This window comes from Phaeodactylibacter sp. (assembly GCF_022763345.1).
Lineage (GTDB): Bacteria > Bacteroidota > Bacteroidia > Chitinophagales > Saprospiraceae > Phaeodactylibacter.
In genome coordinates this window covers 57,672-115,342 of record NZ_JALEGS010000030.1, presented here as the reverse complement: position 1 = coordinate 115,342, position 57,671 = coordinate 57,672, and the positions used below count along the sequence as shown (strand labels likewise).

Sequence of the window (57,671 nt, the reverse complement as noted above, 5' to 3'; positions counted from 1 at the left end):
GTAAAGGTGATTTTACCTACAATATCAGTGGTAATGCGGCATTCATCCGGAATGAAGTTACCACTCTTTTTGATGGGAACTTCTTAGCGTCTCAATTTTACGGCCGGCCTAACCAGGAGATTGCCAGGACTTTTGAGGGTGAGCCTATCGGAACCTTCTTTGGATGGACAACAGACGGGCTATATCAAAACGCTGGTGAAATCTCGAATGATGCGAATATCGCCAATGATCCTCGTCGGGAAGCAGGCCTGATTCAGCCAGGAGATGTCAGGTTTGTTGATCTGAATGGTGACGGCTTAATTGATGATGAAGACCGCACAATAATTGGCGACCCTACGCCAGATGTAACGTATGGCTTTAATGCTGGATTTGGTTATAAAGGTTTTGACTTGAATATTTTCTTCCTTGGAGTAGCAGGGGTAGACATTTATAATGCCGACCGTATGCAGGGGCTGGATGCCTCCTATCCGTTTAACCTTTATGCAGAAGCTGAAAACCGTTGGACAGGTGAGGGTAGCAGCAATTCCATTCCTCGCGCATCCGTAAATAGAGACAACCTTAACTTCCGGACTTCTGATCTATTCATCGAGGATGGAAGCTTCCTTCGGTTGAAGAACCTATCCCTTGGCTACACTTTGCCCAAAAGTATCACGAGCAACATTGGCATGACAAATCTGAGGTTTTATGTTACGGGTCAAAACGTATTCACCATCACCGATTACTCTGGTCTGGACCCTGAACTCGGTTTGATAGATGGAAACCTTCAGAGCAATGTTGATTATGCGCAGTACCCTCAGGCCCGTACATGGGTTTTTGGCCTGACCGCTGGATTTTAATTACTAATCTTACAACAACTAAATAGGATCATGAAAAATATCATCCTCCTTTTACCCCTTATTACATTGCTTTTTGGCTGTAGTGAAGAGTTTTTGGACTCTACTCCTTATGCCCAATCTACTTCTGCAACTTTTTGGCGTAATGCTGATGATGCAGTAGCTGCTGCAAATGCCCTGTACGATCCGCTTAACGATGAGCAGTTATATGGACACGGCGAACAGACTTTTGAAATCTGTAGTGATGATTTCTGGCGTGCAGGTGACCACGGTGAAGACCAAGCCATTGAGGAGTTCGTTTTCGATCCGGATAACGCACAGCTACGCCATGGATATAGCCGGAAATATGAAATTGTGAACCGCGCGAATGCCATCCTGATCAACGTGCCTGATATCGATATGGATCCTGCATTGAAGGATCGTGTTCTGGGAGAAGCTTATTTCATGCGTGGTTTCGCCAACTGGCGTTTGCATGTGATTTACGGGGAGCTTCCACTCATTTTTGAGCAAGATGTTATTGACGGCAACTTCAACAAGCCAAAAGCAACTGCCGACGAGATGCGGGCAGCCATTGAGTCAGATTGGCTGGAAGCGGCTGCTTTGCTTCCTGCCAGCTATTCAGGTGCAGATATTGGGCGGCCAACCAGCGGTACCGCTAATGGTTTCCTGGCAAAGCTATATTTGTACATGGACAATATGGATAAAGTGATTGAGCATGGTGAGCGCGTTATCAACGGCCCTTATCCATTAGCTGCTGACTTCGGCGATAACTTCCAAATAGAAACCGAGAACAACCCAGAAATGCTTTTCTCTGTGCAGGCACAGGATGGTTGGACTACTTGTGCCTACCGAATTTACTCAACCCCACGCCCTTGGGGAGGGTGGGACTTCCACGAGCCAATTCAAGACTTGGTAGATGAGTTTGAGGAAGGCGATCCCCGCCTCGATTATTCTATCATGAAACCCGGCGATATCATCGATTTAGGTGGCGATCGTGGACCAACAGAGTATACCGCTGACCTTTCCAGCACGGGTTATCATTTTCTGAAGTTTGCCAGCTGGCGTGAATCTGGTGGACTGGATGGCAGCCAAAACGTACCTGTTCTTCGATCTGCTGATGTTTACTTAATGGTTGCAGAAGCAAAAATCCGTCGCGATGGCAACGGTGCAGGAGATGCAGAAATTAATGCCGTCCGGGAGCGTGCAGGCTTGGAGCCTGTAAGTGGCGCTGGTATGAACGAACTGATTCATGAACGTCGGGTAGAGCTGTCCGGTGAAAACCAGCGCCACCAGGATTTGATGCGTTGGGATAAGGCAGGCTTTATCGACATCGTAGAGCATTACAGAGAGGACCGTGGCGCATTTAAGCCATCCCGTGATTTCCAGCGGCCAAAGCACTACTACTTTGCCATTCCACAACGGGAGATTGATCTTAGCAACGGCGTACTGGAGCAGAACCCGAATTATTAGAATTTTCCGGCGCTTTTTACTAGGTGCTGGGCGCTTATAAAGTTTACGTCTATTACTCAGGGCTCAGGCTTTCCGTCTGGGTCCTGACTTTTTTATATTTACTTTTTGATTTTATTCAATTGAATGCAAGATGAGTTGTGCAAGGTTTTTTGTAGTATTTGCTATGGTCTTGATTTGTTGTAGCTGCGCCTCTGATCCGGAAGAATTAATATTGGGTACCTGGCAAGTAGACTCTGTTTATTCTTATTACAATGGATTTGACATTTGGGCGTACGAGAAGGGGATGGATTGGGCGGATTATGAATATACGCCAGATGGCAAAATGAAAGAAATTAAATTTGGAACCTTTCGGCCTTATCGCTATCGTTTGTCAGGGGATAGTTTGTTTTGGATATCTGAAAGCGAGTCTAAGGAAGGTTGGTTTGAAATCATAGACTTACGCCCGGATTACCTGGTGTTGAAAAGAGATAAAGCACCATTGTTTTCAGGGAAATCGCAGGAGCGGTATGAAATTCGTTTTTTTTCGCGAATAGATGCCGAAGGGAAAGTAAATACGCTCTCAAAGGATTAAAATAACTAACTATGAAGGTAGTTTGGAATATAATTCTACTTCTTTTTGGGCATTTAGCCATTGTCGCCCAAAACTTAGTGCCCAATCCAGGCTTTGAGGCTTACCTCCAGTGCCCGCCTTATCCCGGGCAGATCCATTTGGCAGAAGCATGGGACGCTCCCAACCACCAAACCACCGATTTTTTCCATGGGTGCGCGCCTTTTTCAACTGGTGCTGGCGTACCTGCTAACCTGGTGGGAGAACAAGTGCCTCATAGCGGAGATGGATATGCGGGCTTGCGTACCTGGGTCCCCGTAATTGACGGTAACCCACCTTACCGGGAGTACCTTTCTGTTGCCCTGGTCCGCCCCCTGCAGGCAGGCCGGGATTATCTATTCCGCTGTTGGGTCAGCGTAGCTGAGGCTTCTAGCCACTTTTCTGATGGTGTTGGTTTTCTGCTCACTGAAGGCCCATTGCAAAATCAGGCGATTTATACTCAGGAGCCACAATTGCGATTTATACCTGGCGTACCACTGGAAGAACAGCAAGATTGGGTATCTTTTTCCGCTGTTTACAAATCGAAGGGCGGGGAACAATATTTAACGATTGGTAACTTCCAAATAGATACTGAACTCTTATTGCTCAAAGATAACGAGCAATCGCCAACCGTTTACTATTACATCGATGATGTCAGCATCACCCCTTGTCGATTGCCGGAAAGATTTGAGTCATACGTTGATACCTTTGTCTGCCAAGACGAAGCAATCTTGCTTGCCGGGCAACATGGTGCACTATCCTACCTGTGGTCAGATAGCAGAACAGTTCGCGAACGTTGGGTAGAGCAGCCTGGGGAATATAGCCTGATTACGGATTGGGGGTGTTATCAAACGACTACCCGGTTTAATGTACAGGCTAATGATTGCAGTTGTGACTTAAGTTGGTCTAATCCTTTTGGGCCTGATGGGCAATTGAACTTGCCACTACAATTGCTGAGCCTTGAGCTTTATTTGTATGATGCAGCTGGTCGGCTTGTTGGTCGATACGATGAGTCGAGTTGGGTACAATTGAGGGATTGGTATACTTCAGGTATTTATTTTTGGAAAGCCCGCCTTGATTGTGGGGGGGAGGCTCGTCATCGAGTCGGAAAAGTAATCCTGGTAAAATAAAAAGAGCCGCTTATTCAATCAAATAGGCGGCTCGAAAAGTAATGTATGAAAATGAAGTTTTTACTCTTCAGAGGGAGAACGACTAAATTGATATGCGCTAATTTTTCCATCATTCTCACCACTGACCATCAGTAATCCTCCCTTAGCATAGTTTAGAATAATCAATGACTTTTGGTCACCGGGCAGATAGAGCCCGCTTTCCGCAATTTCACATGCTTGGTAACCTGCTTCTGTTTTTACCAGCAAAAGGCCGTTTAGGGAATCGTATCGGCCTGTATTGGTTTCTGTAGCAAAATCGTTCCCTGCAAGTATTAAGTCCAAGTTGCCATCTTGATTTGCATCACTGGTGGCAATAGCGTGAATAGGTGCAAATTGCGCTTGTATTGGCAGTTCGTGCAGTAAAAATCCGGATTCCGTATTTTCCACCCACGCGCTGGCGAAAGTCTCAATGGAAGTAGTTTTTGCCTTGTGGTTAGGAAATACGTCTTCCCAATCTGCCTCTGCGTAGCTTTTGTAATCGGGGTATTGCTTGCGAAGGGGAAGTAGCCAGGCCCTCAAATCATCCCGGAAATGCACAGGTACTTCACGTTCCTTCAAGAAAAAAGTCATTATGGCATCGGCTCGGTTATTACCATCAAAATCAGCAATTTGCAAACTGAGCGGTTTCTCAGGAGTGGAATGGTATGGATTGTTCAAGCCCAGATTTCCACCTACAAAATCCAAATCTCCATCTGCATCCAGGTCGGCAACGCAGAGCGCGTTCCACCAGCCAATTGAATGAGGAAGGGCTTGCAGTTCAAAGCCACTCGCTTTATTCCATGCTATGGTTAGTGGCATCCATTCTCCGGCTAAGAGCAAGTCAGGTCGATTGTCCTGATTGAAATCTGCCCAGTGTACATCGGTCACACGTCCTATGTTTTGAAGAATAGCTGCATTAACCGCTGTGACATCCTTGAAGTACCCATTTTGGTTTTCTAAAAGGTAGCTGATTGGAGTGTTTGCGTAATTGCCCGGGTCAATCCGTCCGCCTACAAAAAGATCGAGGTCTCCATCTCCGTCATAATCAGCGGCCGCTACCGCACTGGTACTGGTGCGCAGGTCTGGCAGGGCTGATCCTGCATGTGTGAATTGGCCCTTGCCATCATTGAAGTACAAACGGTCTTGATAGTAAGGTGAACCAACGTTAAATTCACTCCCTCCGCTGCAAACGTAAATGTCAAGGTCTCCATCCTGGTCAGCATCAAAAAAAACACTGCCAATGTCTTCTTCATAGTGAGGCCCCTGAGTGCTGAGGGGTTGGTGATGAAAACGCCCGTCTGCCTGTTGGAAAAAAACCTGCCCGGCTTGTTTGAATGCACCGCCCACGAAAAAATCTTCCAGACCGTCCCCGTTCAGATCGCCCATACTCATTTTGGGCCCTTGTTGAGAATGCTTATGGGGTAGTAATGGCTGCACTTTGAAGTCTGCATAATGCGCCTCCATATGTTGGTAGTCCAGACCAATAGGTGCTGTTACTTTCTCCAATAGAGGCTTTGTTAATTTGGTCCCTTTTTTCGTTAAGCGTGGCTGAGCAGCCTCTGACTGGGTGATTTTTAACCGCTGATTTGCAGCTGTTTTTCCAATTTGTTGTACACGGCCATCTGGCCAGACGATACGAATAGAATCTGCCTCTTTGTTGTTGCCAAGTCCGAAGTGTAATAGGGGCTCAATAGAAGACTGATAACCCCGATAAGGAACAAGTTCCTGAAACTGTTGCTGCCCATTGATGTATATCCAAACTTTCGAACCAATGGAGAGTGACATTGGCTGCAGCGTAAGTTGCAAATAGTTTTGATGGGTAGTGGTGTTTTCGTACACCATCGCCGGAGCCTGGGTGTTGTTAACGATGTAGTCCAGGTCCCCATCGGCATCAAGATCAGCTAAGGCTGCACCGTGGGAAAAACTGGCTTCTGTAAAGCCCCAGGCTGTTGATACTTCCTCGAAGGTTAGATCGCCCCGGTTTCTGAATGCGAAATTTGGCAAGTGGGCACCATCTAGTGACTGTAGCGCCTTAAGGAAGGTTGCTCGCATATCTGAGCCGTACTGCCCTTTGGTGAGTTGGTCCATTTTGTAGGCTGAGAAATCCATGTTGGTAATGTCCCGCGGGTAGCCGTTGGTGATTAGTAAGTCCTTCCAGCCATCATTATCGATGTCGGCTAGCAGGGGGCTCCAGCTCCAATCCGTACTATGGATACCTGCCAGCTGACCAATTTCACTAAATGCCAAATCGCCACTACTGGTCATCCCTTGATTCAACTGTAGTGTATTTCGCATATACTGTGGCGTGTAGCCGGTGATGAGTTCTGAGCGAAAACGGTCGTAATTTATGGAGCCAATCATGAGCTTCCGCCGCAAATTATCCGGGGGGAGCATATCAAGTGCGATGATATCAGGACGGGCGTCATTATTGTAATCGGCTACATCATTGCCCATAGCAGAATAACTCGTATGACGAAAGTAATCGGCGGCCTGGTCTTTGAAGGTGCCGTCTTGCTGATTGATGTAGAGTAGGTCATTAGAAAGGTAATCATTAGATACATAAACATCTAGCCATCCATCTTGATTGATGTCGGTGACACTGATTCCCAGACCATAGCCCTCTTTGAGAATACCGGCTTCAGTCGAGATATTTGTAAATATTCCACCATCGTTGCGGTATAGCCGATCTGTATTTGGGGATTCTCCATTGGTTTTCTTTTTACGAATGACATTAGGGCCCACTTCTTCTGTTATGTTGGTGAGCAGGTAGAGGTCCAAATCACCATCTCTGTCGTAATCGAAGAAGGCAGCTTGCGTAGTATGGCCTGTATCAGCTATACCAAGTTTCGCAGCGCTTTCTGTGAAGGTACCGTCTCTATTATTAAGGTAACAAAGGTTAGCCCTGCGTTCTGGCTCGTATGGCCCGGCACAGCTGATATAAAGGTCTATCCAGCCATCCGAGTTAATGTCTGCCATAGCGATACCCGTTGTCCAACGGCCCTGGGTTTTTATTCCTGCGTCTTCGGTAATGTCCTCGAATTGTAAATTGCCAAGGTTGAGGTAAAGCTTCGCCTGGCTCATATTAGCGGTAAAGAAAAGATCAGGTAAGCCATCATTGTTGATGTCGCCAGCCCCTACGCCTGCCCCGTTGTAGAAATACTCAAAGGTGATGATGTTGAGGTCTTCCGATTCAACAAGATTGTTTTCAAATTTTATCCCAGTCTGTTCAGGAGAGTGCGCACGAAATAAACTGGAAGGGGCATCTGATGAGCAACCGGATAAAAAAAGACATAACCCAAAGACAGAAATGAAAAGTATTGATTTTACCATGTCTTAATATCCTGAATTTTCAGTAAAGTTAAATCTGGAGTGTTAATTGGGCATTAACTGGAGAGAGAAATTGCTTGTGTTGTATTTTTTTACATAAAAATATGTGTAACAGAGTGTTAGGTCCGTTTTTATTTGGTCTGATAAATAGGCTTGTAAAATCAAGTTTAAGGTTTTTCGCTCTTTATTATTAGCCTTGGGAAGTAAAAAACAAAAATTTTACTTTTATGAAAAAATAATCATGAAACCCTTTTTCATCCCGTTATTCTTGTTTTGCTGCAACTTCATGGCAGCCCAAGAGGATTTTCACTATAAACTATCTACCGATTCTTTACCTTGGACAGATAGAGCATTTGATAATGCCAAAGAGCAATTTCAGTTTGCAGTGGTGAGTGATCGAACCGGAGGCCACCGGGCAGGTGTTTTTGGTGATGCGATGCAAAAGCTGAATTTATTGCACCCTGAGTTTGTAATGAGTGTAGGCGATCTTATAGAGGGCTATACCAAAGATACAGCCATCCTGAATAGTCAGTGGTCGGAATTCGACAGTATTCTGTCAAGCTTAAATATGCGGTTCTTTGCGCTGCCTGGTAATCACGATATTTCAAATGATGTCATGCGGGATCGCTGGCTGAGCCGTTATGGCGCTTCCTATTATCATTTCCGATATAAGGACGTATTGTTTCTTGCTTTTGACTCTAATGATGGAGATGGGGTAATGTTCAGCCGGGACCAACTCGACTACTTCAAGCAGGTCATTGCCGAAGAAGAAGATGTACGTTGGACTTTGATCTTTATGCACCATCCCATTTGGAATTACAGGGCGTTTAATGGTTTTGACGAAATAGAAGCAGCGCTCAAAGACCGGCCATACACTGTTTTTGCAGGGCACACTCACCGCTATTTTAAAAGTCAGCGAAATGGACGGAATTACTACGTACTCTCAACTACAGGAGGCGGCAGTAAATTGCGTAGCCCAAGGGTAGGAGAGTTTGATCATATAACTTGGGTGACAATGACTCCAGAGGGTCCAGAGATAGTACATCTACAATTGAGCGGGATAATTGATGAGGATGTGCTGAACGAGCAGACTGCGCCAATTGCCTTAGCGCTTCACAATGCGACTCAGATTGAACAAATGATGTTGCAAAAATCTGCTTCCGAAGGAGTTGTTTACCTCCGTATCGCTAATACATTGGATGGGGGGGCTACCGAAGAATCAAGTGGCTTGTTTTACCGGGGAGAAGACAGTGGTTCTGGAGCGGTTCAGAACCAAACACTGCGTTTTGAAGGGCGTTTTTATCATAACCACCACATTACTCCCGAACAAGATGGCCTTAGTTTATTGATACCGCCGGATTCTATAGTGCAAATTGCTATTCCTGTAAGAATTGGAGCAGCAGCATCGCTGAACGATATAGATCCCTTGGAACTGGACTGGACTCTGGGCTTCGAAAGCGATCAACCTTTTACCCCTGCTTTTGAGCTATCAGGGATTTTGGACATTCGACCAGAAAATGTACCAACATTACTGAGCTTTACACCTATGGATGTCTTTCTGGAGCGTCACGAAGTGAAAATTACTTCCCCGTTTGAAAACCTGGAAATCCGATATACAGTAGACGGAAGTGAGCCTGCCGCAGACTCACCACTGTATACCACCCCTATTGAAATCCAATCTACAACAACGATTAAAGCTTGCTACTTCGATTCGAAAGGTGAATCAAGGAGTAGAGTGACTGAGCGTGAATATCGCAAAGTAGTTCCCGAGCCTTCAGTGAAAATCAAACGGAGTAATTTAGCTGCCGGCTTGCGTTATGCATACTATGAGGGAGATTTCACAGAAAAGCTACCGGATTTCGACCAACTAAAGCCTACACGTTCTGGAATTGCACTTCATAGTCACCCTGATTCACTTGAGCACAGGATGGATCATTTTGCGTTCTCTTTTGACGGTTATATCGAGGTGCCAACAGATGGTATCTATACCTTTTATACAAGATCTGACGATGGAAGCCAGTTGTTTATTCAAGACAAGCTGGTAGTGGATAATAACGGCTCGCATAGTGCACAGGTGCGATTTGGAAATATAGCTTTACGGAAAGGGCTTCACCCAATCCGGGTGACCTATTTTGAGGACTTCTTGGGCGAAACCCTGGAAATTGGCTACGAAGGGGATGGTATAGATCGTCGTAAAGTGCCATTCAGTGAATTGTTCCATAAAAAGTAACCTTACCCTATGCGCCACTTATTCGTAAGTGTTTTTCTGGGCTTCGGAACGAAAGCGTTATGGCAAAATCCTTTTCCCGGAAGCGGAATATTTTTTCTGCAAAAAACTAAACATTAATTCATGAGACTCTTCTTTTGCTTTGTCATGATGTGGGTTACAGTATCTGGTATTTATGCCCAACCTGACTACCGAATTGCCCTTCTTGGTTGCCATAAACAGTTTGAACCTGCTCCAGCTTTGTCAAAGTATCTGGAAGCAGAACCAGATATATGCCTGTGGATAGGAGACAATATTTATGCAGATACAGAGACCGATATAACTTTTGTTGAAAGATGCTATGCTGCTTTAGCTGCTAAGCCAGCATTTCAGCAGCTGTACGAAAGATATCCATTAGCTGCCACATGGGATGACCATGACTTCGGATTAAATGACGCAGGCAAAGAGTATGCTTTAAAAGAACAAACCAAAGCCCTTTTTCGCGAGTTCTGGGGGTTGGAGGAGAAAATCCCGGCTGAAAGAGACGGCATATATTATGCAGAGTATATTCCTGTAGGAGAAAAGCTATTGCAGCTTATCATGCTGGATGTACGCTATAACCGGGATGAACCGCAGACTGATGGTGATGTCTTGGGCGAGCCTCAGTGGGCATGGTTGGAAAATGAATTGAAGCATCCCGCGGACTTGCGACTGATCTCTTCGGGTTTTCAGATTCTGCTCGACGAGCGGGCAGGTTCTGAAACTTGGGCTAAATTCCCTTCCGCCCGGGAGCGTTTGTTCAATCTTATTAGAACCTCCAAGGCTGAAAATGTCATTTTCTACACTGGTGATCAACACTATGGCGAAGTTAACCGTTTGTCTGGCGCCTTGGATTTTGATGCAATAGAGCTGCAATTTGCAGGGATCAATCAGATAGAAGACCCCGAATGGAACCCTTTACGAGTTGCAAATGCAATTACATCTAAGCACAGTTACGCTTTGCTTGACCTCTATTTTTCGGAAAGCAAAAGTGAGGTGCCTCATATACACTTTCAGGTTTTTAACGCGATGACAGACGACAGGGAGATCTCCTACCGGGTCAACCTGCGAGAATTACAGCTAACGCCCGATTTTGACGGGGCGTTTGCCTTTGTAGGTCAGGGGGAAGCTAAATTAGGAAACCCTTACCCAAATCTCAGTTTACGCTACACCACCAATGGTGAAGAGCCAAGTGCAAGTGCCCCGATATATCAACAGCCAATTGTAATGGATAGGACCACTACGGTTAAGGCTCAGTTTTTTACTTCCGAAGGTCAGCCCCGAAGCAAGGTATTTGAGCAAAAATATGAACGCCTGAGCCCAAAAGCGGCTTTAAGTTTAGACCGGGTAAATGAGGGGCTTCGCTATAAATATTACGAAGGTAAATTTGACCGCCTGGATGACTTGATGAAAACCGAGGTAGTAGAGAGCGGGGTGGCAGTCAGCCTCGATCTTGAGAAGCTCGCAAAACAGGAAGACCATTTTGGTCTGGTTTTCGAAGGTTTGATTAAAGTACCTTCATCCGGAGTTTATACTTTCTATACCATTTCTGATGATGGATCCCGACTATACATTGGTGACCAACTGGTAGTAGACAATGACGGCTCCCATAATACGAGGCAGCGTTCTGGGTTAGCCGTATTAGAAAAAGGCTATCACCCTATAAAAATCGAGTACTTTGAAGACTACAGCGGAGAACAACTGGTAGTTAAATGGAAGGAGCAGGGAGGGATGGTGAAGGTGCTCGGGCAAGGAGATTTTTATCACGAGTAAGCTCCCTTTGAAGTGTAAAACATTCACCAGTCCTTCTTCTAGTGGTTTGATTGGCAAGCATAGCGCAGGTAGGAGATTTTGGGTTATTCCAGGGTAGTGAGTGTGCACTAAACTGGGGCTGCGTCAAATACGATCAGTTAAATCAGCTAGCTTAATACAATAGTTAAGCATTAAATTAAAGCCGCTACTACTACTTCTTCATAGGTGTCAATTGCAGGAACTTCAACGGTTAGGTCTTTTGCCATGTCGTCCCAAGCTCGAAGCAGTACCGCGTCTTTATAATACTCGTGCCCTTCGAATATGGCGATTTCTTCGTCATTCATTTTGCCGCCTTGAAGATGGTAGCTCTTTTGTGAAGCCACAGATAAATTTTCATAATAGCCTTCCTTCACTGTGCAGAGATACCGTTTTGCTTCTACGTGCAGCTGGATAGGGTCGAGTACAGCGGCTGGAAATAGACCTCGGAAGTAATCCGCAGCAATCTCTTCGTGCAAGTCGTTTTTCAACGTTGGGTTATTGGCTTCTTCTGGATCGTCCGCAAGAATGTGTCCAATATCGTGAAATAAAGCAGCGGTGATTAGTTCGGCGCTTTTGCCTGCCTTCTTGGCGAGGTAGGCAGCCTGCAAGGCGTGCTCCATTTGGGTAACTTCCTCTTCGTAGTGCTCATCGCCATGAGCTTTCATGTAATCAAATAGTATATGTGCCTTACTGATTTTATTCGAGGAAGCGGAAAGCCGGTTCTTGAGGTTTTGTTCATGCATAATAGTGAAATTATATCGTCTTGTTAATGCTATTTTATAGTGTAAAAGTACTAATTTTTCTTTTGATGAAAAACAAGAGTTGCTACAAATACAGTAGTTCAACGAAATAAAACTCAAAAATTTAATTAGATGAAAATTAGGGCCTACATCAGATCGGGTATTAGGTTGTGCCTGGAAAGAGAAGTAAACCTCTTTTGCAAAAGTAACAGCGCTAATCCAATTGCTTCACACTTACCTTACTTCAATAGCCTGATCCTACTTTGATCGACGTGGCTACCAATATCCCTGCTCCTTATGCACTTTATCAGGATGGAGATGATCTATACATATCCGACCTAGATAATGGAATTTACAAAGTGGATTTAACGGCTTCTATTCCACAAATGGCAGAGCAAATTTTGAGTGGCTTTTCGGTCGCAGGTAGGGTAGTCAAAGATTATGAAATGTTCTTTTCCTGGTTCCTCGGCAGTGTTATTCGTAAGTTTGATTTGACAGAAGAGAACCCAAGCCCTAAAATCGTTATTAGTGGCCTTGATGGACTGGAAGGTAAGGCGCAGTTTACGAAGCCTGTTGTGATCCAGCAATAGCCATTTCTATAGCTAACGGAAAAGCGAAGCCCCTTCGAGGCCTTGATGGAAACTTCAGCGCCTGCTTTGCAAAAAGGCAGGCGCTGTTTTATTTGGTAGAGCCAAAGGATTCCAGCGGAAAAGATTATTCAGGGGCATACAAAATTTGTGTTCATATTCTCTAATACTCCAAAATAAACTTCGACAAATTCTGCCCCTTCTCCAGGTCCAGTTTCTTGCGCAGGCGATAGCGGGCGACCTCCACGCCCCGCTGTGAAATGCTCAGCAGGTTGGCAATCTCCTTGGTGTTGAGGTTGAGCCGCAGCAGGGTGCAAAGCTTTTGCTCGTTGGGCGAGAGGTCGGGGTAGGCCTGTTGCAGGCGGGAGAGGAAATCACCGTGCACCTTATCAAAGTGATACTCGAACTGCTCCCAGTCTTCCTGTAGCTTGAGGTTCGTGTCAATTTCTTTGACGATGCGCTCCAGGGCTTGTTTAGCTTCGGCCCAGCGGCCATTTTCCTTTAGCGACTGCAGTTCCTGCTTGATGGAGTCAATAAACTCGTTTTTGACGACCAGGTTCATGGTGGAGGCGGCGAGCAGGTTGCTGACATGTTGCAGCTCTGTCCGCACCTTTTCCCGTTGCAGCTGGTCTACGGCGTGCTGCTTTTCTGCCTCAATCTGAGAGAGTTTTTGCTGCTCTTTCCGCAATTCCAGCTGTTGCTGTTGTTCCAGCCGGTAGGCTTTGCGCTGATAACGTTTGCGCTGCAGGTTGAAAGTGGTGATCAGGGCGGCGATGCCCAACAGCAAATACAAGAGCTGAGCTACTTTGCTCAGATAAAACGGGGGCGTAACCGTGACCCGAACGGGCTGGCTCGTGATGGTGGCTCCCAGATAGCTGCGGGCCTGGGCCCGGAAAGTGTAAGTGCCGGGCTTCAGGTTGGTGTACTCTTTGCTTGTGGTGCCCGTCCAGGGGCTGAAGCGCTCATCGAATCCCTCCAGGATGTACCGGTATTTGGTGTCGTTCAGATTGGAAAACTGAAAAGCTTCAATGCTGAATTTGATAACTTTAGTACCGGGGCCTACTTCAATGTCAGCGGGGGCTTCGGGTGCCGGCGCAAAAGGGTTCAGCGCATACAATTCCTGCTCTTTGGAAGTGCTGTACACCTGCCGGGCGACTATCGGCTGCTGTACGGTAGGCTGGTCTTCGGCTGCGGGCATGTAGTGCACAAAGCCTTCATTGGCAGAGAACAGGATGCCCTGCCGGATATGCACGGAAGCATGCAGCAGGTCATTGTTCAGGTGGTAGCGCAACTGGTAAAGCGAAGAAGGCTGGTACTGGTAATTGTCCTGACTGACTTTCTCATAAAAACCCACACTGTTATCGCAGAGCAGATGGATATTGTTTTTTTGGTCCTGGGCGACCAAATAAACGGGCTGTTGCTCTGGCCCTTCTGAAAAAAGCTCGGTTGCCGAAATACGGGCGTTTTCCGGGTCAAGGTGGTAAAGCCCTATAGAAGTGGCCAGGTAAAGCTCGTCTTCCACCTGCGAAAGGGCAATTTGCTCCCCGCCCAGCTCCAGCGAGTCTGCGGAAATAGGCGTAGCTGCCACCGATCTCAAGTCCGGCGATAAGGACAAGCGGTAGAGCCCTTTATAGTATTGGCTAACCCAAACGCGCCCCTCGCGGTCTTCCTCAAAAAAGCGGCTCGATAAATTGAATCCTTCCAGCGGATGCACCAGCGATAACACTTGCTGAGGGTTGATTGTAAAAAGATAAAGCCCAAAGTAGCCACCACCTATGGCATAGCCCGGTTGTGAACGCAGTGGTTTTACGCCCCATATGCCGTCTGTGGCGGCAACCTGCCGGGCCTGACCGTTTTCCAGCAGGAACAGCCCCCGGTGGTGGCCTGCGTATAGCCGTCCCCCAACTTCGGAAATGCCATAGGACGGCCCTTCAGTGCCGCTCAGGAACCGGCTCTTTTCTGCTCCTCTGGGAAGAAAGTAAATTCCACTGGAAGTGGTGAAATAAGTGCCTTCATTGGTCTCATAGCCTTCATACCCGCTACCTTGCAAGCCGATATTTTTGCCGATCAGCCGCATAGGCGAATTGATATGGATCAGGGCAATGCCGTTTTGTAGCCCCACCCATAAATTCCCTTCGTAATCCTGATAACTGCGCAGGCAGGCGTTGGTCGCCAGGCCGGCATCGACCGTGATGAGCTCCAGTATCTGAGTCTGTGGATTGAATAAAAACAAACCCGCCGTTTGGGTGGCAATGGCCAGCCGGCGGTCGGAAAGCTGCAGCACATGATTCACATAGGTGCCTTCCAGGGCTTCCTCCAGGATAGGGTAGGGCTGCTCCATTTTCATTGGGGTCCGATATTCCATCTGCCCGGAATTGTAAAATAGCAGATAGCCCTGGTCCTGAGCGATCATGCCCGTGAGCACTCCATTGAGCGCCTCAAACCCGTAGACCGGGCTCAGCCCGTTGTTGCCCACTTCAAACAGCACGCCTTTTTGGGTTTGGGCGAAAAGCTTATTGTTGACCTCAAAGCAACGCTCCAGTCCGTCCTCGTGGCCCAAAACCTGAATCTCCGTGCCATCGTAAACGTAAATGCCCTGAAAGGTGCAGAAGTACGTTTTGCCGCTGATCAGAAAAACATCCCAAACCTCATCAAACTCAGCGTAGGGCTCCGGAACAACTGCCGAAAGGGATTGGTACTGCCAGTTGCCTTCGAAATACCCAAAGTCGCCCTGTGCCCCTACATAAAGTCTGTCGCTGGTTTCGTCAAATGCCAGCGAACGGTTTTTTTTTCCGTTTTTGAAGTTATAGCGCCCCCATTCCTTGCCATTAAAAGACAGGACACAAAGGTTGTTGGCTACAAAGAGCCGCATATCCCGGTTTTGCGCAAAGTCAATATTCTGAATCCCGGCTTTGTAGTCCGCAGGGTAGAAATTCTGAATAGGATAGATGCCTTGAAGCGGTTGAGCGACCAAAACAACGACTGAACACAGGAAAAAGCAACAGATGAATGTCCGGTGAGTAATGAGGAAGAGGATGTGCAGTTTTTGTTTAGGCATAAAGAATTGTTATTCAGGAATTTAATTTGGATATTGTGTAAGTTTTTTGCGATAAAATTATAAAAAGTGAAAGAAATGATGAGTTAAGTTTTTTAAGCTGGAGGTTAAAATACTATTTTTTTGGGTTAACATAGCACTGGTTTTTAGTGTGGAGCTTAGGTTGTTTTTAAATTGTGCATGCTGCCCAAAGCTCCATTTGCCCTAACTAATTAAATCCTTGTTTATGTTAAAAAGATGCTTGACCTTATTATTAATGCCGCTCCTGGCGCTCCCATTGCTCGGGCAGGCAGACGACGTTAGAGTCGTGCAAAGCGATCAGGGCATGAAACTGGTCGTCAATGGTTCCGACTTCATGGTGAATGGTATGAACTGGGACTACATCCCTATCGGGACCAATACCGTGAATGCTGGTTTCTGGGAAAAACCAGATGATATTATCAAGGCCGGGCTGGACGCGGAGATGTCGCTCCTGAAAAATATGAACGTCAATGTGATCCGGCAGTACACCGGCGTGCCGGCCCGGTGGATTCAGTATATTTATGAGAATTACGGCATTTACACCATGCTCAATCATTCCTTTGGCCGGTACGGGCTTACGTTGGATGGTGTCTGGACGCCGGTTACGCTCTATGATAGCCCGAGAACGCAGGAGTTCCTGATGAATGAAGTCACCCAACTGGTGGAAGAATATAAAAATACGCCGGGGCTTCTGCTGTACCTGCTGGGTAATGAAAACAACTACGGCCTCTTCTGGCAGGGAGCCGAAACGGAAGACTTTCCCGATGATCAGGCCAGAATCGACTTTATAGGGGAGTCCCGCGGTCGGCCCATGTACAAGTTGATGAACGAAGCGGCCAAAGCCATGAAAGCCATCGACGCCTCCCACCCAGTAGCCATTTGTAATGGTGATGTGCTCTTTATCGACATCATTGCCGAGGAGTGCAAAGATGTGGACATCTACGGAACGAACACCTACCGGGGCGAGTCCTTCGGTGATATGTTCCAGGTGGTGCAGGACAAGCTGAATAAGCCTATATTGTTTACCGAATTTGGAGCAGATGCTTTCAATGCGATAGAAATGGCCGAAGACCAAAAGATGCAGGCCCATTTTATGGTCGAAAACTGGAAAGAGATTTATGCAAATGCTGCCGGTGTTGGAGGCGTAGGCAACTCTATTGGTGGTTTTACCTTCCAGTTTAGCGATGGATGGTGGAAATTTGGATTTGATGACCGGGAAAATGCAGACCTGCACGACAACAACGCTTCCTGGTCAAACGGCGGATATTACATCGACTACCGGGAAGGCCAAAACAACATGAACGAAGAGTGGTTTGGTATTTGCGCCAAAGGGCCTACCAACGAGCGCGGCTTGTACACGCTTTACCCAAGAGCTGCTTACTATGCCCTGAAGGAAGCGCATCAGCTAAATCCTTACACGGAAGGTACCACAGTCGCTTCGGTCTATGCTTATTTTGACAACATCCAGCTTATGGACGCTGTGCTTAGAGCGCGGGGTGACAAGGCTGCCTTAGGCAATAATCAGAAACTCAGTTTGAGCGGTTTCAGAGCTGAATTTGAGACCTTCAATACCGGTGGTACGTTGCTCACAACGCCTGATGCGCCCGACGCTGCGGTCCAAAATGACCCTAACCTCACGACTTATCCGGATGAATTGGGCTTCGACCATATGCAGTCCTTCTTCTTTGGTGTGGAGGCTAATCCCACTTCAAACCTGAGGGCTACTGCCAATTTTAACCTGGTTGGCAATGTCGCGGATAACCCAATTGATGAAATCTTCTATGAAAATATCGTACGCGACCGTACCGGAAACAGAAGTGACGGCAATTTAAGATTGTACAATGCTGAAGTAGACTGGACCGGAAAGGACTTTGATGCCAGAGCCTTTTACCGGACCGGCCATTACCACTGGCAATATGAAGGGGACTTCTTTGGCCTGTATCCCGAAGCAAACTACGGTCCCAACCTGGATATTTACAATGGTGAAATTCTGGGTATGGAAATTGACGGCAAAAATGAATTCAGTGGACTGAATGTGGCATTTGGCCCTCAGTTGTGGTGGGGTGCTAACCCGGCAGTCCTGGTGAAATACGGCCGTGAAATCAAGCGTTTTAAAGTGACAGGCGTCTTTCACGAAGATATTGACGATGCCCCTGAATTCGTAACCTCTATCGCCGTGCCGCTGCCTAAGACCCGGAGAGCTACCATCCATGTAGAGCGGGAACTTGGACCTCTGGATATAGAAGTAGGCGGCATCTGGGGTGGTTCGCCACTTAATGGGCGAAGCTTCCAGATCGTTCAGGGCGAACCGGGACGATATGAGGTATTTGAGGATCAGATCAACCCCTCAGACAACTGGGGCGGCAAAGCCAAGGTTAAGTTTTCAAAAGGTGCATTCAACTGGTATGCGCAGGGCTCTGTGATGGGGCTTGTCGCCAACGGTGGATTTGATGCAACCCGCACTTTCACAGGCTGGAGACTCAAGGACAGCGGAAGTGGCAATATGAACAACTTCCTGACCGGTTTTACCTACCTGATCGGCAATTTCCAGATTGCACCTAATTTTTTGTGGCAGAAGCCATTGGTTGATCCTATCCCAGGCGATGTTAGCGGGCCCGGGAGGCTTAGGAATATCCTGGATGACCCATTTGCAGTTAGGGACGGCAACCGGGAAACCATTGCCGGAGAGCTGCTGATCACTTTCGACCCTACGCCGGGCACCTGGATGTACGATTGGGACAGTGACCGTTCGGAAGATGCCAAATTCGCAATGAGCGCTGGCTTCGTTTACCGCCACCTGCCGACCTCTATGGATGCGGCCATCGGCTTCCTGGGTAACCGTACTTCTTTTGCCTTCCCGGGAGCTGCACCGGCGCAGGACCTTTGGGAATCCAATATCCGGATGGTCTCCAAAGTCAATCCGGACCTGGGGCTGATTGCCAATATCCTGTTCGGAACCGCTCAGGCCAATGGCGACAGTGACCGCCTGCTCGAGCGCTATGCTATGGACCTGCGCGCCATCTACAAGAAGTATAAGTTCATTTCTCAGGTTAAAATCAATGACTGGGGCCCCTTCGATTACCACCGGGACTTCAACCTCACTTATCCATTGCAATTGATGGTGGACGTGTCCACTACGCTGGGAAAGCCGGACTGGTACATACTGCCGGGCACTCAGCTGGGCGTACGCTGGACCTGGCGTAGCTTAAACGAGTTCTCACCTCGTTACCTGCCCAACCTGACGGCCTCCGAGTTTGCGGAAGAGCCGACCATCAGCCCGGTAGGTTTTGAGAACGGGACCGAATGGGAATTCAGAACTTACCTCCACGTCAACATTGGCAAATAACTGCCATTTTGAAAAAATAAAGCCATGAAGAATATAGTCATGAAACTTAATATCCTACTTTTATTTGGGCTGGTGCTGGTCCTTAGCAATTGCACAAGAGACCTTTCCGAAGAGGCAAAACCGGCTACTTTCCCAGCCAACGGGGATGTCTACATTGACGGGTTTAGCCCGGGCCTGGAATACCTGCCCTTCGGTGACTCTTACTTTGAAGCGTTTTCTGTAGACGAGCAGACCGTATACGAAGGCGAATCCGCCATGCGGTTTGACGTGCCTAATGTCGGGGACCCCGACGGCGCTTATGCCGGTGCCATATTCCCGGACTACGGCGGACGTGACCTTTCCGGTTTCGACGCCCTTACGTTTTGGGCGAAAGCCAGTCAGGCCGCTACCATCAATGAAATTGGTTTTGGACAAGACTTTGGAGAAAATAAGCATGAGGTAACCCTCTTTAACCTGGAGCTGACCACCAACTGGCGGCAGTATACCATCGCCATTCCTGATCCCTCCAAGCTGACGGAGATCGACGGCTTGTTTTGGTATTCTGAAGGCCCGGAAGACGGCGTAGGTTACTCTTTTTGGATTGATGAGCTGAAGTTCGAAAAAACCGGTAAGGTAGCCCAGCAAAGGCCTTTGATTTTTGATGGCACAGATGCCTCGGTTCAAACTTTTGTCGGGGTGGCCGCAGAGCCAGCCGGCCTGAAATTAATCGTTAACCTGGGCAACGGCAGAGACCAAACTCTTACAGTCGCGCCCAGTTACTTTGAATTCACTTCTTCTGACCCCGGCGTCGCTATCGTTGATGAGGCAGGCAATATTGTGGGCGTAAGCCCGGGAGAAGCTGTGATCACTGCTACCTTAGGTGGGGTTGAGGCAGCTGGTTCGGCCAGGGTGACGGTCACTGGTGAGTTTAACGGCGCTCCGACTCCTACGCAAGATCCCGCAGATGTAATATCTATTTTCTCGGATGCGTATACCAATGAACCGGTAGACTATTACAACGGTTACTGGGCTCCCTTCCAGACGACTCAGGGGCAAGATGATATCAATATTGCCGGTGATAACATTATTTTCTACAGAGAACTGAACTTCGTAGGCATACAGTTTCTGGACGATGCCCCAACGATCAACGCCTCCTCCATGACCCATCTCCACATCGACATTCAGCCCAGAGAGCCGGTGGAGCCTGGTGACTATCTGAATATACAGGTTGCTGACGTTGGCCCGGATAATGCATTTGGCACCGGTGATGATTCTTCCGGCGAAATTTCAATTCCTGGTTCCAGTCTGACCGAGGGAGAGTGGTATAGCCTTGATGTGCCGTTTTCGGACCTGGGAGGGCTGACTGGCCGGTCTAATTTAGCGCAGGTCATTTTCGTTTCTGACGCCACTATATCCAGTATCTACGTGGATAATGTCTACTTTTATAATGACGGAGGATCAGGTGGCCCTACCGGCCCAACCATGGCTGCTCCGGCACCAACAGCGGGTGCAGCGGATGTGATTTCCATCTTTAGCGACGCCTATACGAATATCAATTCCAATCTGAACCCGGACTGGGGGCAGGGCACTCAGGTTTCCCAGGTAAGCATTGAGGGAAACAACACCCTGCTATACACCGGGCTGAATTTCCAGGGGCTGGAATTAGAGAGCAGCACCGATGTAAGCGAAATGGAATTCCTGCACATTGATTACTGGACGGAAAATTCTTCCGCTCTGAACGCTTTCCTGATCAGCACCGGGCCTACTGAAACAGCGAGTGCACTGCCCGTGCCGACATCGGGTTGGGCAAGTGTGGATATTCCTGTGGGCGATTTTTCACCTGTGGACCTGGCAGATATTATTCAAATGAAGTTTGATGGCAATGGCGATATCTATCTGGATAATATCTACTTCTACAAATCTTCAGGTGGAGGAGGAGATGAACCTACGGCTGCAGCGCCAACTCCCTCGCAAAACGCAGGGGACGTCATCTCCATGTTTAGCAATGCCTACACCAACGTAGGAGTGGATACCTGGCGGACAGACTGGTCGGCAGCAACTCTGGAAGATGTCCAGGTGGCGGGCAACGATGTGAAGTTGTACACTGCTCTTGACTTTGTCGGTATTGAAACCACCGGCGGTAATCTGATTGATGCTTCTTCCATGACCCACTTCCACGTAGATATTTGGACGCCGAACATGACCACTTTACGGATCAAACTGGTAGACTTTGGTGCCGACGGTGGCTTTGAGGGCGGAGACGACAGCGAGTTTGAGTTAATCTTCGACAATCTCGCTCAGGGGCAATGGGTCTCCTATGATATTCCGCTTTCAGATTTTGAAGGTTTGAGCAGCACAGCAAATCTGGCGCAGCTCATCTTCTCCGGACTGCCCGCTGGCGGTGGCACCCTTTATGTCGACAATGTCTACTACTACCAGCAGTAGTCATTGCAAATGCTAACCAATTAAAAGAAATAAAAATGCAGACACCAATTTATAAAACCCGCAGGCCGGTCATCAACTTCCTGCTTTTACTGGCCCTGGGGCTCTGGTTTACAGCTTGTGAAAACAGCGAGACCCAAACGGTGGTCACCTTCACTGACCTCGCCTTTGAGGATAATTTTGACACAGATGGGCCGGTTGATGAATCTTCCTGGAATTATGAGCTGGGCAACGGCGTCAACAACGGCCTGCCCATAGGCTGGGGCAACAATGAATTGCAGTACTACACCGCCCGCCCGGAAAATATCAAAGTCGAAGGGGGAATGTTGCACATCACCGCGCTCCGGGAAAACTTTGAAGGCGCTGCTTTCACCTCCGCCCGCATCACAACCAAAGGCAAAGTGGAGCAGCGCTACGGCCGTATTGAAGCCCGCATGCAGTTGCCCTGGGGGCAGGGCCTTTGGCCGGCGTTCTGGATGCTGGGCAGCAATATCGATGAAGTGGGCTGGCCGCAGTGCGGTGAAATCGACATCATGGAATACCGAGGGCAGGATCCCTCAACCCTCATTGGCAGCGTACATGGCCCAGGCTATTCTGCCGGAGATGCAGTGAGCAAAGAGTACATTTTGCCTCAGGACCGGTTTGATACGGGCTTCCATATTTTTGGTATTGAGTGGGGCCCGGAGTACATCAATTACTATGTGGATGATGTGCTGTACAATCAGATCACACCTGAAGATGTGGAGGGCGAATGGGTCTTTGACCAGCCGTTTTACATCATCCTGAACCTGGCTGTAGGCGGTAACTTTGTCGGGGCAGTAGGGCCTGATACCGTTTTCCCGCAGACTTTGCTTGTGGACTATGTCCGGGTGTACAACGGGCCTAACTAAAGACATCAATTAACATTTGCTAAAAATAAAGCGTCAACTTTTATGGGAGACCACCAAACCGCTGCTTCCGTTGACATCCAACGGGTGAAAATCAATGGCGAGCCTTACTTCAAAATCTCCAACAGCGATGCCATGCGGCCCTTCTTCATGAGCATCGTCAGCGACTCCAATCACTGGCTTTTTATTGCCAGCAACGGCGGGCTGACGGCGGGCCGCAAAAACTCGGAGTACGCACTGTTCCCTTACTACACCGATGACAAAATCACGGAATCGGCTGAAGTAACGGGCAGCAAGGCGTTGTTCCGGGTGGCGCAAAATGGCGACTCGGTGCTTTGGGAGCCGTTCTCTGTTCGTCAGGAAGGGCAGTACAGGCTGAGCCGCAACCTCTACAAAAATGTATACGGCAATAAAGTACGCTTTGAGGAGGTCAATCACGATCTGGGCCTCACATTCCAGTATGAATGGAGCTCCAGTGACCGCTTTGGCTTTGTACGCCGCTCCGCCCTGATCAACCACACCGAAGCAGCGGTTTCGGTCCACCTGCTGGATGGGATCCAGAATATCCTGCCCTACGGGGTCAACAGTGAGCTGCAAATGCGCTCCAGCAACCTCGTAGATGCCTACAAAAAGAGCGAGTTGGAAAAAGATGCCGGGCTGGGTATCTATGCCCTCAGCGCCATCATCGTGGACCGGGCGGAGCCCAGCGAGGCCCTCAAAGCTAATATCGCCTGGTCGTGCGGATTAGAGTCGCCTACCTACCTGCTGACTTCCCGCCAACTCGATACCTTCCGTAAAGGAAAACCGATTGAGGAGGAAGTCGATATGCGGGCGGAGAAAGGCGCCTATTTCGTTAGTAAGGAGATGGAGCTGCCCGCCAAAGGCACCCAGGAGTGGTTGATCATGGCTGATGTCAACAAAAACCACGCGGACATCGCCCGTATCATGCATGAAATTCAGACCAGCCCAAGCCTGGCCACTGAGATTGAAGAGGACATCCGCAAAGGTACGGAACGGCTTATCTCATTGGATGCTCAGGCCGATGGGCTGCAAATGACAGCGGATGAATTACGGGATGCCCGACACTTCTCCAACGTGCTGTTCAACATCATGCGTGGCGGTATCTTCGATCATCACTACCAGATTGAGAAAGCAGACCTGAGCCTTTACCTGGCGAAAGCCAACAGGACTGTCTTCAAGGCGGCTCATCAGATGCTGTCAGAACTGCCGGATACCTTTCCACTCAGCGAGCTGCGCAAGGCCGCTCAAACTACAGGCAATACCCATCTACTCCGCCTTTGCCTGGAGTACATGCCCCTGAAGTTCAGCCGCCGTCACGGTGACCCCAGCCGCCCCTGGAATAAATTCTCCATCAATACCCGCAGTGAGGTAGATGGCTCGAAGATACTGGACTATGAGGGCAACTGGCGGGACATCTTCCAAAACTGGGAAGCCCTGGCGCATTCTTACCCGCGCTTCGTGGAGAGCATGGTGCACAAATTCCTCAATGCCACCACCTTCGATGGTTACAATCCCTACCGGGTGACCAAGGATGGCTTCGATTGGGAAACCATCGAGCCTGATGATGCCTGGTCCTACATCGGTTACTGGGGCGACCATCAAATCATCTACCTGCTGAAGCTGCTGGAATTCTGGGAAAAGCAGTCGCCGGGCGACCTGCAGCACTACTTTAGCGAAGACCTCTTCGTTTACGCGAATGTGCCCTACAAAATCAAGCCCTTCGAGAAAATCCTGGAAGACTCCAAGGATACCATAGAGTTTGATCATGAAGCAGATGAGTCAATCCGGCAGAAAAGAGATCAGATGGGGGCCGATGGTGCACTGCTTACCGATCAGAGCGGGCAGATTTATCAGGTGAACTTCATTGAAAAAATGTTAGCGGCCCTGCTTGCCAAAATGTCCAACTTCATTCCCGAAGGAGGCATCTGGATGAACACCCAGCGCCCGGAGTGGAATGATGCCAATAATGCATTAGTAGGTAACGGTGTGTCAATGGTGACGCTTTACTACATGCGCCGTTTCCTGCAGTTTTTTGATGATCTGTTTGCACAGTCAGAAGCCCAGTCAGTCAATGTATCGGCTGAGTTGCTGGACTGCTTCGACGGGATTGCCAAAGCACTGGACTCGAATGAAAAACTGTTATCCGGCACCTTCAGCGATAAAGACCGGATGACCGTGCTGCAGGGGCTGGGTCAGGCTGCGAGCCGTTACCGGGCCAAGATATACGATCATGGTTTTTCCGGGCAAAAGCACGAGCTGAAGCTGGAAGACCTCAAAACGTTTGTCCGTCTCAGCCTACGTTACCTGGACCACTCCGTAAAGGCAAATGAGCGAAAGGATGGGCTCTATCATGCCTACAACCTCATGGCCGTTGAAGAAGATGGTGGCGTGTCCATCGAATACCTGGATGAAATGCTCGAAGGGCAGGTGGCGGTGCTCAGTGCAGGCTCCTTGTCTTCAGAGGAGGCGCTGCGGGTCCTGGATGCACTGAAAAGCAGTGCCCTCTTCCGACCGGATCAGTACAGCTATATTTTGTACCCCAACAAGGACCTCGGTCGTTTTATGGCCAAAAACAACATTCCCGCCAAAATGGTAGAAGCGTCTAAGCTCCTTCAAAAGCTGGTGGCAGACGGCAATGCTCAAATCCTTTATCAGGATGTCAAAGGTGCTTATCACTTCAACGGCAATTTCAAAAACGCCAACGATCTAAAGGTGGCCCTGGATGCCCTTGCGGATACCGAATACGCTGACCTGGCGCAGGCCGAGCGCAAGTCTGTGCTCCAAACCTTCGAAAAAGTCTTCAACCACAAAGCCTTTACCGGCCGGTCGGGCACCTTCTTCGGGTACGAAGGGTTGGGCTCTATCTACTGGCATATGGTTTCCAAGCTGCAGCTGGCGGTACAGGAATGCTGCCTGAAGGCCATCCGCGAGGGGGCAAGCCCGAAAGTGGTTGGCCGTTTGCTGGAGCATTACTACGAAATTAACGAGGGCATAGGCGTACACAAATCGCCGGACCTCTACGGGGCCTTTCCTACTGACCCGTACTCGCATACACCGGCGGGCAAAGGGGCACAGCAGCCAGGCATGACCGGGCAGGTGAAGGAGGATATCCTGAGCCGCTTTGGTGAACTGGGCGTCTTTTTTGAAAAGGGGCAATTGCATTTCGACCCCTGTCTGCTCCGTAAGGAAGAGTTCCTGCAGCGGCCACGCACTTTTACCTTCCGCGATGTGGCAGGGGAGGAGCAACAGGCAGAGCTGGGCGAAGGCACGCTGGCTTTCACCATCTGTCAGGTGCCGGTGCTCTATCAATTGAGAGATGCAGCCGGGATTATGGTGGTCGGCAGTGATGGTACTGTTCATACCTCAGAGGAAACCGCTTTAAGTCCTGATTTGAGTAAGGAAGTGTTCGAACGAAGCGGTAGGGTGGCCCGGATTGTCGTGTCGCTGAACCCTAAAGATTTGAAATAGCTATGCGAAATTCAAAAAACCATCCCTTGAGTACTTTGATGCTGGCCATACTGCTGGGTGTAGCCGTGGTTATTTTCCTTTCCTTTGGCTGCAGCCCATCTACAGAAAAGGCATCGGCGACGCCAAGTGAAAAACCAAATGAAGTGACCGCTGCTGACATCCTTGGCGACCCGGCTTACCGGGCCATTTCCTACGGGGGCTACCGTGCCAACAGCCGGGAGGTACAGCCCACGATACCTCAGCTGAAGGCGGACATGCTTTTGCTACAGGCTATGGGCATCAAGGTGCTAAGGACCTATAACACCCATCTGGCACAAGCCTCCAATCTCCTTGCCGCCATCCGCGAGCTGAAAAGCGAAGATCCTGGCTTCGAGATGTACGTTATGCTGGGCGCCTGGATCAACTGCAAAGGTGCTTTTACCGCTAATCCGGACCACAGTGCCGAAGATGCAGAAGCCAACGCTGCCGAAATCGCGCGTGCAGTGGAAATGGCGAAAGCCTACCCTGATATCGTCAAAGTTATTGCGGTGGGCAACGAAGCTATGGTGAAATGGGCCGCCAGCTATTTTGTACAACCAGGGGTGATCCTCAAATGGGTCAACCACCTACAGGGGCTGAAAGCTAATGGCGAACTGCCCGAAAGCCTCTGGATTACCAGTTCAGACAATTTTGCGTCCTGGGGCGGTGGCGGTGCAGAGTATCATGTAGAGGACCTGGAGCAGTTGCTGCGGGCAGTAGACTTTGTATCCCTGCACACTTATCCTATGCATGATACCCACTACAATCCGGACTTTTGGGGGGTAACGGAAGCCGAGGCTGAGCTGCCCAAAACCGAACAGATTGAAGCTGCAATGGAGCGTGCTTTGGAATACGCGCAGCAGCAATACGCGCAAACCGCCGCTTACATCACCGGACTGGGCATCGAAAAGCCCATCCATATTGGGGAGACGGGCTGGGCGACCGCTTCCAACAGCTTCTACGGACCAGGCGGCTCGAAAGCGACCGATGAGTACAAATCTGCTATTTACCACAAGCGTATGCGAGAGTGGACAGACGAAGATGGCATCAGCTGCTTCTACTTTGAGGCGTTTGATGAAAACTGGAAAGACGCTGGAAACCCGGGCGGCTCCGAGAACCACTTCGGGCTCTTCACGATCGATGGCAAAGCCAAGTATGCCCTTTGGGACCTGGTGGATGCCGGGGTATTTAAAGGTTTAGGGCGCGGCGGCCAGCCGGTAACTAAAACCTTGGATGGGGACGAAGCGGCCCTTCTGGAATCAGTAGCTGCGCCTCCGCTCATGGAGGAATCGCCCGCAAATTAGATCAGACCAAAACAGCTTTTTAGCTAAAACCTATGACAAAATCTATTCACATATCCTTCTGTCTGATGGTCTTGATGATGCTTGCCGCCTGTCAATCCGGGGAACCACTACCGGTGGAAGTCTACGAAACCTCTGCCGGTGGCCATCAGCTTACGCCCTTGTCGGATTTCGCCCAGGCTGAAAATCCCATCGTGATAAAGCTGCGGCCTGAGGAAACCTATCAGACGATCACGGGCTTTGGCGGCTCCTTTACCGAAGCATCCGCTTACCTGCTCAATCAGCTCAGCGCTGAGAACCGCAGCAAAATTATTAATGCTTACTTCGGAACGGAAGGCGCAAGGTACTCCCTGACCCGTACGCACATGAACTCCTGTGACTTCTCCCTGGGGCACTATTCTTATGCTCCGGTGGAAGGCGATACCGCCCTGCAGCATTTTACCATAAAAGAAGACCGCGAAGACATCATCCCCATGATCAAGGATGCGATGGCTGCCTCGGAAGAGGGCTTCAAAATCATCGCTTCGCCCTGGACAGCCCCGCCCTGGATGAAAGACAACAACGACTGGATGGGGGGAAAGCTGCAGCCCCAATACTATGATACCTGGGCGCTGTTTTTCTCCAAATACCTTGACGCATATCAGGCAGAGGGCATCGATATCTGGGCATTTACGGTGGAGAACGAGCCACTGGGCAATGACAGTAACTGGGAGAGCATGCACTTCAGCCCGGAGGAGATGACGGCCTTTGTGCAAAACCACCTCGGCCCCCGCTTAGAGGCGGACGGGCATAGTGCAAAAATTTTGGGCTACGATCAGAACCGAGAACACCTCAAAGAATGGGTGGATGACATGTACCAAAACGAAGCCACTTCCAAATATTTTGACGGCACAGCAATTCACTGGTACGCCAGCACCTATGAGGTTTTTCCGGAGGAATTGCAGTACGCTCACAAAAAAGCACCCGGGAAGCACCTCATTCAGACCGAAGCTTGCGTGGATGCGGAAGTGCCCAAATGGAAAAACGACGACTGGTACTGGTCCAAAGAAGCGACGGATTGGGGCTGGGACTGGGCACCGGAAGACCAAAAGCACCTGCACCCGAAGTATGTGCCGGTCTACCGTTACGCCCGCGATATCATTGGCTGCCTGAACAACTGGGTAGACGGCTGGGTGGACTGGAATATGGTGCTCAACCGGCAGGGCGGCCCGAACTGGTTCAAGAACTGGTGCGTGGCTCCGGTTATCGTTGACCCCGAGCAAGATGAGGTCTATTTTACGCCACTTTACCACACCATGGCGCATTTTAGTAAATTTATACGCCCCGGCGCTACCCGCATCGGATTTGATAACCCAGATGATGAAATGATGGTAACAGCCGCTAAGAACCCGGATGGCTCTGTCGCAGTCGTCATTTTCAATCCCACCGAACGAGAGAAAAGCCTGGCCATCGAATTAAGCGGGCAGTCCGCCCAGCTATCCGTCAGCAGGCAAGCTATTCAGACTATAGTCATCAAACCATAAATAAAACCAGCGATGAGTACTACAGCTAAACATAAAGTGCCCTTTGGGCAAAAAGTAGCCTTTGGAATGGGCATGCTTGCCAATCAAATGTTCCCGGCCGTACTGGGGATTTTTATGGTGGTCCTGGTACAAAACCTGGGTTTTCCAGGCTGGATGTGGGGCGTGATTTATTTCTTCCCGCGGATTTTTGACTCCTTTACAGACCCGATTATGGGCTTCATTTCGGACAATACGAAATCTAAATGGGGCCGGCGCAGGCAGTATGTGATGGCTGGTGCGGTTATCATGGGCGTGGCTTTTGTAGCGATGTGGCAGCTCTACAAAACGGACCCGGCGACAGGGGAGCTGATATCCCTCAACTACAACTTCACCTACTTCATGATCTGGTCCTTTGTTTTCTACCTTGGGCTAACCATTTTTAGTGTGCCTTATGTAGCCATGGGGTATGAAATGAGCGACGACTTTCACGAGCGAACCAACATTATGGCTACCGCGCAGTGGATTGGGCAGTGGGCCTGGGTGATCGCGCCCTGGTTTTGGGTCATCATGTATGATAATGGCCCCGATGGGTGGTTCCCGGACGCAGAAACAGCTACCCGAACCCTTGCCCTTTGGGTGGGCATCATTTTGATGTTCGTGGCCATGATGCCGGCCATCTTCATTAAAAGTGAATCCACTCTGGAGAAGGATTATTCTCCGATGACACTCAAAAATATTGGCGGGAGTTTCAATGAGATCATTCTCGGTTTTAAGGAAGCGCTGAAGATCAAGCCGTTCCGGAAGCTTTGTATTTCCACCTTCTTCATTTTCAATGCCTTCAATACCGTAGCCACTTTTACCTTTTTTATCATCGTCTATCACCTGTTCAACGGGGATGCTGATGCTGCGAATGCAGGGTTTTGGCCCACGCTTTTCGGTAGCCTGGGGGCGATTTCCACCACCTTTATTGTCATCCCGATTGTAGCCTGGCTGTCGCGCAAAATAGGCAAGAAGCAAGCCTTTATCTTATCACAGGGTATTTCAATTATCGGTTATGTGATGCTGTGGTTCCTGCTGGTGCCGGGCAAGCCTTACCTGTTCATTTTTGCGCTGCCTTTCTTCTCCTTTGGTATCGGTAGCCTGTTCACCCTGATGATGTCCATGACTTCGGATGTAATCGACCTGGACGAATTGAATACCGGCAAGCGGCGGGAAGGTATTTTTGGTGCCATTTACTGGTGGATGGTAAAGTTTGGTTTTGCCATTGCCGGTGGTTTGAGTGGGGTGATTTTGTCCATTGTCGGGTTTCAGGAAGGCATTCCGGGGACGGATCAGCCTGAGGCCATTACCGGGCTGCGGATATTTTTCTCCGGCCTGCCTATTGTAGGAACCCTGATTGCGATGTGGGTCATGCGCGACTATGACGTAACGGAAGAAAAGGCATTGGAAGTCCGTGCCGCTATTGACCGCAAAAAAATGGCAAAGGGAAGCTCCTCCGCCTACATGCCCGGCAAATTGCTGGCCCTTAAAGAGGGCTTGCTCCTCAATGGGGTAGTCGGATTAGACTTTGCCGGAAAATCCACTGGTGAAATCCGCGCCCTCTTTACGGAAAAGCTCAATAGCCACCTGCACGGGCTATGCTTCAGCCCTTATGTGGAAGGCCAGGCTGCCGGTGATATCCTATCGAAAGAACAGATCCGGCGGCGTATGGAAATCATTATGCCGCATACCGAATGGATCCGATCGTTCTCTTGTACAGAAGGCAATGAACTGATCCCCCGAATTGCCCATGAGAAAGGCCTGAAGACAATGGTGGGGGCCTGGATCAGCGAAGACAAAGAACGGAATGAAGCCGAGATCAACGCCCTGGTAAGGTTGGCCAAAGAAGGCTTGGTCGATATTGCAGCTGTTGGTAATGAAGTGCTGCTGCGCAATGAGCTTACGGAGCAGGAAATCATTGGTTACATTGAGCGAGTGAAGGCGCAGCTTCCAGAAGGCATACCGGTAGGCTATGTGGATGCCTACTATCAGTTCCTGGAGCGCCCTGAACTGGTTAATGCCTGTGATATCATCCCGATCAACTGTTACCCCTTCTGGGAAGGCGCGGACAATGGCCATGCCTTGTTGTTCCTGCAGCAGATGTACGCGCTGGCCACAGAAGCCGGGCAGGGCAAAAAAGTGATCGTCGCCGAAACTGGCTGGCCCAGCGCCGGGCAGAGTGTGGAAGCGGCAGAGCCATCCGCTGAAAATGCCATGAAGTATTTTATCAATGCTCAGGACTGGGCAAAAGCCAACGGCATTGAGATGTTTTACTTTTCCTCCTTCGATGAGTCCTGGAAAGTGGTCCACGAAGGTGAGGTGGGTACCCGCTGGGGGCTTTGGGATAAGCATGAGCAGCCCAAGTTTGAATCACAAAACGTAAAAACCAACTAACAATATGTCACTACGGGTAGAACGACTGGACAGCCTGAAAGGCTTCGATTATTCCGGCAAAGGCGCGGATGATTTCCGGCAGCTTTTTCAAAATGTGCTGGGCAGCGGCCTGCATGGCTTGTGCTACAGTGCCTACGATGAAGGTCAAAAGCCAGGCGCTATTCTGACCAAAGCGCAGATTAGAAGGCGTATGGGTATCATTGCGCCCTACATCAAATGGGTGCGGAGCTTTTCTTGCGTTGAGGGCAATGAACTGGTGGCTGAGGTCGCCCGAGAGATGGGCATCAAAACCCTGGTCGGTGCCTGGCTGGGCGATGACAAAGACCTGAATGAGCAGGAAATTGAAGGGCTGATCCGTCAGGCGAAAGCCGGCTACGTGGATATTGCTGCTGTAGGCAATGAGGTGATGTACCGGGGCGACCTGACCGAAGGAGAACTGCTGGAGTACATCGCCCGGGTACGGGAAGCCCTGCCCGGAGATATTCCGGTGGGCTATGTGGATGCTTATTATGAATTCAGCGCACGGCCACAGATTACTGCTGCCTGTGATGTCATTTTGGCTAATTGCTACCCTTATTGGGAGGGTTGCCACATTGACTATAGCCTGATGCATGCTAAGCAAATGTACTACCAAGCTTTGCATGCCGGGCAGGGCAAAAAGGTGATCATTACAGAAACCGGCTGGCCTAGTCAGGGCACAGCACTCAATGATGCAGAGCCTGCTCACCACAATGCGCTGCGCTACTTTCTCAATATTCAGCAGTGGGCCCGGCAGGACAATATCGAGGTCTTCTATTTCTCCTCCTTCGATGAATCCTGGAAAGTGGGGGCAGAAGGAGATGTTGGGGCCTACTGGGGCCTGTGGGATAAAAGTGAAAAGCTGAAATTCTAAAGATTGATGGAGCACAACAACCGTTTGCCTTTTCCGTACGGCCGGGCAATTTGCTACTCGGGGTTTCGGGAAGGGCAACACCCGGGTGGTGAATACCCTGCCTATGAGCAGGTAAGAGAAGATTTGCTGATGTTGCAGGGGCATTGGAAGTACCTGCGTTTGTACGATTGCGACCCGCATGCAGAGACCGTTTTGCAGGTCATTCAACAGGAAAAACTGGACTTCAAAGTCATGCAGGGCGCCTACATCGAGGCGGAAATGAACAACTACGGCTGCCCCTGGGGCGGTGGGGTGTATTCGGAAGAACAGCTGGAAGCCAACAAAGCTAAAAACGACGCGCAGATCGATAAACTCATCAAATGGGCCAATGCCTACCCGGACATCATCTGCTGCACTTCAGCCGGGAATGAAGCCTGTGTGGACTGGACCGACCATTATGTTCCGGTGGGGCGGGTTATTGCTTTTGTGCGCCGCCTCAAGGCTGCTACTCAACAGCCCGTCACCTTTTGTGAAAACTATGTGCCCTGGATGCACAAACTGCGCCCGCTGGCACAGGAGGTTGACTTCATCTCCATTCACACTTATCCGGTATGGGAGTATAAGCACATCCATGAATCCCTGGAGTACACCAGGGAAAATTATTACGGTGTAGCTGACCTTTATCCGGATACGCCGGTCGTCATTACCGAAGCTGGCTGGACGACCCGCTCCAATGGTCAGGGCATAGACCCCGGCCATGTCAATGAAACCCTGCAAAAGACCTATTACGATGACCTGATGGGCTGGACGGATGCAGAAGAAATCCTCACCTTCGTCTTCGAAGCCTTCGACGAGCCCTGGAAAGGCTCACCGGACCCTATGGAGCCGGAGAAACATTGGGGCTTGTTCCGGGTGGACCGGTCGCCTAAGCTGGTGGTGCAAGGCCTGCTGGCTGGCCGATGAAAAAGGGGCTGGACTGGCCCTTTGAAATCGAACACACGGCAAAAGCACAGGTTGGAATAGTTAATGACCAGAATAAAACTATCGAAAACCTTTTTGCTGATTGCCTTCCTGGTAGCTTGTACACTGGGGGTCGGGGTGTTTTATGTTTTACCCTCCTGGGTGGAGCACAAAATTCAGCAGGCTGCCGGGAACAGTCAGGTTGCCCTTTCCTATGACAAAATGGAAGTCAGCATCATTCGGCGGCAGGTGTCCTGTTTTGGAATGGAGGTGCAGGGCGATTTGCAGACCGCATCAGGGACCTTGGCCTTTCAGCATCAGGCCAAAGCCCTGCATGTCCGCCAAATCCGATGGCTGAAATTGCTTCGTTCCACCTTTCATGTTTCGGAGGTGCATTGGGAGGCTCCACAGATAAACTTGGAAAGGGACACTTCCGGCAAGGTCAGGGCAGATACGGCTTCCGGGCAATCTGGCAAACAATTCCGCTTTGAAATCGGCCGGCTTTACGCACAAAACGGGCAGTTTATTTACACCAATGCCCAAGACACCACCGCCCGGGCAACCATAGATACCTTTTCCCTAGCTATTGGTGGGATCGCTTATCAGTCAGGGGAGGGATTTTCGTCAAAGGTGGCTGACTACCTCTCCTTCAACTTCCGGAGTTGTACAATGCCGGACCGCGCGTCTTTGCACCAAATTTCCCTGGAGCAGCTCTCTGGGGATAGCCGTGACAGTACGCTAAGCATCAAAGCCCTATCTGTTCAATCTTTACATGATGCCAATGATTTCGCCCGGCAAATGGACCACCGGAAGGGGCGATACGCGCTGCAATTGCCGGCGCTACAGGTGGAAGGGCTGGGCTATAAAGCACTACTGCGAGATAGCCTCCACGCCCGCTCACTTGCACTGGAATCTCCTCAGCTGCGCGTGGTGATGGACAAGCGGGTGCCACACGATTCCTCCCGTCAGAAGTCTTTGCCGCATACCTGGCTGTCAGACTTGGGCAGGAACGTGAGGGTTGACGAAATCCGGCTAAGGCAGGCGGACATACAATATGCAGAGCTTTATGCGGGCCACGATGAACTTGGAACTGTAGACTTTAAAAACCTCAACGCAAGCATCCATACAGTAGGGAACGATGCAGATTTAAGCCCCATAACCCTTGAAGTAGAATGCTCGTTTTACGGAGAAGCGCCTCTTTATTTATCAGCACAGTTCCCCATTAACGATCCCGGCGCGCCCTTTCGGTACAATGCCCGGCTGGAACAGTTCCCGTTGCCCAGAGCGAATGCCATTCTGGCGGAGGCAGCAGGCTTTCGTTTTAAAAGCGGTATGGTCGATGAGCTTACCCTGAACGCTGTGGCTAATGCACAGCAGGTAGAAGGAGAAATGCGGTTTTTTTATAAAGACCTGGATATTCAGTACCTCGACAGCGATTCCAAACTGGTGAAAAAAATACTGAATGGGGTGGTGGAAGGGTTAGCATTCCCTCAGCAAAACCTGGCGGACGAAAAGCACCGTTTGGGAAAAATTCATGCTGACCGTGACGACAGCCGCTCTGTTTTTCATTATTTATGGCAGTCTGCTTTGTCGGGCATCAAATCTACCATACTGCCCAACCTGGTTTTGCCCGAGGCGTTAAAACATACCAAGGTTGAGCCGGAGGAGGACGGCTTGAGGCACTAGTGTTTGCGCGCCATATTCCACCTCAGTTTTTTGTCTTATCTTCAGCGGGCAACCAATACGATGCCTCAATGCTACGATTCAGAACCACAATGCTTGCTGCCCTGATCAGCTTCCTGGCTGCTGCCAGTGTTTTTGCACAAACCAAGCCTGTATTCAAGGATGGCGAAGCTCAGATTGTGCCCGCCTTCGAAAATCCAGACGAATGGATACGCCACGACCTCTGGGTGGAAACCACCTTCGACACCGATGGCGATGATAAGCCGGACCGTATGCACGTCGCTGTGACCCGCCCAAAGCAAACGGAAACGGAAGGGTTGAAACTGCCTGTCGTTTACGTATCCAGCCCCTATTTTGCCGGTGTAGCGCCGGATGTGGAGGGCTTGTTCTGGAATGTGCGGCATGAGCTGGGGGAGATAGGCCCGGAGCGGGCACACCCTGAGGTGGAAATGCGCGTGGACCGCCCCATTATCTCCAATTCCCATATCCGTACCTGGGTGCCGAGGGGGTATATTGTCGTGCATTCTTCCTCTCCAGGCACGGGCTTGTCGCAGGGCGCGCCCACGGTTGGGGGCGACAATGAGTCTTTAGCGCCCAAAGCAGTCATCGACTGGCTCAATGGACGGGCAAAAGGTTACACTACGCCTGATGGCGATGAAGAAGTGGACGCTTACTGGTCGACGGGCAAAGTGGGCATGACCGGGACTTCCTACAACGGGACCCTCCCTCTGGCCGCTGCCACCACCGGCGTGGATGGGTTGGAGGCCATCATTCCCATTGCGCCCAATACCTCTTACTACCACTACTATCGCAGCAATGGGCTGGTGCGTTCTCCGGGGGGATACCTGGGGGAAGATATAGACGTGCTCTACGATTTCATCCACAGCGGTAGTCCGGAGAAGCGGGCCTACAACAACGCCACCGTGCGCGATCAGGAAATGAAAGCAGGCATGGACCGTCAAACCGGGGATTACAATGACTTTTGGGCGGGCCGCGACTACCTCAATGACATGGAGCCGATGAAAGCTGCCCTACTGATGTCCCATGGCTTCAACGACTGGAATGTCATGCCGGAGCATAGCTACCGCATTTATAAAGCAGCCAAAGAGAAAGGGCTGCCTGCACAGATTTACTACCATCAGGCCGGGCACGGCGGCCCACCACCCATGCGGATCATGAACCGTTGGTTTACCCGCTACCTGCATGGCGTTGACAATGGGGTAGAGGACGACCCCGTGGCCTGGATTGTCAGAGAGGAGGATGAAAACAGCAACCCCACGCCCTACGAGGATTATCCGAATCCGGCAGCGGAAGCCGTCACCTTTTACCTGAAGGGTGGCGCACCGGGACAGGGGGCACTGCTATTACAGCCCGCCAAAAAGCCCGGACAGGAAACGCTGACCGACAACTTCTCCTTTGATGGCAAAGCCCTGGCACAAGCCGAGTACACCAACCACCGGCTGATGTACGTCACGCCGGAGCTGAAAGAAGACCTGCATATTTCCGGAGTCCCCCGCGTGACCATCCGCCTGGCGAGCAGTAAGCCCGCAGCGAACTTGTCCGTATGGCTGGTCTCCCTGCCCTGGGAGGAAGGCCGCCGCACCAAAATCACCGACAACATCATCACCCGCGGCTGGGCAGACCCGCAGAACCACGCCTCCATTCGAGAAAGCGAGCCCCTGAACCCCGGGCGGTACTATACCGTTTCCTTTGATCTTCAACCGGATGATCAGGTTATTCCCGCTGGTCAACAGATTGGGTTGATGATTTTCTCCTCCGACCGGGATTTTACGCTTTGGCCAGACCCTGGTACCGAGCTGACCGTAGACCTGGAAAAGACGAAGCTGGTGCTACCGGTTGTGGGCGGCGAAGCGCAGGTTAGGAAGGGAATGGGGGAGGAGTAACTTTGGCAGCTTCCTGAAAAGCGTTGACCATTTATTTTGCAATGTCCGAAAAGGGTTGTTGAAACCATTTTCCACACGTTAGTTGTTACTTTTGTATAAAATACCAGATAAACATGGTTGACTGGAAAGAGCATATTCATTCAGACCCCGAGGTTTTGTTAGGTAAACCCATCATAAAAGGGACGAGAATTTCAGTAGAATTGATACTTGAGTTGTATTCCAACGGGTGGACTACAGATGATATCCTGGAAAGCTATCCTACTCTTGAGTTGGAAAACATTCTTGCTACCTTTTCTTATTTAAAAGATTGTATACAACAAGAGTTGTTTTTTCCAATAAAGCAAGCTAGTTAGAATGAAATTCCTGGCAAATGAAAACTACCCTAAACCTAGTATAGTTTTTTTGAGAAATAAAGGTTTCGAGGTGAAAAGTATTCAGGAAGGTTATGGTGGTATTCCCGATGAAGAAGTTGTTGCAATAGCAGAACAGGAAGGACGAATTATTTTAACTTTTGACAGTGACTATGGGGAGCTTTTGTTTAAATATCAAAGGGTAACACCCCCATCAGTAGTGTATTTCAGATTTAAAGGCAGGTCACCAAGTGAATCTGGTAGTATGCTTTTTGAGTTGCTAAAAGCGAATCTTGAAATTGAAGGCTATTTTACAGTTATTGAAGAAACAGGGATTAGACAGAGGAGACTCTCCGGATAGTTTACTTCTTCGAACTTGGTGTATAACTAAAGCCAATGAATTATAGTGTCTTGTAGCCTTATAGAAAAACAGGCGCACCGAGCTTTTTTTGGTGCTATTTTGGTGCCAAATCTGGTTTTACTGCTTAGCTTAATTTCAGTGCTGTGGAATGAGCCGGGGTGGCTGTACTATCACATTGCTTATTGGCTTTTCTTTTGGGTGCCAGGTATCTATTGTTTATCTTGGTTGTACGCCTTTATTGTAGTTCTTTTATGGGTGAATTTGTTTAAGTTAACATTTAGTATCAGGCATCTGGCATGGCTTTGTTTATTCAATGTTGGAATAGCTATCTGCAGTTCTGTTCTTTTAGCTGGAGGAATAGAAAAAATATTAGAACTGCCTTTTGATTACGAATTTGTAATGTTTGTCTTTTTGCTGAGCCTGGTTGTTTTTTCAATAAGTTGGTTCATGATCGGGGGATGGGGTGTCATGAAGAAATGGTGGGGTCGGTTAACTGACTTTTGGAATGAACCATGGTAAGCGTTCCTTTGACGATGGTTATTATTAATCTTGAAAAAAGCTGGGCACTTTATGATCGTGAAAAACGTTTTTTTTTGGATTAAAAAATACCACAGATGACCATTACCATTCAGACAGCCGACAAAGAAGCTTTAGCGAAGGTGCTGAATTTACTTAAGACTTTAGGTATTAATAGTGTGAATGTTCAGCTTGAGCCCTCAACAGCCTCGGAGAGTTACATTAAGGGAGATAAAAGCATTGACCCTACCTCTTTATTTGGCATATGGAGTAAACACCCCAAGACTTTAGAACAGGTTCGTGCCACTGCATAAATTAAAGAACACTTGGGGCTATGATCCATCGTTTGCGATTTACCTCCGATGCTTTAGAAGATATTGAGCGGCATAAAAAAGCTGGAGACAAATAGCCAAATAGCATCAGGCGGCTGTAGCTCACCCACAGCCGCCTGATACATTCCTACAGCTCCGAAGCCTCCTCTTCCTGAATCTGCTCAATCAGGTAACGCAGGCTGTTCATTTCTTTTTCTTCCAGGTCTACGCGGAACTGCACGCCCTCGCGGGTGGCCCCGGCACGCACGTCTTCAATGCGCCTGAGGTCATCATCCCATTTGGACAGGGCTGAAGGTGTTCCGATAGCCGTGAAGATCTGCTCCATCATTACCTCGCCCATAGCATCGGCGACCATGCCCGTCAGGCCGGTGTCGCCGCTTTCCACCTGCTTCAGTAAGTCAGGGTTGCTGGCGAGGTACAATAGGTCGTCCTGAATCAGAATCTGCCCGTCGATGTCAATGCCTTGCGATTGCCCGGTGGAGTCAGCTGGTGCGCCTTTCTTGAACTTCAGGAAGCGGAAACGCCGGTCGGATAACTGATCAAGGCTGCCTTCCGCCGCCGCCGCATTCAGGTTATTGAGGAAACGGTCTTCGTCTTTGAGTTTGGCAGCGAAAATGATATTCAGCTCATCGTAGGCGGCAAGCATGATGTCCCCATCGAGTTCATCAATCAGGCCTTCCACATCAAAGCCAACTGCGGCAAGGCTTTTTTCTGCTAAATCTTTGGTGTACTTCTCGATCAGCAGCTGGTTCAGACCGGTGATGTCGAAAGCAGCGGTGAGCATAAACATAGGCGTACCGGCGGGTGCTAAGGCTGCGAAGTCGGTTGTCACTTCGTCCTTAAAGAGCATGCTGAGGTCATTTTTAATCTGCCCCTGCAGGTCGAGTGCCACTTCACTGTTCACATAGCCTTTCTCGAAGGTCAGGGTGTGCGCCATATGCTGCCCCTGCAAGTCTTTCTCGCTGTAGTTGAGCAGGGCGCCTCCCGATTTGATTTTTTCAGAGCGCAGGATGAAGTCGCTGGACAGCCAGTTCAGCAGGTCGTAATCGCCATTCAGGTGCTTGCGCAGGCTGGTATTCTGAGCTATGGATGCTTTAGAGGAGTTATCGAGGAGGCCCTTCAGGCGGCCCTGAACATCATCCTTGTTTCGAGATACGGCCAGTAGGGCGACCTCTCCGTTCCAGGCCATGGCCCCATCGTCGGGCGTGGCGGCATAGTTGAAGGGCTGACTGGCGGGCAATGCCTTGATTTCGGTGCTTCGGATCATACGCCCGAAAGCAGCGGTGTCGCTCAGTGAGGCAGAGAACACCATCAGGGGCTCATCCGTATCGCTTAGCAGGGTGGACAGGTAGACGTTCTGGCTCAGGTCTACGCCTGATTGCTCAGGATTGGCTACGATGGCGGCCAGGGTGGGGTTGTCTTCGGCAATGTCGGACACCATCTTCTGAAAGCCTGGCGTTTGCACCAGCGTAGGGTAATCCGCCTTATCCATCAGTTGTTGCAAATTGAAGGTGCTGACGGAAGCGGCGTGGGCGGGAATATAAGCCAGGCTATCGGTTGGAACGGGGTCTTTCTGGCAGCTACTTAGGCTGATGACAAGTGCAGCCACCAGGCCGAAAGTGATAAGTCGGAGCAATTTCATAACGTGATGTCGTTGATTAATGCTCCAAAACTAATCCTTCAGGCCCTTGAAAGCCAGATGCATAGATTAAGCTGGGTGAAATTTCGATAAAAGCGCTCCCTTACATCATTCCCGGCACCACTTCCTGATCTTGCCCGCTTTCCCGGTCAGCCTGCCGTTTGATATAGTAATAGGTTTCCATCTGAGACCGGATCGCCAAATCTGACCCATCCTTGCGGTAATGGTTGGAAGAGGCGGCGTCGATCACCCGGGCCTTCACGTTGTCACTCATCTGAATGGTCATGAAGTCCTTGATCTGATTGCGGATGTGGGGCGCGTAAATCGGAAAAGCAGTCTCCACCCGGTAGCTGAGGTTGCGCGACATCCAGTCAGCGGAGGACAGGTAGATCAGCTCCTCGCCTCCGTGGTAAAAGATGAAAACCCGCGCGTGTTCCAGGAACCGGTCCACAATACTGATGACCCGTATGTTCTCGCTGACACCTTCTATACCCGGTACCAGGGAGCAAATGCCCCGTATGATCAGCTCGATTTTTACGCCCGCCTGACTGGCCTGATAAAGCTTTTCTATCATGGGCTCGTCCTGCAGGCTGTTGAGCTTGAGAATGATCTCTGCCCGGTTGCCAGCTTTGGCCTGCTCGATTTCGTGGTCAATTAGCTGCTCCAGCCCGGTACGGAGGTTGAACTGCCCCACCATCAAGTGCTCAAAACCCTGCTGCGGTACCTTTACCGTTTCCAAAAAGGAAAAGACCCGTGCCGCCTCATTGACGAGGCGTTCGTCAGAGGTGAAGACCCCAAAGTCGCTGTAGACCTTCGCGGTATCTTCATGGAAGTTGCCTGTAGATAAATACGCATACATACGGGCCCGGCGGTTTTCCACCCGGCGTACCAGCGCCACTTTGGAATGTACTTTCACGCCCGGGAAACTGTAATGTACATTCACGCCCGCCTGTTCCAGCTTTTCACCCCAGCGCAGGTTGGCTTCCTCATCAAACCTCGCCTTTACTTCTATGAAAACAGAGACCTGCTTGCCGGCTTCCACCGCTTCCATCAGCGCTTTCATGATGCGCGACTTACGGGCCACCCGGTACTGAATAATCTTGATGTGCGTCACCTTTGGGTCATGGGCGGCCGTCTCAAAAAAGCGCACTACGGACTCATAGGAATGGTAAGGAACATGTATCAAATGGTCGCGTTCCCGCAGGGCCTGGTAAAAATCGTCTGCATCTTCCAACGGGTGGTAGGGCAGGGGCGGCATAGGCGGGTTGCTTAGGTGGTCAATATCAAAGGTCGGAAATTTGAAAAAGTCGAAGTTGTTGTGATAGCGGCCTTCCTGGAGGATATCGTACTTTTCCAGGTCAAAAGCCTCTTTAAGGAAATCGAGCAGCTCATCGGGCATTTCCCGGTCGTACACGAAGCGGGAAGCCGGGCCTACCTGTCGCCGGGAAAGGCTGGCTTTAATTTTCTCCACCAGATCGCCGGAAAACTCATCGTCAATGTACAGCTCCGCGTCCCGGGTCAGCTTGATGGAAAAGGTGTCGAGGATCTCGTAGCCCGGGAACATCCAGCTTACGGAGTGGCGCACAATATCGTCCAGCATAATCACATCCTTGTGCCCGCCCTCTGAGGGCAGGGGGATGAAACGCGGGAGGTGGTCAGAGGGGATTTTGACAATGGCGTACTTGTGGGGCGCATCAGGATTGTTGCGCTCGGCCAGGAGGACCGTCAGGTACAGGGCGGCGTTGTTGAGGAAGGGGCGGATTTTATTCTTGACCAAAAGCACCGGCTGAACGAAGGGCAACATATGGTCCTTGAAGTAGGTCTCCACATACTCTTTCTGGGCATCGTTCAGATCGAGGCGGCGGATCATGTAAATGCCGTGGTTGCGGAGCTCGGGTATGATTTCTTCCTCAAAAATCCGGCTGAATTCCTCCTGTTGCTTGTTGACGATCCGTTGGATGTCCTTTACGATCTGCTTGGAGTTGATATGCAGTTCTTTCTTCGTCTTTTTGCCGACACGCAGTAGGTTGCGGTGGTTAGCCATGCGCACCCGGAAGAACTCATCGAGGTTGGAGGAATAAATGGCCAGGAACTTGATGCGCTCAAACAACGGCACTGTGGGGTCTTTGGCTTCCTGAAGCACCCGGTAATTGAAGGAAAGCCAGCTGATGTCGCGCTCCAGCAAAGGGAAACCCTTACTGCTTTGGTGGATTAGTTCAGAGGTGTCGTAATTCGATATCGCGTTTTCGTTTCTCCGCATTTCCTGGTGTTCAACAAGTTTGGACATTGAAAGTAGTCTTATAGTTTGACCTGGCGAGTGCCAAATAGGTTCGCTGGCTAAAATAAGGACATTTGTTCACCTTTCGGATCGCCGGGCTCAGATAATTCCGGGCCGCGGGTTTGAATGGCAGGAATCCCCTCTGCTACAGCCTCGTAAAAGTGGGCGGCCATTTCCGGTGCGAGGAGGTTGTCGGGCTCGTGGGGGAAAAAGTAGATTTCCTTCACACCTTGTTGTGCCCATTGCTTTAGCCTTCCCATCCAATCAGCTGCCCGCGCGTAATCGGTGGGGTGCAGCCCGTTGCCTACAAAGCGGACCATCGCCGTGGCATTCGTGACGCCCATGTGGAGGACATCCCGCCGGCCGGCCACATCGGTGATAACTACACTGCGCTGCAGGCGGTGCAGGGTGTTGAGCATTGGCTCAAGGCTTTGCTCATTGAACCAGCTTTCGTGCCGGACTTCCACGGCCAGTTGGATTTCAGCGGGGAAGGCTTGCAGAAACTGCTCAAGTTGGGGTAGGCGGTCGGCGCCAAAGTAGGGGGGGAGTTGCAAAAAGCAACAGCCCAGCTTTTCCCTGAGCCCGGCAATGGCAGTACAGAAGGTCGGGATCAGATCGGTGCCCAAGCCCAGCGATTTGCTGTGGCTGATCGTTTGCGGCACCTTCGGGCAGAACCTGAAGTCAGCCGTGGATTCCCGGTACCACTTATCGATGGTCTGAGCGTTGGGAATGCGGTAGTGGGTGGTGTTGAGCTCTATGGTGTTGAACTGCAGGCTGTAGGCCTTGAGGTAGTCTTTGGCTTTAGTACCTTTTGGATAAACGCTGCCCACCCATTCCTTCATGCTCCAGCCGGTGCAGCCAATGTAAAGCTGTGGGGCTGCTCCGTTGGCAGGCAAAGCGGACAAACGCTGCGCATTGCCCGGCGCATCTGCCGGCAAGCTGAAGTCCACATCACTGATATCCGGAAGTTTGCCAAATTTCATACCTGGAAGAAGAAGTTGGTGATGTCGCCGAAGGTAAGAAAAAAGTCTATTTTTGCCGCCCGAAGTGAATTGCTGTTCTCGTAAAACAAAAGATCATGAAGCAAACGAAAGGCGTTTTTGTAACCGGGATTGGCACCGAAGTGGGCAAAACAGTTGTCTCTGCACTCCTGGTCCGTGCCCTGAAAGCCGACTATTGGAAACCCGTGCAATCCGGCGACCTCCACAATACGGACACGATGAAGGTCACGGCCTGGGCCGGAGCTGCCGCCGGGCAAATCCACCCGGAACGCTATCGCCTCAACCTGCCAATGTCGCCCCACGCCAGTGCTGCCGATGATGGCGTACAGATCAGGCTGGAGGACTTCGAATTGCCACAGACCGATAACTTTCTGGTGGCGGAAGGAGCCGGCGGGCTGCATGTCCCGCTGAATGACCACGCCTGTGTAATCGACCTGATTCAGCAACTCGGGCTGCCGGTCGTCCTGGTTTCCCGCCACTACCTGGGCAGCATCAACCATACGCTGCTGAGTGTGGAAGCCCTGCGCCACCGCAATATCCCGATTGCCGGGCTGGTCTTCAACGGTGACCCTCATCCCTCCACCGAGAGCATTATCGAAAAAATGACCGGCATACAGCCGCTCTTCCGTATGGGAGAAATGGAAGCGCTCACAGAACCCTGCTTTGAGCGGCAGGTGCAGCGGGTGGGCACTGCCTGCAAAAGCCTGCTAGGGTGATTTTGTCATAAAACGGTCAGGTCATCCGGGCCCTGGAAGCCCTGCCGGTTTTTTACTTACTTTACCCGGGACAAACCACAAAATACGATGAACCTAACGGAACGCGATGCCCGGCATATCTGGCATCCTTACACACAAATGAAAACGGCTGCCCCGCCTCTGCCGGTTGTGAAAGCGGAAGGGGCTTTGTTGTACGATGAACAGGGACGGTCTTACATTGACTGTGTGGCTTCCTGGTGGGTGAATTTGCACGGCCATGCTCATCCCTATATCGCAGAAAAAGTGCATCAGCAGCTGTTGCAACTGGAGCATGTCATCTTCGCCGGCTTTACCCACCCGCCGGCCGTAGAGCTGGCGGAGCGCCTGATTGGCCATCTTCCCGACCGCCAAAACCGGATTTTTTACTCTGACAATGGCTCCTCTGCCGTAGAGATTGGCATCAAAATGGCCATTCAGTACTTCTTCAATCAGGGCCGGCCGCGCACGCAGCTCGTTGCCTTTGATATGGGCTTTCACGGGGAGACCTTCGGGGCTATGGCGGCTAGTGGCGACCACTCTTTCTTTACGGCATTTCAGGACTTCCTCTTTGAGGTCAAGCGCATTCCCAACCCGGTACAGGGGCAGGAGGCGGCTGCGCTGGAAGCCTTGGAGGCGCACCTGAAAACGGGTGAAGTTTACGCCTTTATTTTTGAGCCCCTGGTGATGGGCGCCGGCGGGATGATCATGTACGAGCCTGAAATACTCAGCCAGCTCATGGGGCTGTGCAAAAAGTACGGTGCCCTCTGTATTGCCGATGAGGTGATGACGGGCTTTGGGCGGACCGGGCGCATGTTTGCCTGTGATTACCTGACGGAGCAGCCGGATATCATGTGCCTGTCCAAGGGGCTGACTGGTGGCACGTTGCCCCTCGCAGTGACGTCCTGCACGGAAGAGGTTTTTGAAGCCTTTTGGTCGGATGATAAGTACAAGACCTTTTTTCATGGCCATTCCTACACGGCCAACCCGGTGGGCTGCGCCGCTGCACTGGCTAGCCTTGATCTTCTGGAGTCGGAGGGCTCCGCCCGGGACCGGCAACGGGTGGAAACCCAGCACCGGGCATTCCGGGAGCGCATTGAGCAGCACCCGGCAGTGCGGTCTTCCCGGCAGCGGGGCACCATACTGGCGGTAGAGTTCGAAAGCGAGGAAGCCACCGGCTATTTCAATAACCTGAGGGATCAGTTGTACCACTATTTCCTGGACCGGGGCGTGCTGCTGCGGCCATTGGGCAACCTGATTTACATGATTCCGCCCTACTGCATCACCAATGAGCAGCTCGAACAGGCCTACAGCGCGATGGAAGCCGCCTTCTCGGCCTTTCTGCTGCAGGAGCAGGACTAACCTGTCGCTTTGGATTTCGGAAGGATGACGAAAATTACCCGGACCGTACTCCGATAAATCAAAAATAGGCCCTACTTTAGGGGGCATAGTTTGAACTTATGATCGTAAGGATTATCATTATTCTCCTGTGCCTGGTGTTTTTCATCAACGGGTGCAACAGCCTGATCTCCCAGTTTTTTGGCACGCACAAGCTGCGGTCCTTTGAGATGGCAGAAGTGGCCGAAAAGGGCATTGGGGATGCCGACTACGTGGAAATCACAAATGCCCGGTTCGAGCCTGATTTTGTGTATCAGGAAGCAGAGGAGCCAGGCAGCCCGCCAATTATCCTTTATCCGGTTTTTGCGGAAAGCAGTCCGGACCAAACCCCTGCTTTGCTAGCCTGGACCGCCGACTTTTTTGATCCCTGTGTGGAAGCGGACACCTGCATCGCCGCCGGCACAAGAACCCTGAGAGGCGTAGTGCGCCCTCTGCCCGACGCCAACCTGACGGGGCTGGACCGGCTCAAAGAGAAAGGCTACAGCTGGGAACCCCCAGTCATTGTCATCAATGAAAATGAAGCACCGGTAGCGTGGTACTGGAATGCCCTCATGATGCTGGGGGCAGGCTTGGTTGCTATCGGTATGGAAGCATTCTATAATCGCAAGAAAGCATAACATGGAAGAACGTAAAGAATGGACGTTAGCTGAAATCCTGGAAGTACACCGAAAACCGCTCCTGGAGCTGGTGTACGAGGCCGCTACCGTCCACCGCAAACACCACAACCCGAACGAAGTGCAAATCAGCAGCCTCCTTTCTATCAAGACAGGAGGTTGTCAGGAAGATTGTGGCTACTGCCCGCAGGCCGCCCGTTATCATACGGATATTGAAGAAAACGACCTAATGTCCGTAGAGCAGGTGACTACCGCTGCTAACCGGGCGAAAGTCCTGGGCGCTTCCCGCGTATGTATGGGTGCTGCCTGGCGGAACGTGAAGGACGACGAGGACTTCGATCAGGTCATCAGGCTGGTACAGACCGTCAACAGCATGGACATGGAAGTCTGTGCCACGCTGGGCATGGTCACGGAGACTCAAGCCAAAAAACTGGCAGAGGCCGGGCTTTACGCTTACAACCACAACCTCGATACTTCGGAGGATTACTACAAGGAGGTGATTTCCACCCGGGGGTATGAAGACCGCCTGGAAACCCTCAGTAATGTCCGTAAAGCTAAGCTGACCGTTTGCTCCGGTGGCATCATCGGCATGGGCGAGTCTGTGGAAGACCGCTGCAAGATGCTGCTGACCCTTTCTCAGCTCGACCCGCAGCCGGAGTCTGTGCCCATCAATGCCCTCGTGGCGGTGGAGGGTACCCCAATGGAAGATCAGGAGCCGGTGCCGATCTGGGATATGGTGCGCATGGTAGCGACCGCCCGTATTGTGATGCCGAAGTCAACGGTACGCCTTTCTGCGGGCCGCTTGTCAATGACCAAAGAAGGGCAGGCGCTGTGCTTTATGGCAGGAGCCGGGTCTATCTTTGCAGGGGACAAACTGCTCACCACCCCCAACCCCGCTACGAACGAGGACCTGGAAATGTTTGAAATCCTGGGGCTACAGCCCACTGCGCCATTCGCTAAAGGCGACCGCCCGCAGCCTGAACCGCTGACGGAGGAAGAGCGCGCCAAAAAGGAAAACCCCAAATGGAGCCGCCCGGGGCATCGTATCCCGGCTCATGTGGAATACACCAAGAAGGGAAAACTAAAGAAAAAAGCCATTCAAAAATAAGTTATGACAAAACGAAAGCAAATTGTTGCCGGCAACTGGAAAATGAATATGGATTATGAACAGGGCCGCGACCTCACCAAGGCGGTCATCGATGGGCTGCAACCCTCCGATGCGCTGGTGATTCTCGGTACGCCGTTCATCCACCTTCGCAATGTGGCCAGCATAATCAAAGATATTTCCAACCTGAAACTGGCGGCGCAAAACTGCCATCAGGAAGAAAGCGGTGCCTATACGGGCGAAGTTTCCGCAAGCATGCTGAAGTCCTGTGGGGTGGAATACGTCATTCTGGGCCACTCGGAGCGCCGGGAGTATTTCGGTGAGAAGGATGAGCTCATTGCTAAAAAGATTGATGCCGTCCTGGGGCAGGGCATGGAGCCGATTTACTGCTGTGGGGAAAAGCTGGACGTTCGTGAAAGCGGCAAGCAAAATGAGCTGGTTGCAGAGCAGGTCAAAACCGCCCTTTTCCATCTCAGCGCGGAGGACCTGCAAAAGGTGGTCATCGCCTATGAGCCGGTCTGGGCCATTGGTACGGGCAAAACGGCTTCTCCGGCACAGGCACAGGAAATGCATGCCCATATCCGCAGCCTGATCCGTGATCAGTACGGTGCGGAAATTGCGGACAGCATCACCATCCTCTACGGGGGCAGCGTGAAGCCCGGCAATGCCAAAGAGCTCTTCGCCAATCCTGATGTGGATGGCGGGCTGATTGGTGGTGCATCCCTCAAAGCGGCGGACTTTAATGCTATTGTTGATAGTTTTTAAGCGATGAGCAGTAGTGCCCCCAATAACCCTAAGCCGAAACCGCAGTGGCTGGAGCGCCTGGAGCAGGAAAGCTATCAGGCAGAGCTCATTGTTTCGGGTGTGGCGCTGTTGGGGGCATTCCAACTGCCGGGCCTGCTGGACAAATTGCTAAATTGGAGCTTGCAGCGCACTACGGCTGAACAGCAGGAACTGCTCGGGTACCTGTTCATCTACTTGCTGTTCGGAGCTTTAATACTGATTTTCAATTTCATCCTTCATTTTTCCCTCCGTACCCTATGGATTGGGAATATCGGTCTGGCCTCAGTTTTCCCGGAAGGGATCAATGAGCATTCCGATCGGTACAGCCCGCATTTTCTTGCCAGGCTCAAGGCCCGCTTCCCTGACCTGCAGGGTTTCAATCAGCGACTGGACGACTTTTGCAGTTTGCTGTTTTCGATTGCAGGCATCAGCTTGATTACCTTCACTTTTATCACCATTCTGTTAATGGTCTTTTGGGGGATCGGGTATCTTTTATCGATGGTTTTTCCAGGGCTGCCCGCGACCTACTTTGCACTGGGCGGACTTTTTCTACTTACTTCGGTGCTGCTGTTTCAGGGGCTGCTCAATCATAAGAAGCTTCGGGACAAAGATTGGGTGAAAAGGATACAGTTCCCCTTGTACCTGTTTTCCGTCCGGATCATGGCCGGCCCCTTTCTGGAGCCATTCACCTACATTGGGCAGACACTGGCTACCAACGTTTCCAAAACCCGCTATATCGGGGTCACGGCAGGGTATATGGTTGTGCTCATGATCGGCTTTGTTTTTTGGGTGCAGGACTCCAATTTATTTATGCTGGATGCCGGTATCCGTAAGCGGGTAGCCGGGCGGGAGAGCCAGCAGTACGCAGAGCGCTATGAAAACCTAAGGCCGCCCGGAGCGCACATTCGCTTTGCCATGCTCAGCAGCGATGTCATCCGGGGAACGGTCGCAACGGTCTTTGTGCCGGTACCCAAAACCGAGCGGGAGTTCATTCAGGCCTACTGTGGCCCGGAGTGGGAAGATGGGGAGCGGGAGGAGCGTCAAGCCTGTCTGAAGTCTTACTATACCTTCAAGATTGACAGCACGGTGGTCGTGCCATCCGGTTTATACCTGTACAAGCAAAAAGACAGCAAACAATCCGGTATTCGAGTCTACCTGTCGATGCAGGGGCAGCGCGTTGGCGGGCACCTCCTTCGGATCATCCCTGCCCGGTTTGAGCAGGATTCCTTCCACATCAATATCCCGTTTCAGTACTTCCCGGAGGAGTCATTGCAGTAAACAAAAACAGCTCCGCCTAAAGAAGACGGAGCTATTTGCGTTCAGGCTTAGGAGTGCTTTGGCTATCTTTCTTTGCTGTATTCAATGGTATTGAGGTCTACCACAAAGCCTTTGATCTTATGCTTCTTCAGCAGATTTTTGCGGTAGTTTTCCGCAGCGGCTTCTTCCTTGAACGGGCCCAAAAGGACTTTGTAGGATGGCATGCGGCTGCCCTCTTCAATGCTAATGAGCACGTTGTCAAACCATTTGGCTTGCAGGTCGGCCACTTGCTTGAAGACATTCTCGTAGTTGGTCAGCGAGGCTACCTGAACGGCGAAGCCTTTCTCGCCGGGTTCCTGAATGCTGATTTTGTACAAACCGTACTTTTGATATTCCTTGCCCACGAGTTTAGGCTGCGCGGCCGGAGCCGTTGTTTTTGCCTGTCCTTTGGGCTTCGTCTCGGAGGCAGCAGGTTTGGAAGCCGTAGTGCCGGCGACCTTCTTTTCAGCCGGCGCAGGGGCATTGCCCGCATCCGTTACAATTCGGTCGCGGCTGGTATTGTCATAGGAGGAAGGGGTACTGGCCTGCCGTTCCTTGCGTTGCGCTTTTTTGGAAGGCTTTTCGGGCGCTGCTGTGCCCCGTTTGACTACTTCGAGTTTGACTTCTGTCAATCCGTCCTGAACGAGCCCAATCCGTTCAGCGGCGGCCCGCGAAAGGTCGACCACCCGGCCACGCTTGTAAGGCCCTTTGTCGGTCACTTTCACCACGACTGATTTTTCGTTGTCGAGCCGGGTAACCCGGACCATTGTACCGTAGGGGAGTTCGCGGTGGGCGGCGGTCATTGCTTTCTTGTCGTATTTGACGCCGTAGGCGGTTTCCTTACCGTGGAAGCTATCGTGGTAGTACGATGCGATGCCCCATTCTTCATTGCTTTGCGCAGACAATGCTACGGTAAAACAAAGGGCAAGGAGGAGGCTTAAGTTCAGTCGTTTCTTCATGATTATCGTTTTTTGGACGGCTTGAAATTAATCAAAAAAATCAGCAAGCTCAATTAGATACGCAGGTTTGCGCGTTTTTATTGCGGTTTGCGTGGTGCAGGCCAAGATTTTCGGCTGTAATTTTTGGAAGTGCCTGAATTCATACCTCCATCTGCCTTTTTAACATTGCACCTTTACCGTCACTTGCGTATATTACGAAAAATCCGAACGCGCCCGTTCGCTCCCTTTTCTGAAGTGGATGTTTTACTTCCGCATCAGTTCTGCGCTCGCGTTTATTCGGTTGCCCAATTGCCTGTTTAGTATAGCTTTCAGGGCGTTTGCGCTCTTGAAGATGTGGGCTATTATGCCCCAAAGGAGGCAGTCCCAACACCGTGTTTCTTACTTAACCGATTAATAATTCACCTATGAAAAAAAGGGCTGGCAGCACGCTGAGCGGGTTTTCCGAAAATAAACAGGTAGACCTGGACGAGATTATAGGATTGGCAGCGGATGCAGGGGCGCAGCAGGTGGTGCGGAAATTTGTGGTGGAGTGATGCTGTTGTGATGACCTAAAATTTAGAACAATCAAAAAATGAAGTTATGAAGCTTTGCACTGCCTTGTTATCTCTGATTATTTGTTTTCAATGGACCAATATTGGAGCGCAAGGTATCTGGGCTGCAGATATGACTAAAAAGGTTTCAAACCAAACAGTCACTGTAAATGTGCGAATTTTCCGTAAAGGAGATGTTAAAGACAGCATTATGCTGGATTGGGGAGATGGCACAACGGAGGTGATCTCACCACCAGCCGTAGAATTTCTCAGTATTGGGCTGAATCTGGAAACCTACTTTGGGATTCATGTCTACGAAGAGCCCGGAATATATGAAATTAGTTTCAGGGATTCCTTTTTAGTAGATGGCGTTGTTAATATTGAGGACTCGGGGAATAAATCGATTCATCTGGTAGACAGTTTGAATGTATTTCATGGGGACAGTCTATTTGATTACAATGATGCCCCTGAGCCGTTGGGGATTCCAGCGGGAATTATTCAAACTGAAGGAGGAGTAGTTTTTTTTTACAATCTCCACCAAACCGATATTTTTATCCAACGTGAAAAATGGCTATTTGAGCTAGCACCTTTCCCCAGCGAAGACTATTCTTTTCCTGAATATACTGATTCATTAACTAATAATGGAGCTACTATATTTTGGGACAGGCCTATAACCACTGGATTTTATGCATTCAATCTAAAAGTAAGGGAGTTCTTACATGATGGAATGAATGATTCAATATTTCTAAGTACGACCAACCGGCTAATGATGGTCGAAATTGATAGCTCTCTTTTGGTAAATAATATTTTGCAGCCTATCCCTATTGGTCAGTTGACTCTTTTTCCAAACCCTGCTTATTCCACTTTAAATATACAGCTCCAACAAAGCCATGCCACCCAAGGCAAGCTCCAAATCGAAAAAAACCCTTCATACCGAAACCCTAAATTTGAGCCCAGCCCTCCAAAGCTGGGAAGTCGATGTGGCGGACTGGCCGAGCGGGGTGTATGTGGTGCGCTTGCTGGCAGGGTTGGAGCAGGTGGTGCGGAAGTTTGTGAAGGAGTGACCGGTAAAAAGGACGGCAAAATAAGCAGCATGGCAGTATCAAAAGCGCGGTAGGGCTATTGGGATCAGGCTATAAAAATCGATTAAAAGGTACGGGGCACAATATCGGACTTATTCACAATAGCTGCCGAGTCTCCGGTAGCGCGGATGACAAAAAGGCCTTTGTTTTCTGCCATTTGCTCCGCTCCGGCATCTGCCTGAAGGAAAGCTACAGCACCATAGACGTTATTGGGGGTATACCTTTTTACCCAAGTCTTGAAGGAGCCCATTTTGTCCACGAACTTCTGGATATGCTTAGATTTAAGCATGGTTTTAACCTCCACGACCACCACTTCCGTACCATTGCGCGCAATGATGTCAAATTCAAAGCGTTGTCCTTTGTGGCTGCCCTTGAGTCGCTGAGCTGTTTGCTTTATCTTGATGCCGCGCTTCTCAAAGGTGCGGACCAATTCGCTTCCTGCCAGGCTCTCCACCAGGCGCCCCCACTGGGAGGAGAACAACCCGTAGAGTTCGTTGAAGCGCTTGTCCAGCTTTCTATCCGTGTCTTGGAACTTGCGGTCCGTCTCCTTAAACTGCCGGTCTGTCTCTTGAAACTTTTCAGTCAATAAACGGTCTGTTTCTTGAAACTTGCGGTTAGTCTCTGCAAACAGGGCCTTGATTTCGTCCCAGCTGATGTCGTTGTTTCCTGCCATGATTGGTAAAATAGTTCTTATGTAAAACCTGCTAACCGTGAGATTGGTTCCGTTAAGGCGTCCTTTGGGAAGAGATTGAAAAGCGGAAAGCTACCTTAGCCTACATTCTACTCCACCGGTTGAACTAATCAGCGCCCAAATTTGTACCTTTGTGTGTTGATTTTGAAGGCAGTTGGCCAGAATCAAAACTGTAATTTTTTCATGAGTAAGCACGGAAGAGTATTGGTAGCCATGAGCGGGGGCATTGACAGCACGGTCACGGCTATGATGATGCACGATATGGGCTATGAAGTTGTTGGGATCACCATGAAAACCTGGGATTACGCCAATTCCGGTGGGTCTTCCAAGGAAACGGGCTGCTGTAGCCTGGATTCCATCAACGATGCCCGGGAGGTGGCGGTAAAAGTGGGCTTCCATCACTTTATTATCGATATACGCGATGAGTTCGGTGATTATGTTATCGACAATTTTGTGGATGAGTACCTGGCGGGGCGCACCCCCAATCCCTGCGTCCTTTGCAATACCCACATCAAATGGAGTGCCCTGCTAAAGCGGGCGGATGCGCTGGACTGCGAATTCATTGCTACCGGGCACTACGCCCAACTCAATGAGCTCAACGGGCGGCACTATGTAAGCAAGGCAGTGGATGCGCACAAGGATCAATCTTACGTCCTCTGGGGGCTGAGCCAGGAGTGCATGGCGCGCAGCCGTTTCCCCCTGGGCCCCTACACAAAGCCTGAAGTCCGGCAGATGGCTGCCGACTGGGGGTATGAAGCCTTGTCCAAAAAGGCAGAAAGCTATGAAATCTGTTTTGTGCCCGACAACGACTACCGGGGCTTCCTCAAGCGCCGGGTCGACGGGCTGGAAGCGCGTGTGGATGGGGGGCAGTTTGTCAATACCGCAGGGGACATAATTGGTACCCATAAAGGTTACCCCTTCTACACCATCGGTCAGCGCAAAGGGCTGGGCGTTGCCTTTGGGGAGCCGATGTACGTGACGGAAATCCGCCCCGACACGAATACCGTTGTGCTGGGCCGGCAGGAGGAACTTGTCCGTAATGGTATGATGGTCGGCAAAGTCAACCGGATGAAGTACGACCAAATCCCCGATGGCACGGAGGCCGTTACCATGATCCGCTATAACGATCAGGGCACGCTGAGCCAGTTAAGCAATATGGGCGAAAATATCCATGTTGACTTTTACGCTAATGTGAAGGGCGTGGCCCCCGGTCAGTCGGCTGTGTTTTACGAAGGGGATGATGTGCTGGGTGGTGGTATTATTCACGGCAGCTTTTTGGATGAGGGGCGGCAGAATTAGTAAATCACAGGTGAGTCTGTCGTTCTGGGATTATGAAACAATAGCCACGTTTAGAAAATAGGGCGAACGCACCGAACGTGGCTTCCACTAGAGTGGGCGACAAGAGCTTGAAAGCGGAACGGTTTAGCTTACTCTTCGCCTCAAGCCGGCGAGGCTCTTCATTTTGGCATTGCCCCAAAACGAAGCAAAAACGCTAGAAATTCGCAAACTCCTCCGTCGAACATGCAATTTCGGCAGCCGCCACCCAATTTAACGTGTTCCGTTACGTATTCCGCGGCATGTTCTCATTTTGGTGCGTTTTGCTCTATTTAGAAAGCTATGACGAAAGATTCCTATACCAAGGTCGGCCGGTTCGGCAAAACGCATGGGCTAAACGGAGGCATCCGCATCTTAGTGGAGGATGCTTTTCTTGATACGGCCCTTGAAGCAGAAGTATTGTTCGCTCCGGTTGACGGTAGCCCGGTGCCCTATTTTAATGAGGGCGTCCTTCTGGAAAGCCCGCTGGTCATTAAGCTGGAAGATGTGGACACGAAAGAAGCCGCCAAAACACTAACGGGCCTGGATATCCTGTTGCCCGCTGAGGAGGTGGAGGCGGAACTGGGCATTGAGGATTTCCGCCTGCTGGAGGGCTTTACTGTGGTGACGGAAACGGAAGGCGAAATCGGCCCTATCCTATCGGTGGAAGCCTATCCGGAGCAAATCTTAGCGCTGGTCAGTTATCAGGGGCGGGAAGTCCTGATCCCATTGAATGAAACCTTCCTTCAGGCGATCGACCCGGAAGCAGAACGGGTGGAAATGCAACTGCCGGAAGGGCTGCTCGACCTATAGCCTTACCACCTTTGTACTCCAAAGCTCCCCTTCTTCCGCCCGGAAGCGGATGTAGTAAATGCCTTTGTCGAGTTTCGATAAATCAACCCGGGTCACGTTTTCCCCTTTTTTAATGGTCTGCGGCTGTTCAAAAACAACCGTACCGCCAGCATCATAAATAGCAAGTGCCCCCTGCCCGCTGTAATTGCTTCTCATTTTGAAGGCACAGGTATGCTGCTCCGGTGCTTTTATTAATTCAAACTTCAGGTTACGCTGTGAAGGCCGGGTTTCGGCAACCGGGCTGAATTGATGCCTGCCTTCCTGATCAATCAGCTTTACGCGGTAGCGCAGTTCCTCTTCGGGAAAAATATCCTTATCAAGGAACAGGAAAGACGCCGGCTCATTTTCATTGGAAAGAGGTGGGAGCTGTCCGATCGGCTCAAAAGCTCCGCCATTGACCGAGCGGTCGATCTGGTACCCCAGCACCTTGCGTTCGTAAGCGACCTCCCAGTTGAGTTCAATATAGTCGGGATAGGGAATGGCAGTCAGTTGAATACGGCTGGGCCTGACCTTTTGAGCTCTGCCCTGCACCCATATAGCGTAAGACCGGGGAGGTACCTTTAGCGCTACTGCCGAGGGCGAGGCATCCAGGGAATCGAAATGGACAAGGGTGGCTTTCGGCGTAATGGCATGATCGGTGACATCTGTGAAGTAATCGCCGTTTTTGATATTGGAGGTGTTGAGCTCCTGCTTAATGGACAGCGTGTCCCTTCCAAAATTGATGACTGCCAGCACGTCCCGGGGGCCCTGTGTGCTGCTCTTTAGTCCCGCCGGCGTATTACTGCCTTCCAGCTGGAAAACTAATGCCCGGGTAGAATCTCCGCTGTAGTAGGCCGAACGCTTGTCACTGCCTGCGGCATTCAGGTATTCCACCATGGAAGAGTTGAAGATGAACTGCCGGTGGATGGCCAGCAGTTGGTCGATGTGAGCCCGCAGCGGCTTTTTGTCTGCATACTCTGCCAGCTCCGAGTCGCCACCAAAGTAGTCACCATAAAAAACCGTAGGCAGGCCAAGTTGATTATTGGTCAGTAAATAGGCGTAGGCCAGTAAGGGGCTGGAAATGGGGTCATCGTAGTCGCCGGGCGTTGCATTTTGGTTTTTATAGGCAGGGTGGTTGGCCATGGTCACAATATTGTACCCCGATAGCGCGGACGCATCCCGGATGCTGGCCTGATAAATTTTCCGTACATCGTAGGTGGAGTCAGAACAAGCCTGGCGGAGCGCCTCCCGTAGTTGATAATCGTAAATGCGCGGTTTAGGGCTGGCATCCTGCCCCAGTGCTTTGAGGATATTACGTACCCATTGCACCTGTCCTTTCTTACGGTCAAAGCCCGGTACGCCCCGAATGACAAACTTAGGAGCAACACCGGCCGCAGCAAGGGTTTTAAAATCAGCAGCAAACGCCTCGGCAGGGGAGAGCGGGAGGTCGGTAATGCTGAAGGCTTCCACACCCAGCGCTTCCCGGAGCGCTATGCCCTGTTCCGCCAACGAGCCAAGGGAGTCCTGGCTCAGGTCGATTTCTGCAATGACAGTCAGGCCCTGTGCTTCGAGGCGCTGAATGAGGGTGCGGACCTGCGGTGGTGCCTGTGCCGTGAGGTTGGGAAGCCAGATGGCGGTAAAGCCGGCATGGGCAAATTCCGGGGATTGCTCCGTCAGGTGGTCTACCCAAAAACGAAGGGTGGCACTATCAGGCAGGCTGCCGGGCGCATCTTCCGGGCAGCTCCAGTAGCAGCCTTGCAGGATGAAGTCCTGGGCATGCAGGCCGCTGATCAGGCCGTAGCATAGTAATATGGCGAGCAATCGTTTTCTCATTGCGGGTACCGGATTGTATGCGCTTAACAAAGTGGTTTGCGATATCGTAGCAGGCCACTTTCCAGCGTTTATGCCGACATCAAGTTGGTTTGCTGTGGCAAACCACTTTATCGTCGGTATAGTGATAGCAAGTGACCCCGTTTAAAGTTACAAAATATTATGGCGATCCGGGAAAAGGAGTTGGTTTAAAAAATACCTAAGTTTGAGCGACCATAACCCAATGTTCCTATGCCAGCTTCCGGGCTTTCTATACTGATTCCTGTTTACAACTATGACGTGCGGCCGTTGGTAGAGGCTTTGCGCCAACAGGCTGATGTCTTGGAATGGACCGTGGAAATCCTTTGCTGGGACGATGCGTCCCTTCCTGAATTTCAAAACATAAACGCTCCCCTTGGGCAGTTGCCGGGCGTCACTTATCGGCTGATGCCTGAAAACCTGGGGCGCTCCCGTATACGAAACCGCTTGGCGGAAGCGGCGCGGTACGACTATTTGTTGTTTATGGATGGCGACTCTGAGGTCACCCGGGCGGATTACCTGGAGCAGTACCAGTCGCACTGCACCCCTGGCCGTTTGCTCTACGGGGGGCGGATTTACCAGCCGGAGCCTCCGGAATCGCCTCGGCTCAGATTTCATTGGCACTATGGCAGGTCGCGGGAAGTGCAGCGCGCAGAAGCGCGGCAAAAACAACCCTACCACAGCTTTATGACCAATAATTTTCTCATCCCCAAAGCTTTGTTTGCCCCGATACAGTTCGATGAGCGCTTGTTGCAGTACGGGCATGAGGATACACTCTTTGGCCTGGAGCTGCAGCGGCGGGGCATTCCTATTTTGCACCTCGATAACCCGCTGATCCATGCCGGGCTGGAGGCGGCAGAGACATTTCTGCGCAAATCCGAACAGGCCATTGAGAACCTGGCATTTCTGTATCAGGAAGGCAGCCTGAGGGAGACCCGCCTGCTCCGCGCCTATGAACGCCTTGATGCCTGGAAAGCGGCGCGACCGGCCCACTATCTGCTGGATCAGGCCCGGCCCCTGCTCAAACAGCATCTTTTAAACGCTAACACCCCCAACCTGCGGGCTTTCGACCTTTACAAGCTGGGGGTGCTGCTTCACTATTTGTGCAATTAATTTATTGCTGTTTGCCGGATTTAGGGGTATTGGATTTTCCCTTGCTTTGGGTACCGGCATCAGAAGCGGGAGCCGCCTCCTTAGTGGGGGGGCTTTCCTCCGATTCCTCCTCCTCTTCCAGGTTTTCGTAGATTTTTTTGTTGAACTCTGCACTAATGACCTCCTCGTCATTACGCACCTGCTCCAGCATCTGATCCGGCGTGATGGTCTCCTCATCGTAGGAGAAAATCCAGTACCCGGTATCGTTGAGGGACCGCAGGAAAGTCATGTCGGTCTGTGCG

General features: G+C 50.6%; 43 protein-coding genes (2 of these 43 cut by a window edge). 33 read left to right on the top strand and 10 right to left on the bottom strand.

Annotated elements, in window-relative coordinates; all coding sequences use genetic code 11:
• The 4 genes from MRY86_RS08920 to MRY86_RS08905 form a co-directional block, all read left to right on the top strand.
• A protein-coding gene (locus MRY86_RS08920; protein WP_293563874.1) for a TonB-dependent receptor crosses the window boundary here: on the top strand, positions 1-836 show its 3' portion. The gene continues 2,260 nt to the left of window position 1, outside the view; 836 of the gene's 3,096 nt are visible here — the last part of the coding sequence; its start codon lies off the left edge, out of view; the stop codon is at positions 834-836.
• A gap of 30 nt (positions 837-866) precedes the next feature.
• On the top strand, positions 867-2,303 hold the full coding sequence (locus MRY86_RS08915; RefSeq protein ID WP_293563876.1) for a RagB/SusD family nutrient uptake outer membrane protein: 1,437 nt from the start codon (positions 867-869) through the stop codon (positions 2,301-2,303).
• 130 nt (positions 2,304-2,433) lie between these two features.
• Positions 2,434-2,874, top strand: a complete 441-nt coding sequence (locus MRY86_RS08910; protein ID WP_293563878.1) for a hypothetical protein — start codon at positions 2,434-2,436, stop codon at positions 2,872-2,874.
• 11 nt (positions 2,875-2,885) lie between these two features.
• The gene (locus tag MRY86_RS08905; RefSeq protein WP_293563879.1) at positions 2,886-4,019 is read left to right on the top strand and encodes a hypothetical protein; all 1,134 of its coding nucleotides are present in this window, start codon (positions 2,886-2,888) and stop codon (positions 4,017-4,019) included.
• A gap of 60 nt (positions 4,020-4,079) precedes the next feature.
• On the opposite strand, the gene MRY86_RS08900 is transcribed toward MRY86_RS08905, so the two are convergent.
• Positions 4,080-7,367 carry a VCBS repeat-containing protein gene (locus MRY86_RS08900; RefSeq protein WP_293571282.1) on the bottom strand — a complete coding sequence of 1,096 codons (3,288 nt, stop codon included), beginning with the start codon at positions 7,365-7,367 and terminating at the stop codon, positions 4,080-4,082.
• Between the two features lie 238 nt (positions 7,368-7,605).
• On the opposite strand from MRY86_RS08900, the gene MRY86_RS08895 reads away from it, so the two are divergent.
• Positions 7,606-9,594: a PA14 domain-containing protein gene (locus tag MRY86_RS08895; protein ID WP_293564900.1), complete on the top strand. Its 1,989-nt coding sequence runs from the start codon at positions 7,606-7,608 to the stop codon at positions 9,592-9,594.
• 120 nt (positions 9,595-9,714) lie between these two features.
• The gene (locus tag MRY86_RS08890; protein WP_293564898.1) at positions 9,715-11,382 is read left to right on the top strand and encodes a PA14 domain-containing protein; all 1,668 of its coding nucleotides are present in this window, start codon (positions 9,715-9,717) and stop codon (positions 11,380-11,382) included.
• A 170-nt stretch (positions 11,383-11,552) separates the two neighbouring features.
• Here the strand turns inward: MRY86_RS08890 and MRY86_RS08885 are convergent, their stop codons facing one another.
• On the bottom strand, positions 11,553-12,143 hold the full coding sequence (locus MRY86_RS08885; protein WP_293564896.1) for an HD domain-containing protein: 591 nt from the start codon (positions 12,141-12,143) through the stop codon (positions 11,553-11,555).
• Positions 12,144-12,412: 269 nt separating this feature from the next.
• Here MRY86_RS08885 and MRY86_RS08880 point away from each other — a divergent pair, with 269 nt between their 5' ends.
• Positions 12,413-12,730: a hypothetical protein gene (locus MRY86_RS08880; protein ID WP_293564894.1), complete on the top strand. Its 318-nt coding sequence runs from the start codon at positions 12,413-12,415 to the stop codon at positions 12,728-12,730.
• 160 nt (positions 12,731-12,890) lie between these two features.
• Here MRY86_RS08880 and MRY86_RS08875 read toward each other — a convergent pair whose 3' ends face one another.
• Entirely contained in the window at positions 12,891-15,785 is a 2,895-nt protein-coding gene (locus tag MRY86_RS08875; RefSeq protein ID WP_293564892.1) for a triple tyrosine motif-containing protein, read from the bottom strand.
• A 253-nt stretch (positions 15,786-16,038) separates the two neighbouring features.
• Here MRY86_RS08875 and MRY86_RS08870 point away from each other — a divergent pair, with 253 nt between their 5' ends.
• The 15 genes from MRY86_RS08870 (at position 16,039) to MRY86_RS08800 (ending at position 38,159) form a co-directional block, all read left to right on the top strand.
• Positions 16,039-19,149, top strand: a complete 3,111-nt coding sequence (locus tag MRY86_RS08870) for a glycoside hydrolase family 2 TIM barrel-domain containing protein (RefSeq protein WP_363325385.1) — start codon at positions 16,039-16,041, stop codon at positions 19,147-19,149.
• 24 nt (positions 19,150-19,173) lie between these two features.
• Entirely contained in the window at positions 19,174-21,573 is a 2,400-nt protein-coding gene (locus MRY86_RS08865) for an Ig-like domain-containing protein (protein WP_293571280.1), read from the top strand.
• 35 nt (positions 21,574-21,608) lie between these two features.
• On the top strand, positions 21,609-22,460 hold the full coding sequence (locus MRY86_RS08860) for a glycoside hydrolase family 16 protein (RefSeq protein ID WP_293564886.1): 852 nt from the start codon (positions 21,609-21,611) through the stop codon (positions 22,458-22,460).
• A 42-nt stretch (positions 22,461-22,502) separates the two neighbouring features.
• Positions 22,503-25,946, top strand: a complete 3,444-nt coding sequence (locus MRY86_RS08855; protein WP_293571278.1) for a hypothetical protein — start codon at positions 22,503-22,505, stop codon at positions 25,944-25,946.
• A gap of 26 nt (positions 25,947-25,972) precedes the next feature.
• Positions 25,973-27,268, top strand: a complete 1,296-nt coding sequence (locus tag MRY86_RS08850) for a glycosyl hydrolase family 17 protein (RefSeq protein ID WP_293565909.1) — start codon at positions 25,973-25,975, stop codon at positions 27,266-27,268.
• A gap of 74 nt (positions 27,269-27,342) precedes the next feature.
• Positions 27,343-28,788 (top strand): glycoside hydrolase family 30 protein, encoded by a 1,446-nt coding sequence (locus MRY86_RS08845; RefSeq protein WP_363325395.1) that lies wholly within the window; start codon positions 27,343-27,345, stop codon positions 28,786-28,788.
• A gap of 12 nt (positions 28,789-28,800) precedes the next feature.
• Positions 28,801-31,200, top strand: a complete 2,400-nt coding sequence (locus tag MRY86_RS08840; protein WP_293565905.1) for an MFS transporter — start codon at positions 28,801-28,803, stop codon at positions 31,198-31,200.
• Between the two features lie 4 nt (positions 31,201-31,204).
• Entirely contained in the window at positions 31,205-32,092 is an 888-nt protein-coding gene (locus MRY86_RS08835) for a glycosyl hydrolase family 17 protein (RefSeq protein WP_293565903.1), read from the top strand.
• 6 nt (positions 32,093-32,098) lie between these two features.
• Positions 32,099-33,034 (top strand): glycosyl hydrolase family 17 protein, encoded by a 936-nt coding sequence (locus tag MRY86_RS08830; protein ID WP_293565901.1) that lies wholly within the window; start codon positions 32,099-32,101, stop codon positions 33,032-33,034.
• 63 nt (positions 33,035-33,097) lie between these two features.
• A complete protein-coding gene (locus tag MRY86_RS08825) occupies positions 33,098-34,717 on the top strand; it encodes a DUF748 domain-containing protein (RefSeq protein WP_293565899.1) in 1,620 nt (539 codons plus the stop codon).
• A gap of 68 nt (positions 34,718-34,785) precedes the next feature.
• Positions 34,786-36,618: a Xaa-Pro dipeptidyl-peptidase gene (locus tag MRY86_RS08820; protein ID WP_293565897.1), complete on the top strand. Its 1,833-nt coding sequence runs from the start codon at positions 34,786-34,788 to the stop codon at positions 36,616-36,618.
• A gap of 113 nt (positions 36,619-36,731) precedes the next feature.
• A complete protein-coding gene (locus tag MRY86_RS08815) occupies positions 36,732-36,971 on the top strand; it encodes a DUF433 domain-containing protein (protein WP_282777293.1) in 240 nt (79 codons plus the stop codon).
• 1 nt (position 36,972) lies between these two features.
• Positions 36,973-37,329 (top strand): DUF5615 family PIN-like protein, encoded by a 357-nt coding sequence (locus tag MRY86_RS08810; protein ID WP_293565893.1) that lies wholly within the window; start codon positions 36,973-36,975, stop codon positions 37,327-37,329.
• Positions 37,330-37,374: 45 nt separating this feature from the next.
• Positions 37,375-37,848, top strand: coding sequence for a hypothetical protein (locus MRY86_RS08805; RefSeq protein ID WP_293565891.1), 474 nt, complete (start codon positions 37,375-37,377; stop codon positions 37,846-37,848).
• 95 nt (positions 37,849-37,943) lie between these two features.
• Positions 37,944-38,159 (top strand): hypothetical protein, encoded by a 216-nt coding sequence (locus MRY86_RS08800; RefSeq protein WP_293565889.1) that lies wholly within the window; start codon positions 37,944-37,946, stop codon positions 38,157-38,159.
• Positions 38,160-38,304: 145 nt separating this feature from the next.
• Here MRY86_RS08800 and MRY86_RS08795 read toward each other — a convergent pair whose 3' ends face one another.
• The 3 genes from MRY86_RS08795 to MRY86_RS08785 all read right to left on the bottom strand — a co-directional run bounded on the left by MRY86_RS08795 (position 38,305) and on the right by MRY86_RS08785 (position 43,077).
• Positions 38,305-39,819: a DUF4836 family protein gene (locus MRY86_RS08795; RefSeq protein ID WP_293565887.1), complete on the bottom strand. Its 1,515-nt coding sequence runs from the start codon at positions 39,817-39,819 to the stop codon at positions 38,305-38,307.
• A gap of 100 nt (positions 39,820-39,919) precedes the next feature.
• Positions 39,920-42,103: a polyphosphate kinase 1 gene (gene ppk1 / locus MRY86_RS08790; RefSeq protein WP_293565885.1), complete on the bottom strand. Its 2,184-nt coding sequence runs from the start codon at positions 42,101-42,103 to the stop codon at positions 39,920-39,922.
• Between the two features lie 50 nt (positions 42,104-42,153).
• Positions 42,154-43,077, bottom strand: coding sequence for a DUF72 domain-containing protein (locus tag MRY86_RS08785; protein WP_293565883.1), 924 nt, complete (start codon positions 43,075-43,077; stop codon positions 42,154-42,156).
• A gap of 95 nt (positions 43,078-43,172) precedes the next feature.
• On the opposite strand from MRY86_RS08785, the gene bioD reads away from it, so the two are divergent.
• The 6 genes from bioD to MRY86_RS08755 all read left to right on the top strand — a co-directional run bounded on the left by bioD (position 43,173) and on the right by MRY86_RS08755 (position 49,004).
• Positions 43,173-43,811 (top strand): dethiobiotin synthase, encoded by a 639-nt coding sequence (gene bioD, locus MRY86_RS08780; protein WP_293565881.1) that lies wholly within the window; start codon positions 43,173-43,175, stop codon positions 43,809-43,811.
• 87 nt (positions 43,812-43,898) lie between these two features.
• The gene (bioA, locus tag MRY86_RS08775; RefSeq protein WP_293565879.1) at positions 43,899-45,188 is read left to right on the top strand and encodes an adenosylmethionine--8-amino-7-oxononanoate transaminase; all 1,290 of its coding nucleotides are present in this window, start codon (positions 43,899-43,901) and stop codon (positions 45,186-45,188) included.
• A 98-nt stretch (positions 45,189-45,286) separates the two neighbouring features.
• Positions 45,287-45,841, top strand: a complete 555-nt coding sequence (locus tag MRY86_RS08770; RefSeq protein ID WP_293571277.1) for a hypothetical protein — start codon at positions 45,287-45,289, stop codon at positions 45,839-45,841.
• Position 45,842: 1 nt separating this feature from the next.
• Positions 45,843-46,946: a biotin synthase BioB gene (bioB, locus tag MRY86_RS08765; protein ID WP_044225238.1), complete on the top strand. Its 1,104-nt coding sequence runs from the start codon at positions 45,843-45,845 to the stop codon at positions 46,944-46,946.
• 3 nt (positions 46,947-46,949) lie between these two features.
• Positions 46,950-47,708 carry a triose-phosphate isomerase gene (gene tpiA / locus MRY86_RS08760; RefSeq protein WP_044225239.1) on the top strand — a complete coding sequence of 253 codons (759 nt, stop codon included), beginning with the start codon at positions 46,950-46,952 and terminating at the stop codon, positions 47,706-47,708.
• 3 nt (positions 47,709-47,711) lie between these two features.
• On the top strand, positions 47,712-49,004 hold the full coding sequence (locus MRY86_RS08755) for a hypothetical protein (RefSeq protein WP_293565472.1): 1,293 nt from the start codon (positions 47,712-47,714) through the stop codon (positions 49,002-49,004).
• Between the two features lie 62 nt (positions 49,005-49,066).
• Here the strand turns inward: MRY86_RS08755 and MRY86_RS08750 are convergent, their stop codons facing one another.
• Complete coding sequence (locus tag MRY86_RS08750; RefSeq protein ID WP_293565470.1) at positions 49,067-49,981, bottom strand: septal ring lytic transglycosylase RlpA family protein; 915 nt, start codon at positions 49,979-49,981, stop codon at positions 49,067-49,069.
• Positions 49,982-50,385: 404 nt separating this feature from the next.
• On the opposite strand from MRY86_RS08750, the gene MRY86_RS08745 reads away from it, so the two are divergent.
• Both MRY86_RS08745 and MRY86_RS08740 read left to right on the top strand, forming a co-directional pair.
• Complete coding sequence (locus tag MRY86_RS08745) at positions 50,386-50,514, top strand: hypothetical protein (protein WP_293565468.1); 129 nt, start codon at positions 50,386-50,388, stop codon at positions 50,512-50,514.
• Positions 50,515-50,560: 46 nt separating this feature from the next.
• Positions 50,561-51,628, top strand: coding sequence for a hypothetical protein (locus MRY86_RS08740; protein ID WP_293565466.1), 1,068 nt, complete (start codon positions 50,561-50,563; stop codon positions 51,626-51,628).
• A 29-nt stretch (positions 51,629-51,657) separates the two neighbouring features.
• On the opposite strand, the gene MRY86_RS08735 is transcribed toward MRY86_RS08740, so the two are convergent.
• Complete coding sequence (locus tag MRY86_RS08735; protein ID WP_293565464.1) at positions 51,658-52,266, bottom strand: hypothetical protein; 609 nt, start codon at positions 52,264-52,266, stop codon at positions 51,658-51,660.
• Positions 52,267-52,467: 201 nt separating this feature from the next.
• Here MRY86_RS08735 and mnmA point away from each other — a divergent pair, with 201 nt between their 5' ends.
• Positions 52,468-53,583, top strand: a complete 1,116-nt coding sequence (gene mnmA, locus MRY86_RS08730; RefSeq protein WP_293565462.1) for a tRNA 2-thiouridine(34) synthase MnmA — start codon at positions 52,468-52,470, stop codon at positions 53,581-53,583.
• A gap of 318 nt (positions 53,584-53,901) precedes the next feature.
• Positions 53,902-54,411 carry a ribosome maturation factor RimM gene (gene rimM, locus MRY86_RS08725; RefSeq protein ID WP_293565460.1) on the top strand — a complete coding sequence of 170 codons (510 nt, stop codon included), beginning with the start codon at positions 53,902-53,904 and terminating at the stop codon, positions 54,409-54,411.
• Here rimM and MRY86_RS08720 read toward each other — a convergent pair.
• Positions 54,406-56,262 carry a T9SS type A sorting domain-containing protein gene (locus tag MRY86_RS08720; protein WP_293565458.1) on the bottom strand — a complete coding sequence of 619 codons (1,857 nt, stop codon included), beginning with the start codon at positions 56,260-56,262 and terminating at the stop codon, positions 54,406-54,408. The two genes, rimM and MRY86_RS08720, sit on opposite strands and share 6 nt — an antisense overlap.
• A gap of 228 nt (positions 56,263-56,490) precedes the next feature.
• Here MRY86_RS08720 and MRY86_RS08715 point away from each other — a divergent pair, with 228 nt between their 5' ends.
• Positions 56,491-57,390 carry a glycosyltransferase family 2 protein gene (locus MRY86_RS08715; protein WP_293565456.1) on the top strand — a complete coding sequence of 300 codons (900 nt, stop codon included), beginning with the start codon at positions 56,491-56,493 and terminating at the stop codon, positions 57,388-57,390.
• 1 nt (position 57,391) lies between these two features.
• Here MRY86_RS08715 and MRY86_RS08710 read toward each other — a convergent pair whose 3' ends face one another.
• Positions 57,392-57,671 carry the 3' end of a DUF6438 domain-containing protein gene (locus MRY86_RS08710; RefSeq protein ID WP_293565454.1) on the bottom strand. 581 nt of this gene lie beyond the right edge of the window, so 280 of the gene's 861 nt are visible here — the last part of the coding sequence; its start codon lies off the right edge, out of view — the gene reads right to left on this strand; the stop codon is at positions 57,392-57,394.

Bases quoted from the DNA above. Each gene is read 5' to 3' on its own strand.
- MRY86_RS08915 (WP_293563876.1), top strand. From the start codon at position 867: ATGAAAAATATCATCCTCCTTTTACCCCTTATTACATTGCTTTTTGGC.
- MRY86_RS08910 (WP_293563878.1), top strand. From the start codon at position 2,434: ATGAGTTGTGCAAGGTTTTTTGTAGTATTTGCTATGGTCTTGATTTGT.
- MRY86_RS08905 (WP_293563879.1), top strand. From the start codon at position 2,886: ATGAAGGTAGTTTGGAATATAATTCTACTTCTTTTTGGGCATTTAGCC.
- MRY86_RS08900 (WP_293571282.1), bottom strand. From the start codon at position 7,367: ATGGTAAAATCAATACTTTTCATTTCTGTCTTTGGGTTATGTCTTTTT.
- MRY86_RS08895 (WP_293564900.1), top strand. From the start codon at position 7,606: ATGAAACCCTTTTTCATCCCGTTATTCTTGTTTTGCTGCAACTTCATG.
- MRY86_RS08890 (WP_293564898.1), top strand. From the start codon at position 9,715: ATGAGACTCTTCTTTTGCTTTGTCATGATGTGGGTTACAGTATCTGGT.
- MRY86_RS08885 (WP_293564896.1), bottom strand. From the start codon at position 12,143: ATGCATGAACAAAACCTCAAGAACCGGCTTTCCGCTTCCTCGAATAAA.
- MRY86_RS08875 (WP_293564892.1), bottom strand. From the start codon at position 15,785: ATGCCTAAACAAAAACTGCACATCCTCTTCCTCATTACTCACCGGACA.
- MRY86_RS08870 (WP_363325385.1), top strand. From the start codon at position 16,039: ATGCCGCTCCTGGCGCTCCCATTGCTCGGGCAGGCAGACGACGTTAGA.
- MRY86_RS08865 (WP_293571280.1), top strand. From the start codon at position 19,174: ATGAAGAATATAGTCATGAAACTTAATATCCTACTTTTATTTGGGCTG.
- MRY86_RS08860 (WP_293564886.1), top strand. From the start codon at position 21,609: ATGCAGACACCAATTTATAAAACCCGCAGGCCGGTCATCAACTTCCTG.
- MRY86_RS08855 (WP_293571278.1), top strand. From the start codon at position 22,503: ATGGGAGACCACCAAACCGCTGCTTCCGTTGACATCCAACGGGTGAAA.
- MRY86_RS08845 (WP_363325395.1), top strand. From the start codon at position 27,343: ATGATGCTTGCCGCCTGTCAATCCGGGGAACCACTACCGGTGGAAGTC.
- MRY86_RS08840 (WP_293565905.1), top strand. From the start codon at position 28,801: ATGAGTACTACAGCTAAACATAAAGTGCCCTTTGGGCAAAAAGTAGCC.
- MRY86_RS08835 (WP_293565903.1), top strand. From the start codon at position 31,205: ATGTCACTACGGGTAGAACGACTGGACAGCCTGAAAGGCTTCGATTAT.
- MRY86_RS08830 (WP_293565901.1), top strand. From the start codon at position 32,099: ATGGAGCACAACAACCGTTTGCCTTTTCCGTACGGCCGGGCAATTTGC.
- MRY86_RS08825 (WP_293565899.1), top strand. From the start codon at position 33,098: ATGACCAGAATAAAACTATCGAAAACCTTTTTGCTGATTGCCTTCCTG.
- MRY86_RS08820 (WP_293565897.1), top strand. From the start codon at position 34,786: ATGCTACGATTCAGAACCACAATGCTTGCTGCCCTGATCAGCTTCCTG.
- MRY86_RS08815 (WP_282777293.1), top strand. From the start codon at position 36,732: ATGGTTGACTGGAAAGAGCATATTCATTCAGACCCCGAGGTTTTGTTA.
- MRY86_RS08810 (WP_293565893.1), top strand. From the start codon at position 36,973: ATGAAATTCCTGGCAAATGAAAACTACCCTAAACCTAGTATAGTTTTT.
- MRY86_RS08800 (WP_293565889.1), top strand. From the start codon at position 37,944: ATGACCATTACCATTCAGACAGCCGACAAAGAAGCTTTAGCGAAGGTG.
- MRY86_RS08795 (WP_293565887.1), bottom strand. From the start codon at position 39,819: ATGAAATTGCTCCGACTTATCACTTTCGGCCTGGTGGCTGCACTTGTC.
- ppk1 (WP_293565885.1), bottom strand. From the start codon at position 42,103: ATGTCCAAACTTGTTGAACACCAGGAAATGCGGAGAAACGAAAACGCG.
- MRY86_RS08785 (WP_293565883.1), bottom strand. From the start codon at position 43,077: ATGAAATTTGGCAAACTTCCGGATATCAGTGATGTGGACTTCAGCTTG.
- bioD (WP_293565881.1), top strand. From the start codon at position 43,173: ATGAAGCAAACGAAAGGCGTTTTTGTAACCGGGATTGGCACCGAAGTG.
- bioA (WP_293565879.1), top strand. From the start codon at position 43,899: ATGAACCTAACGGAACGCGATGCCCGGCATATCTGGCATCCTTACACA.
- MRY86_RS08770 (WP_293571277.1), top strand. From the start codon at position 45,287: ATGATCGTAAGGATTATCATTATTCTCCTGTGCCTGGTGTTTTTCATC.
- bioB (WP_044225238.1), top strand. From the start codon at position 45,843: ATGGAAGAACGTAAAGAATGGACGTTAGCTGAAATCCTGGAAGTACAC.
- tpiA (WP_044225239.1), top strand. From the start codon at position 46,950: ATGACAAAACGAAAGCAAATTGTTGCCGGCAACTGGAAAATGAATATG.
- MRY86_RS08755 (WP_293565472.1), top strand. From the start codon at position 47,712: ATGAGCAGTAGTGCCCCCAATAACCCTAAGCCGAAACCGCAGTGGCTG.
- MRY86_RS08750 (WP_293565470.1), bottom strand. From the start codon at position 49,981: ATGAAGAAACGACTGAACTTAAGCCTCCTCCTTGCCCTTTGTTTTACC.
- MRY86_RS08745 (WP_293565468.1), top strand. From the start codon at position 50,386: ATGAAAAAAAGGGCTGGCAGCACGCTGAGCGGGTTTTCCGAAAATAAA.
- MRY86_RS08740 (WP_293565466.1), top strand. From the start codon at position 50,561: ATGAAGCTTTGCACTGCCTTGTTATCTCTGATTATTTGTTTTCAATGG.
- MRY86_RS08735 (WP_293565464.1), bottom strand. From the start codon at position 52,266: ATGGCAGGAAACAACGACATCAGCTGGGACGAAATCAAGGCCCTGTTT.
- mnmA (WP_293565462.1), top strand. From the start codon at position 52,468: ATGAGTAAGCACGGAAGAGTATTGGTAGCCATGAGCGGGGGCATTGAC.
- rimM (WP_293565460.1), top strand. From the start codon at position 53,902: ATGACGAAAGATTCCTATACCAAGGTCGGCCGGTTCGGCAAAACGCAT.
- MRY86_RS08720 (WP_293565458.1), bottom strand. From the start codon at position 56,262: ATGAGAAAACGATTGCTCGCCATATTACTATGCTACGGCCTGATCAGC.
- MRY86_RS08715 (WP_293565456.1), top strand. From the start codon at position 56,491: ATGCCAGCTTCCGGGCTTTCTATACTGATTCCTGTTTACAACTATGAC.